This window comes from Pseudomonas sp. TMW 2.1634 (assembly GCF_001703595.1).
Classification (GTDB): domain Bacteria; phylum Pseudomonadota; class Gammaproteobacteria; order Pseudomonadales; family Pseudomonadaceae; genus Aquipseudomonas; species Aquipseudomonas fragi.
This window is the reverse complement of sequence record NZ_CP016849.1, coordinates 1,256,482-1,314,152: the sequence shown is the minus strand read 5'-3', so window position 1 is coordinate 1,314,152 and position 57,671 is coordinate 1,256,482. Positions and strand designations below refer to the sequence as shown.

Below are 57,671 nucleotides of genomic sequence, written 5' to 3'. Positions count from 1 at the left end.
CTCCACGTCGCGGTGGCGACGCACAAACAATGGCACTGCCAGCCACTGCTCCAGTTGGCGCACGGTGTAACTCACGGCGGAGGGTACGCGGTGCAGCTCCTGGGCTGCACCACTGAAACTGCCGTGGCGGGCGACAGCGTCAATCACATCCAGGGAGTATTCAGACCACACGGTTTTGCCTTCAAAAAATTCGATGTCAGTTGGCAATTATTATCGCTTCACAAGCAAATGCTCAACTGGATAATGCGCGTCAGTCAACAAATTGTTTGATGGCAAGTTTTGGGTGCACATGAAGAACTCTTTTGGATTTACCTGTTACCTCGCCGGGCTCAGCATGCTGGGTTATCTGGCGATGGATATGTACTTGCCGGCATTCGGCACGTTGCGCAGTGAGCTGGGGCTCTCTGCGGGGGCGGTGGGCGCCAGCCTGAGCATCTTTCTGGCCGGTTTTGCCCTGGGCCAGTTGGTGTGGGGGCCGTTGTCGGATCGCTGGGGGCGCAAGCCGGTGTTGCTGGCGGGGCTGTCGCTGTTTGCCCTGGGATGCGCAGGCATGTTCTGGGTTCAGGACAGTGTGCTGCTGCTGAGCCTGCGGTTTATTCAGGCCATCGGCATTTGCGCGGCGGCGGTGACCTGGCAGGCGCTGGTCATTGACCGCTACCCGGCTGACAAGGCCAACCGCGTGTTTGCCGGGATCATGCCGCTGATGGGCCTGTCACCTGCGTTGGCACCGTTACTGGGGGCCGTGGTGCTGGGGCATCTGGGCTGGCAGGCGATTTTTGCGGTGTTGCTGGGTTTGGCGGTGTTGTTAATCGTTCCGACGCTGCTGCTCAAGGAGCCCCCTCGCGTAGCGTCCAGGGCAGTCAAGGCCAGGGTGAGTTACTGGCAACTGCTGAGCACTGCAACTTTCAGTGGCAACGTGATGATCTTCGCCGCGTGCTCGGCCAGCTTTTTTGCCTGGTTGACAGCCTCACCTTTTATTTTGGGTGACATGGGCTATAGCCCAAGCGATATCGGATTGAGCTACGCGTTGCCTACTGTTGCGTTTATGGTGGGTGGCTACAGCTGTCGCAGCGCGCTGCAGCGCATCAGCGGACGGGCGCTGTTGCCCTGGTTGCTGGTGGCGTACTGCGCGAGCATGGTCGGGTTGTATGTAGTTGCGACCCAGACCGTGCCGACGTTGACTACCTTGCTGATACCCTTTTGTCTAATGGCGCTGGTCAATGGTGCGAGCTATCCGATTGTTGTAGCGAGTGCATTGAAGCCGTTTTCGCAAAACTCCGGCAAGGCCGCAGGTTTGCAGAACACCTTGCAGCTTGGGTTATGTTTTTTGGGCAGCTTGCTGGTGTCGAGTTTTATCAGCCAGCCGCTGCAAATCACGGTAGAAGTGATGCTGGCGACGGCGCCACTGGCGGTGCTGGGGTATTTGATTCAGCGGCGCAAGGTGAATACCGAGGTGTTGGCGGCGTCTTGACTCAAGAAACCTCCCGTGACGCACCTGTCACCCATCAGGCGCAAGCCACAAAAGAGTGAGGGTAGGCCACCCATGCCAACAGGCCGGCCGGTCGGCCGCCTCGGGTGCAGTGCTTTTGATCTGCCAGCCCTCCCGGGAGGCCGAGAGGAAGTTCTGTGGAGTGGGTCGACCGGCATGGATGCCGGGAGAGCCGCGATGGGCCAAGGATGGCCCGTGGCGGCGTGCCCACGGAGCAGGACTGTAGCGAGGGAACCTGAGCGAAGCGAAGGCCGTACGATGGGGCGAAAGCGCTTTGGTTACTTTGCCGCTTTTGCAAAGTGACTCGCTGTAAGAGCGAAACCCATATTCCGGTTAAACGCGAATGCCGGATATGTACACGGTGGGTCAGTTTTTCCCGACTCCAACGAGTCAAAACAACGCGCCTGTAGCCAATCAGGCGCGTGCTGTTTTAGTGCGTTACCAGTAAGTGTCCAGCGATTTGTCGTTAAAACTATTGGCCAGCCGTACGCAGCCTACGTGCCTCGACAGCGACTACAGAAGTTGCGCAGCGCACACTTCGTCAAGCCACATCCACCAGCACAATCTCACTGTTTTCAATTGCCGTGACCCGTAGCACGGTCTCATCGACAACGGCCACACCATCCCGTGCGCTGGCCCGTAGACCATTAACCTCAATCACCCCGGTGGCGGGCACCAGATAGGCCCGGCGGCCACTGTCCAAGCGATACTCGGCGGTCTCACCGGCCTTGAGGTTGGCCGCTACCAGTCGCGCATCGGCACGAATGCGCAGGCTTTGCTGATCGCCATCCTTGCCGCTGGCCAGGGTCACAAAACCCTCGCGCTGGCCTTTGGGGAAAGGCTTGGCCCCCCAGGACGGGGCATCCCCTTGCTGATTGGGGATGATCCAGATCTGGAAAATCCTGGTCGGCGTCGGCTCCAGATTGTATTCGCTGTGGGCAATCCCGGTACCGGCGCTCATGACCTGCACGTCGCCTGCTTCGGTACGGCCCTTGTTACCCAGGTTGTCTTCGTGGCTGATAGCCCCTTCACGAACATAGGTGATGATTTCCATATCACGGTGCGGATGCTTCGGGAAACCGGTACCCGGGGCGATCACGTCGTCGTTCCATACCCGCAGGTTGCCCCAGTTCATTCGCTGCGGGTCGTAGTACTCGGCGAACGAAAAGTGGTGATGGGCGTCCAGCCAGCCGTGGTTAGCTGCGCCCAGTGTGTTGAAAGGTCTGAGTTCAAGCATGATGCTTCTCCTGAGTAGGCTGCCAAGGGTTGCCCGGTTGGCGATGGGATGATTCTCTACCCGAAACCTATCGATAAAAAGCTGAAAAAATGCGTCAAAACTATCTATTTGATAGATGGTTTTCTGGGCTATCAAATCGCTATTAACCTTCAAAACTGGCTCTAAACGGCTGATGCCCAAGCAATTAGCTAGAAATTGGCGGGCAATGGGGTGACCATAGCCCTTCCGCCCGGACAGCCTCACACCTGGAGTCAGCGTGCCGCAACACAATCCCGAACTGCCTGAACAACTTGCCCCCATTGCTCAATTGCCTTTGCTCAAGCGCCTGGCGGCGCGATTGTTTGGCAGGGGCCTGAGCCGTTTGCACGCACAGCATGCGCCGTCCTGGTTGCAGGGGCAGGCGGACGGCTTTCGTAGCGGGCACAGTGCCGGGGTGGATTACGGTTTCAAGGAGGGCCATGCCGAAGGGCTGGAAGAGGGCCGCCAGGTGCTGTTTATCAGCGACATGCGCCCGCAGGAACTGCGTGCCCCCGGGATCGACGACAACCTGTTCGATGACTGGCGCCTGCCGCTGGGCCCTGAACTGAAAAAACTGATCAAGGCCGACGTGGCCGCCAATCTGCCCGGGCACGCCCAGCCCAGTGCGGCACAGTGGAAGATGATCTTCAGCGATACGCCGTCGACCTCGGTGGTTGCAGGCGCCGGTGCTGGCAAGTCGACATCGCTGGTGTTGCGCATTCTGTTGCTGACCCATTACCTGGGCTTTGAGCTCGATTCGATGACCGTGGTGACCTTCACCCGCGAGTCACGCAAGGACTTTATCAAGAAGCTGCAGGAAATCTTCGCCTTGTGGGGGCGCGATCTGTCGCTCAAGGAAGCCCGTGATGTAGTACGCACCTTTCACTCGCGGATTTTGCCTATGGTGCGCAGCTTGCCCGGCTACAGCCAGTTACAGGCCTTCGAGACCCTGAATAATCGCAACCTGCTCAACGACGACGATACCGACAGCAACCCGTTTGACCTGCGCATCAACGACGCCCAACGCCAGCAGCTCAACGCCTGTTATCACGCGCTGCATAACCGTGATGAGCGTTTCCGCCAGGCCCTAGCACCGCTGCGCCTGCATGCCTTGCAGCTCAAGGAGATGGAGCGCGACCACCCTGATGTGCAAAAACGCATGGCGGTGACCGAGCTGGCCGCCAGGCGTGACGAAGAACTGTGCGACACCCTGGAAGACCTCTGGTTTGCCGCCGGCGCGTGGCCGATCAAGGGCATCGAACCCAATCGCGAGACCGTTGAGATCAATGGCTCGCAGTTCCATTGCCACGGCTATATTGCCGAGCTGGATGCCTGGGTGGTGTTGGGTTTCGACCCGCGTGAGAACCCGCAGATCTGCCGTCCCGGGGCCAAGCTCAGCGTGCGTGCCGAATGGGCAGTCAAGCGCACCCTGTTTCAAGCATTTTGCAGCAAGCCATTGATATGGCTTGAAAATTACGACGCTGCTAAACGTGTTGTCAGTGCCCTGGCAGGGGATGCCAGCGCAGGCCCGGGGTTTGATTACAAGCTCAAGGGCGAGCTGGGTTCGGCGCCCTTGCTCGACAGTTTTGTCGCGGCCGCCAGCTTTATCGAAAACCTGGGGCTCGACGTGGCCGCAGCGGTAGGCGACATGCGCTTTGCCAAGGATGACCCGGACCGGTTCTTTTTTGAGGCCTTGAGCCTGTTCTGGCGAGCGCTGGAAGACCATTTGCTGGCACAGACCCCGCCGGTGATGACGTACAACCGCATGTTCTCCCTGTTTGGCGAAAACACCCCGCAGAATTTCAAGCTGCTCAGCCACGAGCAACTGCGCCCGCTGTCGCACTTGATGATCGATGAGTTCCAGGATGTCTCGCCGCAGATTGTGTCCTGGCTGCGCGCCAGCTTGCGCGAGATCCGCAGCCGTGGCCCGGCCATGCATGTTGGCCGTGGAGCCCAGCGTTCTTCGCTATTGTGCGTGGGCGATGACTGGCAATCGATCTACGGCTGGCGGGGCAGTTCACCCAAGTACTTTATGGAGTTCGACAAGCAATTCCTGTCGCCCGCCACTACCCGGGTGATGCTCAGTGACAACTTTCGCAGCCATCAGCACATCATCGATGCCGCCGAGCATATCGTCCGTGCCGCGCCGTCAATTGCCGGCAAGCGGGCCAAGGCCAGCGGTGAACCCAAGCTGGCCGTCCCGGTGAATGTGCTCAATCGCGATGATCAGGCCCTGGCCGCGCAGTTGATCGAGCATTACAACGCCGGCGACAGTATCTTGATGTTATTTCGAAAAAGCAGCGACAAGTTATTGATTGAAAAGGATATACAGTCAGTAGTTAATGTTGATTCTAGGTTGGCGCCGGAGCAGCGCAGGCTTAAGCAACTGACCTATCACAGTTCCAAGGGCCTGCAGGCAGATGCTGTTTTCCTGCTGGGGGATTGTCAGCATCTGACAACCTCACCTTACAAAAACCAGGTGTACCGCATGGCAGGCCTGGGCAAGGAGGGTGACCCCGAGCCGTACGACACTGCCCAGAAAGACGAAATCCTGCGCCTGGCTTATGTCGGCATCACCCGGGCCGTGAAGCATTGCTACTGGTATGTGGAAAGCCAGGATGGCCAAGGGCCGAATAACCCCAGAGCCTCGGACCGCGTGCCCCAGGGCAAGGCGTTTTTCGAGGATTTGCGCCTCACCCACAATAATTAAAGGATTGCCTTTTGATGGATGCCCTGTTTGCCAAAAACAACCGTGCCCGTGTATTTGCACTTTCAGCCCTGGCCCTGTGGACGGGGGGATGCAGTACTGTGCAGCCGGGGTTGCAACCGCCCAGCGAGTTACCGCCTGCACCCGAAATAGCCTCGGGTTTGCGCACCGATATGGCCCCGGTACACGCTACCCGGCATATGGCCGCCGCCGCCAACCCGCTGGCCACGCAGGCTGGCCAGCAAATGCTGCGCAAGGGCGGCTCGGCAATAGATGCAGCAATTGCCATGCAGGCCGTACTTGCACTGGTTGAGCCCCAGGCCAGCGGCCTGGGTGGCGGCGCGTTCATCCTGTACTGGGACGGCAAGCGGGTGCAGGCCTTCGATGGTCGCGAAACCGCCCCGGCAGGAGCTACCCCGGACATGTTCATGGGGGCTGATGGCCAGCCGATACCTTTCTCCCAGGCCCAGATAGGCGGGCGTTCCGTCGGTGTGCCCGGGGTGCTCAGGGCGATGGAGATGGCCCATCAGCAGCATGGCAAACTGCCCTGGAGTGAGCTGTTTCAACCGGCAATCAAACTGGCCAGCGACGGCTTTCCTGTGTCCAAGCGCTTGCATACGCAAATCGCCGCCGACCCGTTTATCGCCGGCTCCCCGGAAATGGCCCGGTATTTCCTCACACCACAAGGGCAAGCCTTGCCGGTGGGTACCTTGCTGAAAAACCCGGAACTTGCACGCACCCTGCAAACCATTGCAGAGCGCGGCGCCGACGGGTTTTACCAGGGGCCAGTGGCCCGGGCGATGGTGGACAAGGTGCGCTCCCACCCGCGAGCCGGCACGCTGTCCCTGGCTGACATCAGCGGTTACCAGGCCCGGGAACGCACGCCGGTATGTGGTGACTACAAGCAATGGCAAATCTGTGGCATGCCACCACCGTCCTCGGGCGGTGTGGCCGTGATCCAGACCCTGGGCATACTTGAGGCCCTGCAACAGCAATCCCCGGCCTTTGACCTGGCCACAATGCCACCCTTGCCGAGCAGCACCGTAGCAGGTCTTGAGCCTTCATCTACAGCCGTACACCTGATCGCCGAAGCTGAGCGCCTGGCCTACGCTGACAGGGCACAGTACCTGGCGGACAGCGACTTTATACCGGTCAATGTGAAAGGTCTGACAGACCACGGCTACTTCAAGACCCGGGCGGCGTTGATGGGTGACAGGAGCATGGGCCGCGCCGAGGCGGGGGTACCGGCGGGTATTCACCTGGCCCTGGCCCCGGATCGATCGCCACTGCGCATTTCTACCTCACAAATAGCTGCTGTCGACGATCAGGGCGGGGCCATATCCATGACCACCTCGGTTGAAGCCGCGTTTGGTTCGCATGTGATGACCAATGGCTTTCTTTTGAACAACCAGCTCACCGACTTCTCGTTTGTTCCCGAAGAAAACGGCAAGCCGGTGGCCAACCGCATCGAGCCGGGCAAACGCCCGCGCTCTTCAATGGCCCCGACCCTGGTGTTCGACCGCAACAGTGGCGAACTGGTCGCAACCATTGGTTCGCCGGGCGGTTCGCAGATCATCGAGTACGTCAACAAGTCGGTGGTTGGCCTGCTGGACTGGAAACTGAACCCTCAGGACGCCATCAGCCTGCCCAATTTTGGCAGCCGCAATGTCGACACCGAACTGGAGACAGGCCGCTTCAGCCCGGCCCTTGTGCAGCAGCTGCAGGCCCGTGGGCACAAGGTTGCGCTGATTGAAATGACCAGTGGCACGCAAATCATCATGCGCAGCAAGGACGGTTGGGTGGGCGGTGCCGATCCGCGCCGTGAAGGCACTGCATTGGGCGATTGAATCCAGCGGTTGGAAAACTGCAACTGTGGGAGCGAGCCTGCTCGCTCCCACAATAGGGCTTGACCTACAACAGCGTATCTACAGGGCTTTGTGCAAACTCAAGCCTGCGCCTGCCACGCCATTGGCGGCACAAAGCTTTCGAGTTCGTCTTCAACGCACTGGATGATGCGCCCTACCTGGCCGGGCGTCATGACTGCCGTGCAGGGGATACCGGCGACGGCAATCACGGTTTCGCCACTGGCGCGGTCAAACAGCCGGGCCACCATGCTGCCGGGCGCGTCCATGGTCGCCTCGAAGCCCATCGGGTGGAAATGCCAGCGCATCAGTTGGCAGGCATTGGGGAAGGTGACCTTGTTGATGTTGTCCATCGGGTACATAGAGCAATTCCTTTAGCTCAAGGTATCGGGCGGTTGTTTCTGACCGCATCTGTATATCGAGTCGTTCGAGTTCAAACCTAGCACCCAAAAGCATTGCTGCTAAGTCTTTTTTACCCTGCAACCCGGTTGTTTACCTGTACTTTGATGTGAATCATGCACTTAGGTGATTTATCCGCTGCCTGTACCCATTGAAGGCCACGCGCAAACTCGGCACTCTGTGTTTTTTGCCCTTGAGCCTGCCATGCCAGCCCCAGACGACGGCCCCGAAAATACCCGCGCCACGGGCGAAACCGTGCTGGGTTACCACTTGTGCTGGAAGCATCGGGATCTGGAGGGGGTCATGGCGCTGTATCACCCCGATGTGACCTACAACGACTTCTTCCAGAATCGGGTCATGCTGCTCGATGAACTGCGCGAATATGTGCAGTCGTCCATGCCCAGGGCGCCGGATGAGGCCCTTGAGCATAGCGACCGTATCCGGCTGGATGGCAACACCGCGTTTATTCAATACCGCATGACTTTGCGTGGTAGCCAGGGCCTGGTGTCATTTCGTGCCAGTGAGGCGATTACCGTGCGCGACGGGCTGATCTGGCAGGTCAATGAGTACGCCTCGCTGGTTCACGAAACGGCGGCCAGCCCGGCCCGGCAGGGCTCGTTGCGCCCGGCGGTGAGCCGTTTGGGGTTGTCGGCACGGCAACTGAGTTTTATGGCGCAAGACCTGCAAACCTACTTTGAACGCCAGCAACCCTTCCTTGACCCCGAACTTGACCTGCAGCAAGTCGCCAGGGCCTGCGGTTACACGCGCAACCAGATGTCGTACCTGCTTAATCAGGTGCTCGGGCAAAGCTTTTACCGCTATGTGAATCAGGCCCGCCTGCGCCATGTGCTGGCGGCGATGGACGCAGCTGCAACTCCGGCCAAGGTGGATGAAATGGCCTTTGCGGCAGGCTTCAATTCGATTTCGGCGTTTTACAGCTGTTTTCGCCAGCACACCGGGCAATCGCCCAAGGCTTACGCCAAACAAATTTCTTTGCGGGCACGCACGCAAGACGCGCCCTGATGCCAGCGACTAGGATCGAGCCATTCCTGGATCGGTGTGGAGTCGCAAATGCCAGCATGGCGTTCAATCAGTTTATGGATGGACCAGCTCGGGGAGGACCTGACGCCTCGTCCGTCCCTTGAGCATGATCTGGATGTCGATGTGGCCATTATCGGCGCCGGTTACACCGGGCTCTGGACGGCCTATTACCTCAAGCGCCATGCGCCTGAACTGAGCATTGCCATTGTTGAAGCGCAAACGGCCGGTTTTGGTGCATCAGGGCGCAATGGTGGCTGGCTGATGGGCAACCTGCTGGGCGAAGACCGCTTGCTTGCAGGCCTGCCTGCAGCACAGCGGCGCCAATCCTTCGATTTGCTCCACGGCATTCCCGATGAGGTGAAAAACGTCATCGATCGTGAAGGCATCGACTGCGATTATCGCAAGGGCGGCGGGTTGTATTGCGCCGCACGCTACCCGGAGCAGGAAGCCAGCTTGCGCCGCTATCTGGCAAACCTGTATGGCGAAGGCTTGAATGAAGCCGACTACCGCTGGTTGAGCCCCGCTGAACTGGCAGAGCAAATCCGCGTGGCAAAACCGTATGGCGCAATCTTCACCCCCCATATCGCCACCCTTCATCCTGCCAAACTGGTGCGTGGACTGGCCCGTGCCGTTGAGCGCATGGGGGTACAAATCTACGAACAAAGCCCGGTCACTGAATGGCGTGCAGGCTTTGCCCGCACCGCCAGGGCAAACGTGCGCAGCCGCTGGGTGGTGCCTGCCGTGGAAGGCTACGCCAACACCCTGGCGCCTTTGGGGCGCTATCAACTGCCGGTACAAAGTCTGATCGTGGCAACAGAGCCATTGTCTCAAACCACTTGGAACGAGATTGGTCTGTGTCATGGCCAGGCCTTCAGTGAAAGCAGCCGGCAGGTCACCTACGGCCAGCGTACGGCAGACAATCGCCTGGTATTCGGTGCCCGCGGTGGCTATCAGTTCGGCGGGCGCCTGCGTGAGAATTTTGACCTCAGCAGTGACGAAATCGAACTGCGCCGCTATTTGTTCAGCGAACTGTTCCCGCAACTTAAAGACGTCGAGATCAGCCACGCCTGGGGCGGCAATCTGGGCATGTCGCGCCGGTTTCAGCCGCACATGCTCTGTGATCACCAGCAGGGCATAGCCCTGGCAGGGGGGTACGGCGGAGAGGGGGTAGGCGCCAGTCATTTGGGCGGGCGCACCCTGGCCGACCTGATTTTGCAGCGCGACACCCTTGAGGTCAGGCAGCCGTGGGTATTGACCGCAGGCGGGCTTGGCGCACTCAAGGCCTGGGAACCCGAGCCGTGCCGCTGGCTGGGCTACAACGCGATCATTCGCAGCTTTGTGTACGAAGACAAAACCCTGGCCAATCCACACAGCCCGCCCTGGCGTCGGCAGTTTGCCAGCCGCATGGCCGGGTTTATGGAAGGTTTCATGCATTAACCACCACGTGCGCTTAACAGGAAGCATCCCATGAGCATCACTCAGTTTAAAAACACCGCCAACGTCACCTTGCAGGAATCTTTCCCCGTCGCCGTGCCGCTGGGTACGCCGGTGGCCGTGACGTCGGTGACCTGCGTCGAGCGCAACGACGGCGTCGAAACCGGTATCTGGGAGTGTACCCCGGGTCGTTGGCGCCGGCAGATCATGGAACAGGAGTTCTGCCACTTCATTCAAGGCCGCTGCACCTTCACCCCGGATAACGGTGAAACCCTGACCATAGAAGCGGGCGATGCACTGATGTTGCCTGCCAACAGCACCGGCATCTGGGATATCCAGGAGACCGTGCGCAAGACTTATGTATTGATCCTTTGATCGCCGAAACCTGCTTATAAAAACAGCTGCCCCAAACATGCAAGGAATCGAATCATGATCCGTATGACCCTGTTGCCCCTGATGCTGGCCGGTACGCTGTGTCAGGCCGCCGAGACCGTGAAGGTCTATAACTGGTCGGACTACATTGCTCCCGACACCATGAAAAACTTCCAGCGTGATACCGGCATTGCCTTCAGCTATGACCTGTTCGACAGCAACGAGACGCTGGATGGCAAATTGATGACGGGTTCATCGGGTTATGACGTGGTATTTCCGTCCAACCACTTTATGGCGCGGCAAATTCAGGGCGGGGCACTGAAGAAGCTCGACAAGAGCCAGTTGCCGAACTGGAAAAACCTTAATCCGGTGCTGCTCAAGGCGCTGCAGGTCAACGATCCGGGCAACGAGCATGGGTTTCCTTACCTGTGGGGCAGCACCGGGATTGGTTACAACGTCGCCAAGGTCAAGGCCGTGCTGGGCGAAGATGCGCCGGTGGACTCCTGGGACCTGATCTTCAAGCCCGAAAACATGCAGAAGCTGAAATCCTGCGGCGTGGCAATTCTGGACAATGGCCCGGAGGTCTTGCCGGCGGCGCTCAACTATCTGGGCTTGCCTCATCACAGCAAAAACCCCGCTGACTACAAGAAAGCTGAAGAGTTGCTGCTTAAGGTGCGACCTTATATCAGCTACTTTCACTCATCGAAGTACACCAGTGACCTGGCCAACGGCAATATATGCGTAGCGGTGGGTTTCTCAGGCGATATCTTGCAGGCCGAAACCCGGGCCAAAGAGGCCAAAAATGGCGTTGAGATCGGGTATTCGATCCCCAAGGAAGGTGCAGCGATCTGGTTTGACATGGTTGCCATGCCCGCCGATGCGCCGGATGAAAAAGCCGCCTACAGCTTTATGAATTATTTGCTGCGCCCGGACGTGATGGCCGGGATCAGCAACTATGTGCACTACGCCAATGGCAACGAACAGGCCGATGCCCTGGTCAGCCCTGAAATCAAGGCTGACACCAAGGTCTATCCAACCCCCGCCATGATGGACAAGCTGTTTGCCCTGGAGGCCATGCCGCTGAATATTGACCGGGTTCGCACGCGCGTCTGGACCAATATCAAAAGCGGCAAATAATCAGCGCAATGCCTGCGGGTTGACCAGGTTGGCCGGGCGTTCACCGGCCAATGCCGCCAGCAGGTTGTCGACGGCGCAGCGGGCCATCGCTTCGCGGGTTTCGAAAGTCGCCGAGCCGATATGCGGGGTGGCCACCACGTTATCCAGTTGCAGCAGCGGCGAGGTCGGCTCCAGCGGCTCGCGCTCGAACACGTCCAGCCCGGCCGCGCGAATCTGGCCTTGCTGCAGGGCGTTGATCAACGCCGCTTCGTCCACCACCTTGCCACGCGAGATATTGATAAAGATGCTCTCGCGGCGCATCAGGGCAAATTGCTCGGCACCGATCAAACCTTCGGTTTGTGCGGTCAGGGGCAAGGTCAGGCAAATAAAGTCGGCTTCTTGCAGCAACGCGTCGAGGCTGCGGTACTGCGCATTGAAACGCGCTTCGACTGCGGGCTTGGGTGAATTGCTGTGGTAGATCACCGGCATGCCGAAACCAAAGTGACCGCGTTGCGCCAGGGCTTCGCCGATGCGACCCATGCCGATAATGCCCAGGGTCTTGCCATGCACGTCGGTACCGAACTGCTCGGGGCCGACGTTTTTCACCCATTGCCCATTGCGCACCATATTGGCCAGTTCCACCACCCGCCGGGCGCTGGCCAGCACCAGGGCAAAACCGGTGTCGGCGGTGGTTTCGGTCAGCACGTCAGGGGTGTTGGTGAGCTGGATCTTGCGCTCGGTCATGTAGTCGATGTCGTAGTTGTCGACACCCACCGACACGCTGGCCACCGCTTCCAGGTGGGGTGCCAGGTCCAGCAGTTGCGCATCCAGTTTCAGGCTGGCGCCCAAAATCCCCTGGGCCTGGGGCAGGGCGGCACGCAGCTGGTCCATGCCGGCGGCGTCGAGCTTTTCGATCAGCGTGACATTGGCATGGGCCTGCAAGCGCTGCATCAGTTGCGGGGAGAGTTCTTTGTAGAGCACGACATTCTTTTTCAAGGGATTCACCGACATTGAATTCAAGAGTGGGCCAGGCGTTGCGATGTGCTGTGCTGCGACGCAGCAGGGTCTTTGGCTGCGGGTTTAAGCATCAGGGTGAGCAGTACCGAAATCAGCAGCGCGCCGCTCATCAACAGAAAGGACGCGCCCGTCGAACCGGTGGAGCTGTTCAGGTAACCCACCAGGTACGAACCGGCAAACGAGCCCAGTGCGCCCATGCTGTTGATCAGCGCCATCGCGCCACCCGCCACGTTGGAGGGCAGGATTTCCGGGATGATGGCGAAAAACGGGCCATAAGGGGCATACATGCAGCCACCTGCAATCACCAGCAGTGCGTAGGACCACCAAAAGTGTTCTGCACCCAGCATGTAGGAACCGTAGAACGCGATAGAGGCGATCAGCAGCGGCGGCCAGACGAAGCGTTTGCGCTTTTGCATTTTGTCCGAGCCCCAGGACACCACCAGCATCGCGATCACGGCTGCCAGATACGGCAGGGCCGAGAGCCAGCCGGCCTCGATCATGTCCATCTGCGCGCCTTGCTTGAGAATCGACGGCAGCCACAGGACAAAACCGTACACGCCGATGCTCCAGCAGAAGAACTGCAAGGCCAGCAGGATCACAGCGGGGGTACGGAACGCCGCAGCGTAGTTTTTCACCGGCTTGAGGCCCACTTGCTCGGCGTCCAGTGCGCTTTGCAGGTCTTGCTTCTCCTGATGGCTCAGCCACTTGGCTTCGCTTGGACGGTCATCGGCCAGGCGCCACCAGATAAAGGCCCAGAGCACTGCTGGCAAGCCCTCGACGATAAACATCCAGCGCCAGCTGTAATGCTGCACCAGATAACCCGATACCACCGACATCCACAGCATGGTCACCGGGTTGCCGAGGATCAGGAAGGTGTTGGCGCGTGAGCGTTCGGCACGGGTAAACCAGTGGCACAGGTACACCAGCATGGCTGGCATCACGGCCGCTTCGACCACACCGAGGGTAAAACGGATCACGATCAGCCAGTAGGCGTTGGATACCACGCCGGTCAGGGTGGCCAGGCTGCCCCAGAGGATCAGGCTGACAAAAATCAGCTTTTTCACGCTGTTTCTCTGGGCGTAGATCGCACCGGGTACTTGAAAGAAGAAGTAGCCCAGAAAGAACAACGCGCCCAGCAACGATGACAGGCCGGGGGTGATATTGAGGTCTTCGGCCATGCCGGAGGCCGCTGCGAAGCCGTAGTTGGCACGGTCAAGGTACGCCAGGCTGTAGGTGATAAACACGATCGGCATGATGTACCACCAACGACGGGCGGCGAGTTTTAGCGATTGCATATGAGGGTGCTCCTGAGCTTGTTTTTGTTTTTTCGCAGCAGGTGACAGGTCAAGCAGATTGCGTTGTTTGATCAGGTGCGCGCAGCGCGTTGTAGTGGTTGAGTTCGGCGCGGGTGGGCAGGCCTTCCATATCGCCGCGGCTCTGCACGGCGCGGCTGCCGATCCAGTTGCCGCGCTGTACGGCCTGGGCAAAGCCGAGGTTTTCCAGCAGGGCACTGACCACCCCGACGGCAAAGCCGTCGCCGGCCCCCACGGTATCGATCACATTGGCCACCGGCACCGCCGGGACAAATTGCTCAACCTGGGCGGTGCGGTAAAACGCGCCTTCGGCCCCTAGTTTGATAATGACGGCCTCAGCCCCCTGGTCGAGGTAGAAAGCGGCGATATCGGACGGGTCATCAAAGCCTGTCAGTAGACGGCCTTCACTCAGGCCCGGCAGTACCCAGTCTGCGTGGGCAGCGAGGGCATTGATGTCGCGAATCATCTGTTGTTCGCTGGCCCACAGTGAAGGGCGCAGATTGGGGTCGAACGACACGCTGTTGCCGGCGGCACGCATCGATTTCATCAGTTCAAACGACAACTCGTTGCAACTGGCCGACAGTGCCGGCGGGATACCGGTGGCGTGCAAGTGGCGGGCGCCGAGCAACTGCGGGTTGAGCGCAGAGCGGTGCAGGTGGCTGGCCGCCGAACCGCGACGATAGTACTCGACTTGTGGGTCGCTGCCGTCGTCGACGCGAGACTTGAGCTGGAAACCTGTCGGATGTTGCGGGTCGACGGCTACGTGCTGGCAGTCCAGGCCTTCGGCTCGCAGCGTATTGAGCACAAAACGCCCCAGGGAATCCGCGCCCACGCGGCTCAACCAGGCCACCTTGAAGCCTAGCCGTGCCAGGCCAATGGCCACATTGCTGTCGGCCCCTGCAATGCGTTTATGGAAGCGCTCGACCAGGGCCAGGTCGCCGGTTTCTTCGGCCACCAGCATGGCCATGGTTTCGCCAAACGACAGCACATCGACCTTAGACATGGCTCAGCTCCTGTTGCTTGTGGCTCAAGCGCGCCAGTACGGCGACGTGCTCCAGGGTCAGGCCGTCGAGGTCCGAACCTTGCAGCGGATACTCGATGGCCCGGGTCAGCCCGTGGGGCATATGGGTCATCAGGTGTTGCCAGTGTTGCAGGTCGGTGTCGGTCGGCGGGGTGGCGACCAGCTTGCCGTCCGGGCGACGGCTCACGCCTTTGCAGTGCAGGTAGGTGACATAGCGGCCCAGCAGGCGGGCTGCGGTGCTGGCCGACTGATCCTGCCAGTGCCAGTTACCGATATCGAAGGTCATGCTGATCGGCGCTTGCTGCTGCTCGACCTGATCGAAAAAACGCTGCATGGGTTCGATGCGACCGCCATAGGAGGTCTGGTCGTTTTCCACCAGCAGCCGCACCGGTTGCTGGTTGAGCAGGGCTGCGAGGTTTTGCAGGTCACAGTGTTCGGTGAAATAGCCCAGCGACACTTTCAGCCATTGAGCACCAAAGGCGTGGGCGCGCTGCAGGGTGGCCTGCAATTGGGTGTTGGGCCGCGATTGCCCGGCCTCCCACAGTTCCAGCGGCGATGAGAATACGCACTCAAGCCCGTTATCCTGCACGGCCTGGCTAAAGGTGACGGGGTCTTCTGTGGTCAGCAGTTCTTCGCGCAGTTCGATGCGTGACACACCGGCGTTGGCCAACACCTCAATAAAGCTGGCCTGGCCGCGTTGGCGAACCAGGTCGGCACCGTAGCTCGACAAACTGATGGAAACGGGAAATGTAGTCATTGTCATTATTCTCTGAAACCGGTTTCATTTTGTTGTGCAGCAAATGCCTGGCAACCGGGTAAAGGTTGCCAGCCGCTAATGGATCAGGCAGTTCGGGGGTGTCGGGTGGAGCCGCGAACAATCAACTGGGGGGCAAAATCCAGGGTCAGGGGCGCCGATTTGTCGCCGCCCAGGCGTTTTAGCAGGCAGTCAAAGGCACTGGCCCCGATTTTTTGCGTAGGTTGGGCCAGGGCCGTGATGCCGTTGCCCACCAGCGGGAACCATTCCAGGTCATCCAGGGCAATCAGGCCCACGTCTTCGAACAAACGGCAATTCAAGTCGCGCAGTACCTGGGTACAGGCCAGCGTGGCCAGGCCGTTGGCACAGAATATGGCCTTGGCGTCGCTGCCGGGGCTTTGCAGGAAATGGTGCAGGGCGTCGCGCAGGCCCGCACCGGTGTTCACCACGGCGCCGCGCAGGGCGGGGTGGCTGGCAAGCTGGCGGGTAAAATTGTTGATGCGCTCGATCCGCGAGCTGGTGCCATCGACCGGTTCGCTGACCATCAGCACATCGCGATAACCTTGCTGCTCAAGATGCTCCAGGGCCATGCGTACCGCGTCGGCATTGTCCAGGCCCACCAGGTCGGTGTGCAGTTGTTCGACTTTACGGTCGATCAGCACGATGGGCATTTCCTGATGCAGCTCTTGCAGTGCGTCCGGGTGATGGCCAAGAGTGTTAAGGATCAAGCCTTCGATATTGTAGGAACGCAGAGCGGCCAGATGTTGGCGCTCTTGCTCGTCATTGCGGTCGGTGTTGCACACCACCAGGTTATAGCCGTGCAGGCGGCAGGCGGTTTCGACACCGTGCATGACGGCAATGGAGTAGGGGTTGCGGATATCGGCCACCAGCATGCCGATCAGCCGTGTGCGCCCGCGTTTAAGGCCTCGGGCCATCTGATTGGGGCGATAGCCCAGGTCATTGATGGCGCGCTCGATCCGTTCGGCGATGGCTTCGGAGAGCAAGGCGCGGTCTTCGCCGATAAAGCGCGACACGCTGGCCTTGGAAACGCCGGCGCGCAGGGCAACATCGAGCATGGTCACGCGGGTGCGCTGAGCTGCGGAAAAACTGTTCACGGCCTGAAACCTTTTATTGGTGTTATCGCAGGCGATTTCGCGAGTGGACGCTGAAACCGGTTTCATGGAAACCCAAATGCCCGGGTGGCGTCAAGTGACAATGGTTTTAGGGCCTCTGTAGCCCCTGTAGCAGCTGACGAGTGGAACGAGGCTGCGTCCGAGTGCGCAGCGCTCGTAAAACCGGCAATTAAGGTGTGCCTGAAAGTTCGAGCCGCTTGGTTTACGACTGCTGCGCACTCGGACGCAGCCTCGTTCCACTCGTCAGCTGCTACAACAGTCAGGAAACTTGCTAGTTGCGACGCAAACTTGTCAGTAAGCGACACTGGACATATAAAAATCGAGAGCTGGAAGTGATACGAAAGTTATATGACGGGTGTTATATGAATACAGTATCGGCCCAAGTTCAAGACGGATGAGAAGCCCCTCGATTTAACTTTTTGTATTTAGACCGTGCAGTCAGTTGTTGGCCGTTTGCGCATTAAAAAATACTTTTTCTTGAACATTCAATGTTTCCGGTAACTTCCGGCGTTTGCGCAAATGAGCCCTGAAAAAGTGCTGGACTAAATATTTCAGATTGTGTCAGTTTCACACCGCCATAAAACGGCGAGTGATAGGACGATCTCGCCAAGGGGTCGTCGTGGTCTGTCAAAAAACTTTCTACTGCTAAACAAGGAAATGTTTACATGTCGAAACTTAAAGAGAAAGCAGCATTGTCCGTTGGCCAGGTGCAAGCGGCAAACACCGGCAGTTCTGCCTTCACTCAGATTGATAACTTCAGCCATTTCTATGATCGCGGTGATCATCTGGTCAATGGCAAACCTTCGCTCACCACCGACCAGGCCGCGGATCAGCTCACGCGTTCCGGGGCCAGTTGGCATGACCTCAACGGCGATGGTGTGATCAACCTTACCTATACCTTCCTCACGGCGCCGCCGGCAGGTTACGCCACCCGTGGCCTGGGCACGTTCAGCCAGTTCTCGGCATTGCAGAAAGAACAGGCCAAACTGTCGCTGGAGTCCTGGGCCGATGTTGCCAAGGTGACGTTCACCGAAGGCCCGGCAGCCCGCGGCGGGGATGGCCACATGACCTTTGCCAACTTCAGTGCCAGCAACGGCGGCGCGGCGTTTGCCTACCTGCCCAGCAGTGCGCGCAAAGGCGAATCGTGGTACTTGATCAACAAGGACTATGCGGTCAACAAAACCCCGGGTGAAGGCAACTACGGTCGCCAGACCCTGACCCACGAAATCGGCCACACCCTGGGGCTGTCGCACCCGGGAGACTACAACGCCGGCAATGGCAACCCTACCTACCGGGATGCGGTGTATGGCGAAGACACCCGTGCCTACAGCGTCATGAGCTACTGGAGCGAAAGCAACACCGGTCAGCACTTCACCAACAGCGGCGAAGGTGCCTACGCATCGGCGCCATTGCTGGATGATATCGCCGCGGTGCAGAAGCTCTATGGCGCCAATCTTGAAACCCGCGCGGGCGATACCGTCTACGGTTTCAACTCCACCGCTGATCGTGATTACTACAGCGCAACGTCTGCCAGTTCCAAGCTGATTTTTTCGGTGTGGGATGGCGGCGGCAACGACACGCTGGACTTCTCCGGTTTCAGCCAAAACCAGAAGATCAACCTTACGGCCGGTTCGTTCTCCGATGTGGGCGGCATGACCGGTAACGTGTCGATTGCCCAGGGCGTGACCGTGGAAAACGCCATTGGTGGTTCAGGCAATGACCTGCTGATCGGCAACGACGCCAATAACGTGCTCAAGGGCGGTGCCGGCAACGACATCCTCTATGGCGGTGGCGGGGCTGACACCCTGTGGGGCGGCACGGGTTCGGATATCTTTGTATTTGGCGCAGTGTCTGACTCCGCGCCGGGTGCAGCCGATATCATCATGGACTTCCAGTCCGGCATCGACAAAATCGATGTCTCGGCCATCACCAAGCTGGCGGGGCTGAACTTTGTCGATGCCTTCACCGGCCGCGCCGGCGAAGCGATTGTCAGCTATGACACGGCTAGCAACCTGGGCCACTTTGCGGTCGACTTCAGCGGTCATGCTGTAGCCGACTTCCTGGTCAACACCGTGGGTCAAGTGGCAACTTACGACATCGTCGTGTAAGCCTGCCGGTACACGGGCAGCGCGCAAGCGCTGCCTTCGGCCGGCAAACGTCAAGGGACAAGCCCTATGGCATGCAGATTGATCAAGGTAATGGGCTGTATCGCCGCATTACTGACATTTACCACGGAGAGCACCATGGCCAGTTCCTTGCTGCTGCTGAGCCCCGCGCAACTGGCGGGCAGTTGGACGTTTTACCCGCAGGACGATGCAACGCACCGCTGTACGGTACAGCTGGTGGCCGAACACAAAACCTTCAACAGTGAAGTCAAGTGCCTGAAAACATGGTTGGGCGAAGTGCCCAAAAGTTGGTCGCCAACCCCCGACGGTATTTATCTGATGGGACCGGACGGCACGGCGCTGGTGCATATGAACCGTATCGAGCCGGGGCACTATGAAGCGCAGGTCAAAACCGAAACGGTCTTGGTCATGGTGCGTAACCCTGAATAAAGAGTAGTGCCGTCCAGCAGGAGTTCTCAATACCTGAGCCGATACCTGAACAGTACGGTTCAAGTGTGCCTGGCTGTTTTGTTCAGGCCTGCCTGCCGTTTTTGTCGATCAAGGAAGATTCATGAGGCGATTGAAAAACAGCCCCGTTGCGCCGCTGATACATGCGCTGGCCGACTATAAAAACATATTGATCAGTGTTGGCTGTTTTACGGCCCTGATCAATATATTGATGCTGGTGCCATCGATTTACATGCTGCAGGTATATGACCGGGTGTTGTCGTCACAAAACACCACAACACTGGCCATGCTGTCATTGATGGTGGTGGGGTTCTTTATCTTTATCGGTACGCTGGAAACCGTACGCAGTTTTATTGTAATTCGCGTCGGCAGTCAGCTGGAGCGCCGGTTCAACCAGCAGGTTTACCGCGCCGCATTCGAGCGCAACCTGTTCAGCGGCCAGGCCCATGCTGGCCAGGCATTGGCCGATCTGACCCTGATTCGCCAGTTTGTCACCGGCCCTGCGTTATTCGCCTTTTTTGATGCCCCGTGGTTTCCGGTGTATCTATGGGTGATTTTTTTATTCAGCCCCTGGCTCGGGCTGATGGCAACGGCGGGTGCGCTGCTGCTGATCGCTTTGGCGTGGATCAATGAAGTGATGACGCGTAAAGCCCTGGGCCGCGCCAGCCTGTATTCCATGCAGTCCAGCCAGCTGGCTACCAGCCATTTGCACAATGCCGAGACCATTCAGGCAATGGGCATGCTGGGCGTGTTGCGCCAACGCTGGTTTGCTCTGCACTCGCGCTTTTTGGCCGAGCAAAACAAGGCCAGTGACACCGGTGCGGTAATCGGTTCGCTGAGCAAGACCCTGCGCTTATGCCTGCAATCGCTGGTATTGGGCCTGGGGGCCTTGCTGGTTATCCAGGGCGACATGAGCGCGGGCATGATGATTGCCGGTTCGATTTTGATGGGCCGCGTGTTGAGCCCCATTGATCAGTTGATTGCGGTCTGGAAGCAATGGAGTTCGGCGAAACTGGCTTATCAGCGCCTGGACAGCCTGCTGCGCGAGCATCCGGCCAGTGAGGACAGCCTGCCGCTACCCGCCCCCAAGGGTCAGTTGAGCTTTGAACAGGTCAGTGCGGCCCCGCCGGGCAAGCGCCAGCCCACCTTGCAGCACGTCAGTTTTAGCCTCAATGCCGGCGAAGTGCTCGGCGTGCTGGGGGCCTCGGGCTCTGGCAAGTCGACTCTGGCACGGGTGCTGGTGGGGGTATGGCCGACGCTGGCGGGCACGGTGCGTCTGGATGGTGCCGACATTCATCAGTGGAACCGTGAGCAGTTGGGGCCGCATATAGGCTATTTACCCCAGGATATCGAGCTGTTCAGCGGCAGCATTGCCGAGAATATCGCCCGCTTTCGCGACGCAGACCCCCAGCAGGTGGTCGCTGCGGCGCAGCAGGCGGGGGTTCACGAGATGATTTTGCGTTTGGCGCAAGGTTACGACACGGTTCTGGGGGACGAGGGCAGTGGCCTGTCGGGCGGGCAAAAACAACGGGTCGCGCTGGCCCGGGCCTTGTACGGCAACCCGCGGCTGGTGGTGCTGGATGAACCCAATTCCAACCTCGATGCCGTTGGCGACGCAGCGCTCACCCGGGCCATTGGCCATCTCAAGGGGCAGGGCTGCACCGTGGTGCTGGTCACCCATCGTTCAGCGTCGCTGGCCCAGGCCGACAAGCTGCTGGTCCTCAATGACGGTCGCTGCCAGGTGTTCGGCCCCAGTGCCGAGGTGCTCAAGGCACTGTCCGCAGCCCAGTCGCAACAAGCCGCGCCGCAAGCGGCCAGTATCCACCGTCAGAGTGCTGACGCATGAGCAAGGACGCTGCATTGATAAACAAGCACACCCAATCGCCATTGCCTGAGCGCAGTGCGGGCTTTTATGTGCGCGCAGGCTGGGTGCTGACCCTGGTCGGTGCGGGCAGTTTTTTCCTGTGGGCCAGCCTGGCTCCGCTGGACGAGGGCATCGCGGTGCAAGGCACGGTAGTGGTGTCCGGCAAGCGCAAGGCGGTGCAATCGCTGGGCGGCGGGGTGATGCGCCAGATTCTGGTGCGCGAGGGCCAGAGGGTGCAGCAGGGCGAGCCGTTGTTTCGCCTGGACCAGACCCAGGTCGAGGCCGACGTGCAATCGTTGCGTGCGCAGTACCGCATGGCCTGGGCCAGCCAGGCCCGTTGGCAAAGCGAGCGTGACAACCTGGCACGGGTGAGTTTCCCTGCGCAATTAAGCCAGGCCGCTGACCCGCGCCTGGCCTTGGTCCTGGAGGGCCAGCAGCAGTTGTTCAGTAGCCGGCGCGAAGCCTTTGCCCGCGAACAGGCCGCGCTCAAGGCCAGTATCGAAGGCGCTACCCGGCAATTGAGCGGGATGCGTCAAGCTCGCAGCGATCAAATGGCCCAGGCCGATTCCCTGCGTGATCAATTGAACAATCTTCGTCCCCTGGCTGAAAAAGGCTATATCCCGCGCAATCGTTTGATGGAGTACGAGCGGCAGTTGTCCCGGGTTCAGCAGGATCTGGCGCAGAACACCGGTGAGAGCGGGCGTATCGAGCAGGGCATTGTGGAATCGCGGCTCAAACTGGCACAGCACAACGATGAATATCAGAAGGACGTGCGCAGCCAGCTGGCCGATGCCCAGCTCAAGACCCTGACCCTTGAGCAGCAACTGGCCTCGGCGGGGTTTGACCTGCTGCACAGCGAGATCAATGCGCCAGCCGATGGTATTGCCGTCAACCTCAGTGTGCACACCGAGGGCGCGGTGGTGCGGGCGGGTGAAACCCTGCTGGAGATCGTGCCCCAGGGCACGCGTCTTGAGGTAGAAGGGCGCTTGCCGGTGAATCTGGTGGACCGGGTGGGCAGCCAGTTGCCGGTGGACATTCTGTTTACGGCCTTCAACCAAAGCAGCACGCCGCGGGTGTCGGGCCAGGTGAACCTGGTGTCGGCCGACCAGTTGCTCGATGAGAAAACCGGGATGCCGTACTACGTGCTGCGCAGCTCAGTGAGTGATCAGGCACTGGAGAAGCTCAACGGGCTGGTGATCAAGCCCGGCATGCCGGCCGAGATGTTTGTGCGCACCGGCGAGCGTTCGCTGCTCAACTACCTGTTCAAACCCCTGCTGGACCGCGCAGGTTCTGCGTTGACTGAGCGCTAGGATGCTGCCCTTTATGAGAACGACTGCACTGTTGGGCCTGGGTTTTGCCCTGTGGGCAGGTAATGCCCAGGCGCTGGGCCCGTTCCAGGTGTATGAACAGGCGTTGCGCAATGATCCCGAGTTCCTGGCCGCCCTCCAGGAGCGCGATGCTGGCCAGGAGAGCCGCACCATCGGTCGTGCGGGGCTGTTGCCAAAGCTGTCGTACAACTACAACAAAGGCCGCAACAACTCCAGGGCCACTTATTTAAATGAGCGCGGCAACAGCCACGAAGACCGCAACTACAACAGCTACGGCTCGACCTTTACGGTGCAGCAGCCATTGATTGATTACGAGGCGTACGCCAATTACCGCAAAGGTGTGGCGCAGGCGCTGTTTGCCGATGAGACCTTTCGCAGCAAAAGCCAGGAACTGCTGGTGCGGGTGCTGACCCATTACACCCAGGCCCTGTTTGCGCAGGATCAGATCGACAATGCACGCGCCAAGAAAAACGCCTACGAGCAGCAGTTTCAACAAAATGAGCAGCTGTTTCGCCAGGGCGAGGGCACGCGCACTGACATTCTTGAGGCCGAGTCCCGTTACGAGCTGGCCACCGCCGAACAACTCCAGGCTCAGGATGATCAGGATGCCGCCCTGCGCGAGCTGGGCGCGTTGATTGGCGTGGCGACGGTGAATATCGACGAGTTGACGCCATTGCCCGCCAGCTTCAGCGCTTTGCCGCTGCAACCGGCGAGTTATTCAAACTGGCACACAATGGCGCTGGAGAGTAATCCGCTGCTGGCCTCGCAACGTGAGGCGCTGGAAGTGGCGCGGTACGAAGTTGAACGCAACCGGGCAGGGCATCTGCCCAAACTCAATGCCTATGCCAGCGTGCGCAAGATGGAGTCCGAGAGCGGCAACACCTACAACCAGCGCTATGACACCAACACCATCGGTATCGAGATCAGCCTGCCACTGTATGCGGGGGGCGGGGTGGCCGCGTCGGTACGCCAGGCCAGCAGCAATCTGGCGCGGGTGGAGTACGAGCTGGAGGGCAAGACCCGCGAAACCCTGATCGAGCTGCGCCGCCAGTTCAATGCGTGCCAGTCGGGGGTGAGCAAATTGCGGGCTTATCAAAAAGCCCTGGTCTCGGCCGAAGCGCTGGTGGTGTCGACGCGCCAGAGCATCCTCGGCGGTGAGCGGGTCAACCTGGATGCGTTAAACGCCGAGCAGCAGCTGTACAGCACCCGGCGCGACCTGGCCCAGGCTCGTTACGACTATCTGCTGGCCTGGACCAAATTGCACTTCTACGCCGGCACCTTGGGCGAGCAGGATCTGGCCCGGGTCGACGAAGCCTTTGTGCCGCGCGAGCGCGCGACAGTTTTATCAACGAAGAAGGTAAGCAGTCATGGCGATTTTTGACTACATGGATGTGGGATCTAAGGCTTCAACGGCGTTGGTCGCCGATGCTCTGGCTATCACCCTTTACAGCTATCACAACCTCGATAATGGCTTTGCCGTGGGCTACCAGAAGAACGGCATGGGCCTTGGGCTGCCCGCCACCCTGGTCAAGGCCGTGCTCGGTGGCACTGATTCCCAGGGCGTGGTGCCGGGCATTCCGTGGAACCCGGACTCGGAAAAACTCGCCCGCGAAGCCGTCGAAAAAGCCGGCTGGACCCCCATCAGCGCTGACCAGTTGGGGTACGCAGGCAAGGTCGACCAGCGCGGCACCTTTTTCGGTGAACAAGCGGGCTATGGCAGTGCTCAAGTGGAAATCCTCGGCAAGTACGGCGCCGATGGCCAACTGACCTCGATCGGCATCGGGTTTCGCGGCACCAGTGGCCCGCGTGAATCGCTGATCAGCGATTCCATTGGCGATGCCATCAGCGATTTGCTTGCCGCAATCGGCCCTGCCGATTATGCGAAAAACTACAGCGCCAATGCCTTTGACCTGCTGCTGGGCAAAGTGGCAGCCTTTGCCAGCGCGCAAGGGTTGAGCGGCAAGGACGTGCTGGTCAGTGGCCACAGCCTGGGCGGCCTGGCTGTCAACAGCCTGGCAGACTTGAGTGGCGAGCACTGGGCAGGGTTTTACCGCGATGCCCATTACATTGCCTTTGCTTCGCCCACCCAGAGCGAAACCACGGAAAACGTGCTTAATATCGGCTTTGAGAACGACCCGGTGTTTCGCGCCCTGGACGGTTCGGACTTCAACCTGTCGTCGCTGGGCGTGCATGACGCGCATCAACCGTCCGCTACCAACAACATTGTCAGTTTCAACGATCACTACGCCTCCACCGCGTGGAATCTGATGCCTTTTTCGATTGCCAATGTCTCGACCTGGATCAGCCACTTGCCCAATGGCTATGACAGCGCGATGACGCGCATCCTCGATTCGGCGTTCTATGACCTGACGACCAGGGACTCGACCCTCGTGCTCGCCAACCTGTCCAACCCGGCGCGGGAAAACACCTGGGTCCAGGACCTCAATCGCAACGCCGAGCCGCACAAGGGCAGCACCTTTATCATCGGCAGTGACGGCAATGACTTGATTCAAGGGGGGCGCGGCAATGACTTTCTCGAAGGTCGCGACGGCAATGACACCTTCCGTGACAGTGGCGGCTACAACATCATTTTGGGCGGCAAGGGCGTCAACACCCTCGACCTGCAGCAATCCTTGAGCCGCACACAGGTGGTCAATGACGGGCAGGGCACCTTGTATGTGCGCGATAGCCACGGCGGCATCACCCTATCCCGCGATATCAGCGTGCTGTTAAGTGACGAACCCGCGTGGTTGGGGTTGAGCCATCGTCAGCCATCGGGTGGCTGACGATGGCTTGTGGGCGGGTAATACCCGCAGTGAGTACACCCACTCGGTCAAGGCCGGGGCCGGGGACAGCACGGTTACGGCGCCAGGCGCCGCAGGCTGGTTGCTGGGCCAGGGCGGCAACGATCATTTGATCGGCCTGCAAGGTAATAGCGTGTTTGTCGGCGGTGCAGGCAACGACCTGCTGGAATCGGCAGGCGCCAACAACACCTTCGTGTTCAGCGGGCATTTTGGCAACGACACGCTGCTGGGCTACCAACCTACTGACACGCTGGTGTTCCTGGGCGTGGAGGGCGGGCATCACAGCGACTACCGCGCCCATGCCAGCGCCGTGGGGCATGACACCGTGCTCAGCTTTGGCAACGATTCGGTGACCCTGGTGGGCGTTGCCCTGGCCACACTGGCGGGCACCGACATCGTTATCGCCTGACAGCCAGCGGCCAGCTTGCCGCTGGCCGCTGCCTCTACACCTTGAACTGACGCAGCAACCCATTGAGCTGAACGCTCAATTCCTTGAGGTGGACACTGGCGGCGCTCGACTGTTCTGCCGCCTGGGCGGTGCCCTGGGACAGCTCGGCGGCCTGGGTCACGTTCTGGTTGATGTCCTCCACCACATGGGCCTGCTGCAGGGTGGCGCTGGCAATCGAGGCGTTGAGGTCGTTGAGGTTAGTCAGCGCCTGGCCGATGCTGGTCAGGCTCTGCCCGGCCTGGGTGGCCTGCTCGATGGTCAGTTGCGAGGCGCGGCTACTGCTGCCGATCACATCGACGGCGGCTTCGGAATGCTTTTGCAGGCCCTCGATCATCGCCTGAATCTCGGCCGTGGATTTTTGCGTGCGCTGGGCCAGCAAGCGCACCTCATCTGCCACTACGGCAAAACCGCGACCTTGCTCGCCCGCACGGGCCGCTTCGATCGCGGCGTTGAGAGCCAGCAGGTTGGTTTGCTCGGCAATCGAGCGGATCACTTCCAGTACGCTGCCAATTTCGCTGCTTTGCGTGGCCAGCGAGCGAATCACCTCGACCGCCTGGTTGATGGTGCCTGACAGTTGGTCGATCTGCTGCAGGCTGCTGTCGATGTTCTGCTGGCCTTGCTCGGCTTGCGACTGGGCGCCGCGCATTTCGCTGGCCGCATGCTCGGCATTTTTTGCCACTTCTTGTACGGCGTAGGTCACTTCGTTGATCGCCGTGGCCACCTGATCCATTTGCAGGGCCTGTTGCTGGCTGCGTTGTTGTGCGTCGCTGGCGTCGTTGCCCAGTTCGGTCGAGGACTGCTCCAGGGCCGTGGCAGTGGCCTGCAGATGGCTAATCACAGTGCGCAGCTTGGCGGTAAAGGCATTGAAATGATGCGCCAGCAGGGTCACTTCATCACGGCCGTGGGTATCCAGGCTACGGGTCAGATCGCTTTCGCCACTGGCAATATTGGCCATTGCCTGCACGGCCTCCTGCAGCGGTCGCACAATGCTGCGGGCGATCAGGGTGACCAGTACGGCCATGATCAGGGCAATGCCCAGGCCCGCCCAACTGGCCTTCCAGGCTTGGGCGCGAAACTCGGCCTGCATGTCGTCGATATACACCCCTGAACCAATGACCCAGCCCCAGGGCTCGAACAGTTGCACATAGGAGGTTTTCTGAACCGGCTCCTGGGCGCCGGGTTTTGGCCAGCGGTAGTCGACCATGCCCGCGCCCCGGGTTTTCGCCAGGCTGGCCATCTCGTTGAAGATCGCAAAGCCGTCCGGGTCCTTGATGGCCGACAGGTCCTTGCCGTCGAGCTTGGCATTGGTCGGGTGCATGACCATATAAGGGCGCAGGTCATTGATCCAGAAATAGTCATCGTGGTCATAGCGCAGGGTGCTGATCACGGTCAGCGCCTGCTGTTGCGCGGCTTCCCGGCTCAGACTGCCGGCGGTTTCCAGGCCGTGGTAGTAGCTCAGTACGCCACTGACGGCCTGCACCACATGTTGGGTCTTCTGGGCTTTGCCTTCATACAAATCGTCATGTATCTGCTTTAGCATCAGCAAGCCCAACGCCAGCAACATGGCCATGGCCACAATCAGGATCAGCCACAAACGGCGGCTGATGGATAACCTGCGCAGGGTATTCATAAAGGGCGACTCCTTGTTTTTCTTGTTGTGGTGTTTCACAGGACAACTTTTTCCAGACTTGTCTGTCAGACCAAACCGAAGTCATGTCATAGCAGCGAAAGTAGAACGTGTCTGATAGGATCTCGGCCGAAATTGGCAAAGCTTCATCTTTATTGATTTCTGACAGTTTTTTCACAGCGTTCTGGGGAACATGTCGCACCTTTGACCTGCTCCAGGGCCGTGGTTGCAACACCTTAATCAAGACTAATCAGCTCTGCATGAGGCAGGGCTTTATGGGGGAATAATGGATCTTTGGACTGCCGCTCAGGCGTTGATACTGGGCGTCGTTGAAGGCTTGACGGAGTTTTTGCCGATCTCGAGTACGGGCCACCAGATTATTGTGGCCGACTTGCTCAACTTTGGCGGCGAGCGGGCGATGGCGTTCAACATCATCATCCAGTTGGGTGCGATTCTGGCTGTGGTCTGGGAATTTCGCCGCAAGATCATCGATGTTGTCGTCGGTTTGCCCACCAAACCCGAGGCACGCCGCTTTACCACCAACCTGATTATCGCGGTGATGCCGGCGGTGGTGCTGGGGGTGATTTTTGCCGATGTGATCCACGAGTACCTGTTCAACCCGATTACCGTGGCTACGGCCCTGGTGATTGGCGGTGTGATCATGTTGTGGGCCGAGCGTCGCCAGCATGTGATTCGTGCCGAGACCGTGGATGACATGACCTGGAAAGACGCGGTGAAAATCGGTTTCGCCCAGTGCCTGGCTATGATCCCCGGCACTTCGCGTTCGGGTTCGACCATTATCGGCGGCCTGTTGTTTGGCCTGTCGCGCAAGGCGGCCACTGAGTTCTCGTTCTTCCTGGCCATGCCGACCATGGTCGGTGCTGCGGTGTACTCGGGCTACAAGTACCGTCATCTGTTCCAGCCTGATGACCTGCCGGTGTTCGCCATCGGTTTCGTCACCTCGTTTATCTTCGCGATGATCGCTGTGCGGGCCTTGCTCAAGTTTATTTCCAACCACAGCTATGCCGCCTTTGCCTGGTATCGCATTGCCTTTGGTCTGCTGATCCTGGCGACCTGGCAGTTTGGCTGGATCAACTGGGCCGAGGCTTGAGAGGTTTGCCCGAACGACAGGGTGCGCCGGTTCGCGCCCTGAAGCTCAAGCTGCTGGCCTGGATTGCGCTGTGTGCATTGCCTGTCGGCGGCTCGGTGAGCCTGTGGCTCACCGGGGGCACCTGGCTACCCTTGCTCGCTTATGGGGTTGCCAGTGTTCTGGCGTATGGCCTGTACTGGTATGACAAGCAGCAAGCCAGGGCAGGGCAATGGCGAACCCCGAAGAAGGTGTTGCACGGGGTTGAGCTGCTGGGCGGTTGGCCAGGGGCTTTGCTGGCGCAACAGATGTTTCGCCACAAAACCCGCAAGCTGTCCTATCAACTGTCGTTCTGGCTGATTGTGACTGTGCATCAGGTGGTATGGATTGACGCACTGTTCCTCAACCGCTCCATTCTCCACCTGTTGCAGCTACAGCAATAAACCGATCTGACGCTTTTTCGCCAGCTTTCCCACCACCAGTTGGTGGGAACGGCGCAACAGGTCCTGGAGTTCCGCAGCGCCCATCGGGTAAGGCGCCTGCATATTGATCCAGTACGCGCGCGCCAGATAGGGCGAGGGGCGAATACCCGGGCGATCGATATAACCCAGGAACAGGTCTTTCTCGACCTTGAATGAAAGCCCGTCACTGTTGAGGTTGAACAGGGCAAACATCTTGCTGTCATCGACGAAAAACACCTCGACCCCACCCCATTTCACGGCGTACTGAGCGCCCGGCAGGTTCCGGCAGAACTCGGCGACTTCTTGCTTGCTCATCGGGCTCATAGCAGTTTCTCTCCACAACGTTCAAATGACTCGACCAGGTGATCGATCCAGGCCCGCACCGCCGGCATCACTCCGCGCCGGTGAGGGTACACCGCGTGCAGCCAGCCCCCCGGCAGGGTCCATTTGGGCAGCAGTTGCACCAGTTGGCCGTCTTGCAGTTCCTGCTCGCAATACATCATGGGCAGCACGGTAAAGCCCAGGCCAGCCAGGGTGCAGGCCTTGCGCACGATAAAATCGTCAATCCCCAGCCGCGCCTCAAGTACCAGGGTGCTGGCCTGGCCATGCTCATCGAGCATGCGCAAATGCACCATGCGATCGGCCTCCAGCGCCCCCAGCAGCGGCACGCTTTTCAAGTCATCGGGGCTGTCGACTGGCCACTTGCTGGCAAACTCGGGAGTGGCCACCATCACGGTGCGGGCCTGGCGCAGGCGCCGCGTAACCAGCGACGGGTCTTCGTCGCCTTCCTCGCGCACGCGCAAGGCCACATCAATGCCTTCGGTGACCAGATCGACCCGGCGGTTGAGCAGGTTGACCTCCAGCTGCACCAGGGGATAAGCCTGCAAAAATGAGCTGATCACCCCGGGCATGAATTCATGGGCCAGCCCCACGGGGCATGACACGCGCAAGGGGCCGCGCGGTTCGCTGGACATACTGGCCACGGCCTCGTCCGCCATCTCGGCTTCCAGCAACATGGCCTGGCAATGGCGCAGGTAGCGCTCACCCACCGCGGTCAGCTTCAACTGGCGCGTGGTGCGTTGCAGCAAGCGGGCGCCCAAGCGCTCCTCAAGCTCGGCCACGCGGCGTGACAGGCGTGATTTGGGGATGCCCAGCAGTCGCCCGGCAGCGGCAAAGCCACCGGATTCGACCACCTTGGCGAAATAGTAAAGGTCGTTAAGGTCTTGCATGGCGCGCTCACTGTCCTGCAGGTGGGACGAACTATCGCATAATGGCTAACTTATCGTCGATTGCTTTCATCGGTAGTATCCATTCAATCGAGATCGCCCAGAGGCGGTCATCATCTGGAGATCACCATGAAACTGTTGCATATCGATTCGAGCATTCTGGGCGACAACTCGGCTTCCCGTCAGCTGAGCAGCGAAGTGGTCAAGGCCTGGCAGGCAGCGGATCCACAGGTTGAAGTCAGCTACCGTGACCTGGCCAGCGAAGCCATCGCCCACTTCTCGGCCGCGACCCTGGTGGCCGCCGGCACACCCGCCGAGCTGCGTGATGCCGCGCAGAAACACGAAGCCCAACTAAGCGCCGACACCCTGGCGCAGTTTCTGGCAGCTGACGCAGTAGTGATTGCTGCGCCGATGTACAACTTCACCATTCCGACCCAGCTCAAGGCCTGGATTGACCGTATCGCCGTGGCCGGCCAGACCTTCCGTTACACCGAAGCCGGCCCTGAAGGCCTGTGCGGCAACAAGAAAGTCATTGTGGTTTCCACCTCCGGCGGCCTGCATGCCGGACAGGCAACTGGCGTAGCCCACGAAGATTACTTGAAAGTGATGCTGGGCTTTATCGGCATCACCGACGTTGAATTTGTCCGCGCACACGGCCTGGCCTATGGTGACGAAGTACGCAACAAAGCCATGAACGATGCCCATGCACAGATTAAGCAGGATCTGTTCAGCGCTGCGTAAGCCTGTACAGCGCTTCACCGGCTAAACTCTGTACTCCGGGTGTCTTGCCAAGACCGGAGTACGGAGTTTTTTGCGTTTGGCCCAGGTTATGCAGAGCTTTTGGCGAAAGCTTCTGGCACAGCCGATTTCAAGCCACGCGCCATTGCAGGTGAACCTCGATGATGGGTCTCAGGGCGGTACTGATGTTGTGGCTGGCATGTTGCTCCGTGATGGTGCAGGCCGAGCCCGCGTTGCAGTGGGGCGTGGGCTTTCACCGTTTGAGTTTTCTCGACCCGCTGGACGATCAGCCCATGCGGGCCATCGCCTTTTACCCGTCCAGCGAGGCCCAGGGGCTGACCAAAATAGGCAGTTATGAAGTGGCGGCGACCGAGGGGGCTAAAGTCGCCATCGGCCGTTACCCGCTGCTGATGCTGTCCCATGGCAATACCGGCACGCCCCTGGCACTGCACGACCTGGCCACCTCGCTGGCGCGCAAGGGCTTTGTGGTGGTGGCGGTGCTGCACCCTGGCGACAATTACAAGGACCATAGCCGCCTGGGTACCTTGAGTAACCTTTACGGGCGACCGATGCAGATATCGGCCGCCATCAGCGCAACCCTGGACGACCCTGAGCTGTCACCTTATGTGCATGACGACCAGGTAGGGGTGATCGGTTATTCGGCAGGTGGCGAAACCGCGCTGATCCTGGCAGGCGCCCAGCCAGACCTGGATCGCCTGCGCCGCTACTGCCAGGAACGCCCCGAAGACCGTGATGCCTGCACCACAAAAGGGGAGCTGATCGCCGACCGTGATGACCTGATGCCCGTTGCCGACCCCCGGGTACACGCGCTGCTGCTGATGGCACCCTTGAGCCTGATGTTTGGCCGCCAGACCCTGGCCGATGTGCATGTGCCTGTGCTGCTGTACAGCGGCGAAAACGACAGGCTGGTGTTCCCCGACAAAAACGCTGACGCCCTGGCCCGCAAGCTACCGGTGGAACCGGAGTTCAAGGTGATACCCGGTGCCGGCCATTTTGTGTTCATGGCCCCCTGCAATGACGAGCAAATGGCGGCCATGCCCGGCTTGTGCACCGATGCGCAAGGGGTTGATCGGGAAGATATCCATCGCGACCTGATTTACGAGGCCGGGCGGTTTTTCAGCAAGACGCTGCAGGCCCATACCGGGTCCGGTCTACGCACTGCCGTGCATACCCACTAGCGCTGCGCCCGCCGCGACAGGCTCAAACTCAGCACCAAGCCCAGGCAGCACATCACGGCCGCGCTGAAGAAAATCCACGGATACCCCAGGTTCAGCGCAATGGCTCCCATGATCGGCCCGGCAATGGCCAGTGCCAGGTCAAAAAACACGGCATAGGCACTCAGCCCCGCGCCGCGGCTGGTAACCGGGACTTGCTTGACCGCCTCGACCCCCAGGGCCGGGTACACCAGGGACAAGCCAAAACCGGTCAGCCCGGCACCTGCCAGGGCAAAAGCGGTACTGGGTGCCAGCCACAGCATGACCAGGCCCACCGCTTCGATGCTCATGCAGGCGATTGCCACGTTGTAGCCACCAAAGCGGCTGATGCTGTTGGTAAAGATCAGGCGGCCGAGGATAAAGCACACGCCAAATACCGACAGGCAATACGCCGCACCTTCCCAGCCCTGGTCGATATAAAACAGGGTGATAAAGGTAGTCAGCGTGCCATAACCAATCGAGGCCAGGGTCAGGCTGATGCCATAGGGGGCAATCAGGCCGAATACCGACCAAAAAGGCAGGCGCACGCCCGGGACCGCGGCGATTGCCGGTTTGTTGCGAATCAGCCCCAGGGCGGCCAGGGCCAGCAACAACAGGGTCACGCCCAGCATGGCGAAGCCCAGCCGCTCGACCATCACCACGCCCAGCGGCGCACCAATGGCGATCGCGCCGTAGGAGGCAATGCCATTCCAGCCAATGGCTCTGGCGGTATGTTGTGAACCAACCCGGGCAATGCCCCAGGTAATGGTGCCGACACCGATCAGGCCCTGGGCAATGCCGAGAAATACCCGCCCGACAATCAGAATGCCCAGGCTCAGCAGGGGCCAGTCTTGCAAGGCTACGGCCAGGGAGGTGAGCACCCCACTGATGGCAATGCCGGCCAGGCCATAGACGATGGCGGGCTTGGTGCCGAGGCTGTCGACCAGGCGTCCGGCTGACGGGCGGCTCAGCAGGGTGGCCAGATATTGCGAAGCGATGGCCAACCCGGCGACCACGGCGCTGAAGCCCAGTTGGTCATGCACATAGCCCGGCAATACGGCGATGGGCAAGCCAATGCAGATAAAGGCAATAAAGGTGTAGAACACGATCGACAGGATTTGCAGGGTGACCGACAGGCTGCTCGGGGAGGAGGGGTGTTGCACAGGCATGAGCGGGGAGTCCGGCTGGCGATCGGTAACCGCCATGATGGCGTGGCCCCGGCATAAAAGAAAGCAGGCTAACGGTAATAGTGGGTGAGGCACACAACCTGTGGGAGCGGGCTTGCCCGCGATAAAAGCGCTGCGTTGTATCAGGCCCCCCACGAGTCATTTAAAGGCCAGAAACGAAAAACCCCGTCACCAGGACGGGGTTTTCGTTACAACCTGCAGGGCAGCGTCTGAATCAGAACGTCACGCCCTGGCTGCGCAGGTAGTCATCGTAAGTGCCGCTGAAGTCGATCACACCGCTTGGGCTCAGCTCGATAATACGAGTGGCCAGCGAGGATACGAACTCACGGTCATGGCTGACGAATACCAGGGTGCCCGGGTAGTTCTCCAGTGCCAGGTTCAGCGCCTCGATGGATTCCATGTCCAGGTGGTTGGTCGGTTCGTCCATGACCAGCACGTTGGCCTTTTGCAGGATCAGCTTGCCGAACAGCATGCGACCTTGCTCACCACCGGAAATGACTTTGACCGACTTGAGGATGTCATCGTTGGAAAACAGCATGCGGCCCAAAGTGCCACGCACCATTTGCTCGCCCTGAGTCCACTGGCCCATCCAGTCGAACAGGGTCATGTCATCTTCGAAATCGTGGGCATGGTCCTGGGCGTAGTAACCCAGTTCGGCGGCTTCAGTCCACTTCACTGTACCTGCATCCGGGGTCAGCTCGTTGACCAGGGTACGCAGCAGGGTGGTTTTACCGATACCGTTCGGGCCAATGATCGCAACGCGCTCGCCGGCTTCAACGGTGAAGCTGAAGTCCTTGAACAGGGTCTTGCCATCAAAGCCTTTGGCCATTTGCTCGACGATAACCGCCTGGCGGTGCAGCTTCTTGTTCTGCTCGAAGCGAATGAACGGGCTGACACGGCTCGAAGGCTTGACCTCGGCCAGGGTGATCTTGTCGATCGCCTTGGCGCGGGAGCTGGCCTGCTTGGATTTCGAGGCGTTGGCCGAGAAGCGGCTGACGAACGCTTGCAGTTCGTTGATCTGCGCTTTCTTCTTGGCGTTTTCCGACAGCAGTTGCTCGCGCGACTGGGTAGCGACGGTCATGTACTCGTCATAGTTGCCCGGGAACAGACGCAGCTCGCCGTAGTCCAGGTCAGCCATGTGGGTGCACACGCTGTTCAGGAAGTGACGGTCGTGGGAGATGATGATCATCAGGCTGTTGCGCTGGGTCAGAATGTTTTCCAGCCAGCGGATGGTGTTGATATCCAGGTGGTTGGTCGGTTCGTCGAGCAGCAGCACTTCAGGATCGGAGAACAGCGCCTGTGCGAGCAATACGCGCAGCTTCCAGCCTGGCGACACTTCGCTCATCGGGCCGAAGTGTTGCTCGATGCCGATACCCAGGCCCAGCAGCAGCTCACCGGCACGGGATTCGGCGGTGTAACCGTCCATTTCAGCGAACTCGGTTTCGAGTTCGGCAACGGCCATGCCGTCTTCTTCAGTCATTTCCGGCAGCGAATAGATGCGATCGCGCTCGGCCTTGACCTTCCACAGCTCCTCGTGGCCCATGATCACGGTATCGATCACGGTGAATTCTTCGTAGGCGAACTGGTCCTGGCGCAATTTACCCAGACGCACGTTCGGCTCCAGCATGACCTGGCCGCCGGACGGCTCAAGGTCATCACCGAGGATTTTCATGAAGGTGGACTTGCCGCAACCGTTGGCACCGATCAGGCCGTAGCGGTTACCGGCGCCAAATTTTACTGAAACGTTCTCGAATAGCGGCTTTGCGCCGAACTGCATCGTGATATTTGCTGTGGAGATCAATTACTTTACCTATCAATAGCTTAGAGTTCGCTGGTTTCAGCCGGTACCCATTTGGGACCAATTTGGAGCTTTTCCAGCTCGCTCCAATCTGAGCTTGAGTCGAACCAATGCGCATACGTTGACAGCAACATTTGGACGCTATGGCCAAGCTGCTGGGAAATGAAGGCGGGATTCAAACCGGACATTACGCGTATTGTCGCATAGGTGTGACGACAGTTGTACGGCAGGCGATGACTGATTAAGGGTGTTTCCAGGCGTTTGCCCGAATCAGCGGTTCAGAGGCAGGCTCGCCCAGCGACAACGGGCGGTGCAGGTACGGTTTTTTCCAGGGCTTGCGGTGGTGCTACTTGCGACATTGCGACGCATGCCGGCCCCCGCAAAAAAAACTGCAAGTTACGCTTGGCCCTGCCAGGCGCAGACGTTAGCAGGTAGTTGAACCTTGGCATAAGCAAATGCCGGCGCATCATATAAAGTTACTGGCCTGACTGCACAGGCCTGCCTGGATTTGGTCATGAATAAAGCGTGCGTGAGTTCACACTTTTGCGTAACTAGTGGGGCGCGTGGGTAGTAACTATAAGTTAACGATTAATACGGATCTTTTTGTGCGTTAGTTCACAAACAAATGTGCCCGTATCCCCGCGCAGCCAGTACCGGGTCGCCCTGTACAAGGCGGAGCCGCGGCTACAGTGCAGGTCGCGCATCTTGCGGTAGGCCCATTTCCATCCACGTTTAGTTGAGGCGCTCATTTTTATTCGTCCCTGAATGGTTTCTACAGGTAAGTGTATCAGTACATTAAAAAATGCAACTACCCCCTCTGGAGGTGTTTTTTATCAATGGCGTGTGTTGCTCTGTGTAAGACAGCACGGCTTTATACTGTTTTGAATGTAAAAAAGTTAAAGTTAATTCAAATGAGTTTGCACTCATTCGGTGCATTGAAGTCGTGCAGTGAGTTGGGCCTTGTTATTACAGCACTGGCCTGTATCCAGCTTTTATCCAGATGTTCGGTCAGGTAGTCCATAAACGCTTTTACTTTTGCGGTCATGGCTGCGCGATCCTGGACACAAGCATAGATGTCCAGCGGCTGCGCGCTGGATTCATTGGGCTCATGGCTGTGCTTGAGCAGTGCTATCAGTTGGCCTGATTCGAGGTAAGGCGCCGCCAGGAACTCGGCCAGGCGTGCCACCCCGGCGCCATGAATGGCCATTTGCGTAAGCGCGTCGATATCGTCGCTGATTGCGCTGAAGGTCAAGGCTGCGTAAGTGTGCTGGCCATTGCGAGTAAACCCCCAGCGCAACAGGCGCCCGTCCAGGGGGTAGCGAAAACCCAGGCAGGCATGGTGCTGGAGGTCTTCCGGCGTGCGGGGGATGCCGGCGCGCTCCAGATAGGCCGGCGCGGCGCAGACAATAAACGGCACCGAGGCTATTTTGCGCGCCACGATGCCGTCTTCCAGTTGCGGCTTGATGCGCAGGCTCAGGTCAATATTGTCCTGAATATGATTGATCTTGCCATCGCTGGTACACAGCTCCAGTGCCAGGCGCGGGTAACGCGCGGCAAAGCCTGCGATCAGCGGGGCGACTACATGCCGACCGAACGCGGAGGTAGACGCAATGCACAGGCGCCCTTGCAGTTCGTTATCGTCAGTACGGATGGCCATTTGCGCGGCTTCAAGGTCGGAGGCGATGCGTCGTACCTTGGCGTAATACAGTGCACCGTTTTCGGTCAGGGCCATACGCCGGGTGGTGCGTTGCAGCAGGCGGGTGCCCAGATGTTCTTCCAGGCGGTTGAGGGTCTGGCTGACGGCTGCCGCACTGAGCCCCAGGTTTCTGGCCGCGCCCACGATGGAGCCGGTTTCCACCACTTTGATAAAACTGGCAATCGCTGCTAACAAATTCACTGTGGGCACACTCGCAGGCATTCGTAAGTTTTTATTTATAAAGTAACTGCCGCTGGGCGTCTAGTTGCCGGTTTTCGATCTTGCTAAGGTGCGCTACACCTGAAATCCAAGCTGAAAAAAGGCCTGTATATGACGTCACACAACACTGAAAACACCCTGGGTGGCCGGCGTTTCAAACTCTCGGCCCGGGTTACCCCGTATGTATTTGCGTTTTACATGTCAGCGATCATGGCTTTTTTGATGTCGCTGGTGATTACTGCGGCAAACTCCGGCATTGAGGGGGATTACCTGAGCAATGCCCTGCATGCCTATCAATTGGCAATGCCGGTAGCCTTCCTGTGCATCCTGGTCGTGCGACCCATTGTGATGAAGCTGGTGGCGTTTACGGTTCACCCGCACCGTTAGTCCGAAAGGGCCTTTTATGACCTGTGGCAAGGGTAAGTCAGTAAAAGGCTGCTTAACTGCATCAATGATTTTGGGGGGCTGCCACCTCAACGGCAGCCGCTGATGATTTTTGATCAGATAAAGGAAAGCCATCATGAAAGCGCTCACCTATCAGGGGTCAGGCGAAAAAGCCTGGGCCGAGATCCCGAATCCGGTCATCGACAAACCGACCGACGCCATTGTCCGAATCCTGCACACCACCATCTGCGGCACGGACCTGCATATCCTCAAGGGCGATGTGCCAGAGGTGACCCCCGGCACGGTGCTGGGGCATGAAGGGGTCGGTGTGATCGAGTCGGTAGGCCCGGCGGTGCGCAATTTCAAACCGGGCGATCATGTGCTGATTTCCTGCATCACCTCGTGCGGCAGTTGCGCCAATTGCCGGCGCCAAATGTATTCGCACTGCGCTGACGGCGGCTGGATCCTGGGGCATACGATCAACGGCACCCAGGCCGAATATGTCCGCATCCCCCATGCAGACAACAGCCTCTACCCCGTGCCTGCCGGGGCCGATGAGCAAGCCCTGGTGATGCTCAGCGATATCTTGCCCACCGGCTTTGAAATCGGCGTGCTGGCGGGCAAGGTCAAGCCGGGTGACAGCGTGGTGATCGTCGGTGCCGGGCCTGTGGGCATGGCGGCACTGCTGACGGCTCAGTTCTATTCGCCCGCCCAGTTGATCATGGTCGATGGCGATACCAATCGGCTGGAAGTTGCACAGCGTTTTGGCGCGACCGATGTTATCGATATCAACACGCAAAATGCCGTTGAGCGCATTTTCCAGCTGACCGATGGCGTGGGCGTGGATGTCGCGATTGAAGCGGTAGGCATCCCGGCCTCGTTCGACACCTGCCAGTCGGTGATTGCCCCGGGCGGCACCATTGCCAACGTCGGCGTGCATGGCAAAAGTGTCGAGTTGCACCTGGAAAAGCTATGGATCCAGAACGTCACGATTACCACCGGCCTGGTTAATACCAACACCACGCCGTTGCTGATGAAGACGGTGCAGTCGGGGAAAGTCGACGCCGGCAAGTTGATCACCCACCGCTTTGCGCTGGCGGATATCCTCAAGGCGTATGAGGTGTTCGGCAATGCGGCCAAGGAGAAGGCCATGAAGGTCATCCTGTCTCAAAAATAGACAGAAACCCCTTCCACTACTATGTTGTTTGCGGCAGAACTCATGTTACTTAATCGTTGATAATAGGGATATTGGCATATGAAAAAGCACATTCTGTTTATGGGCGTCGTTGGCTTGGCGGCACTTTCCACACTGGCTCAAGCTGAAACCAAGCAGCCCGTGGCAAAATGGACATGCGCGGATTTCCTGGCCGTGGATGAGAGCTTCCAGCCAACTGCGGTTGGCTTGGGTGAAGCCATCAACAAGAAGGGCAAGGTTGAAGATGCCGTGCTGGATGTTGACGGTATCGCCAAAATCACCCCGCTGGTGGTGACGGCCTGCAAGGAAACCCCGAAAGAATCCTTTGTCTCCAAGCTCAAGGCTGAGTGGGAAAAGGTCAAGAAAGACGTGTAAGCCTCGCCCGGCCTGTACTTCACAAGAGTACAGGCTACCCCCTCTGTGGGCCTTCGCGGCCCTTGCGGGCAAAAACATCCCCGTTGTTGTGAATTTCCTGCGCTGTAACCCCTCTACATAAAGACAGGCCTGCCTTGCTGGTTGCAAGAGCGTAGTAAACTACGCTGGTTCTATCTCTATCTGTCGGGGAATCCTATGTTAATCAGATCATTAGCCGAACTTGACCGTATTCGTGACGAGTGCCGTGCCATGGTCACCAAGCGCTCGGCTGTGTCGGCAGGTGCGGCTGCGTTGCCGATACCGGGGCTGGACATCGGCACCGACGTGGCACTGCTGGTAGAGATGCTGCCGGCTATCAACAGCAAATTCGGCTTGACCCCGCACCAGATCGAGCAGATGGACTCACGCTCCAAACGCCTGATCGTGGTGGCAGTGACCGGTATTGGCAGTGAAGTGATCGGCAAATTTATCAGCCGCACCCTGGTGATGTCGCTGGTTCGCAAAATGGGCGCCAAGGTGGCCACCAAGTCGGTGATTCGTTTTGTTCCTTTTGTGGGGCAGGCCGTGGCGGCCACCATCAGCTTCGGCGTGATGAAAGTGGTCGGCAACGGTCATATCGAAGACTGCTATCAGGTCTGTCGCGAAGCATTGCTGGCACAAGCGCGGGAGTCGACGGTCATTGAGATTGGCCCCGACATCGAGACGTGATCCGGAGGGCGTAATGAATCCGCTTAAATACAGCTGCTTACTCATGTTGATCGGCGGCGTACTGGCTGGCCAGGCGCAGGCACACACCCCGCCAGGTTCGCCAGTGCTGCTGGCGCAGAATACGCCGATCACCAATACGCCGCCGGCCAATGATGCCATCCGCCGCATCAACCCCAACAGCCGCCAGGGCACGGGCGCATCCGTTCCAGGGGCAAGCGGCCCGTCAACGGCGCCAGTGCCGCGAGCACCAAGCCTGGAAAATGGAGCCATCGGTAATGGCTACCCACGTCATCAGTCGCCGCCACCCACCCGCAAACCGACAGCTCCATCGCTCCAGCCGCGAGACAAACCTTAACAAAACAAGGAATTGCTGATGTTGAGAACAACCTTGCTGGTCACCTTGTGTGCCTCTTCGCTGCTCACTACGGCCTTCACGGCCCATGCCGATCCGCAAAAGTCCTTTGCCAGCGAAAACGGAACCGTCACCGTAACCCCAGTGGTAGAAGGCCTTGACCATCCCTGGGCACTGGCCTTTTTGCCTGACAAGCAAGGCATGCTGGTGACCGAGCGCCCGGGTAACCTGCGCACCGTCAGCCCTGATGGCAAACTCTCGGCACCGCTCTCAGGCGTGCCCCAGGTGTGGGCCAAAGGGCAGGGCGGTTTACTCGATGTGGTGCTGTCGCCCAGTTTCGGTGAAGACCGGCTGGTGTACTTGTCGTACGCCGAAGGCGGCGAAGACGGCAAGGCAGGTACCACGGTGGGCCGTGGGCGCTTGTCGGATGACTTGACCCGCTTGACCGACTTTGAAGTGATCTTGCGCCAGCAACCCAAGCTCTCCACTGGCAACCACTTTGGCTCGCGGCTGGTATTCGACCGCGACGGCTATCTGTTTATCGCCCTGGGCGAAAACAATCAGCGTCCGACAGCACAGGACCTGGACAAACTGCAGGGCAAGGTCGTACGCATCTACCCGGATGGCCGCATCCCTGACGACAACCCGTTTGTCGGCAACAAGGACGCAAGGCCGGAAATCTGGTCATACGGGCATCGTAACCAGCAGGGCGCGGCACTGAACCCCTGGACCGGCACCTTGTGGACCCATGAGCACGGGCCAAAAGGGGGGGATGAAATCAACCTGATCGAGCGGGGTAAAAATTACGGCTGGCCGTTGGCGACCCACGGTATTGACTACTCTTCCAGGCCGATTTCCGAGGCGCAGGGCACCCTTGTCGAAGGTACGGTGGGGCCGTATCACGTTTGGGAGAAATCACCTGGTATCAGTGGCATGGCCTTTTACGATTCAGACCGGTTCAAACCGTGGCAGCACAACCTGTTTATCGGTGCCCTGGCAGATAAAAACCTGATCCGCCTGCAGCTCAAGGATGACAAGGTGGTGCATGAGGAACGCTTGCTGGGTGAACTCAAGGCGCGTATTCGCGATGTGCGCCAGGGGCCGGATGGCTATTTATATGTGCTGACCGATGAGGACAATGGCGTGCTGTATCGAGTGGGCTTGCAATAACCCTCAATCCTTGTGGGAGCCGGCAAGCCAGCGCCCACAAGGCAAAAACCAAGCGCTTACTCGCTTACAGCTTGCTTGATCTGCTTGGATGCGGACCAGATGCGGTAGCGCACTTCGATATCCTTGGGTACATACACCACGATCGGCAGTTTGCTGTTGTAGCGCAGCATAAAGCCTTCACCGACCACGGGAACGAATTCGGGGTGGGCCTTGCCATCGGGGCAGGCCATCATCGTGCTCATCGGCCCGCTGACCTTGTTCAGGCGATACATCGGGTAGCCCCAGCCCTTGAGGGTTTTTTCTTCCAGTTTACCGCCAAGGCGCTGCTGGTTGCAGTCGACCTGCAGGGTCTTGCCCGCGATGATCTGGACTTTGTAATCGTCTTCATTCTTCTGCTTGGGCAAATGAATGACCTGGCGGCTAAAGCCTGCCTCGGCTTTGGGATAGGGGGCGACGTCTTCCAGTTTGGCGGCGTTGGCCGCGCTGCACAGCGTACCCAGGGCAAGTAGTACAGCCGCACTGTTCACCAGTGATTTCATGGTGCTTTCCTTATTTCAGATCTGAAGATGTACAAAACAACGTGTCTGGAGCAACTACAGACAACGCAGAGTGCATTAAAGTGCAAAACAGATCACTTGGCATGGATAGATTGCATCGCGCCAGTGTCGAACTGCCAGTAAACTGCCTTTTTTCCTCCGAATCACATATTTCCCGAGGTTTTGCATGACACTCAGTCCTCTTGCGGGCAAACCGGCTCCGGCTAACGTGCTGGTCGATATTGCGCGACTGGTGACCGCTTATTACACCGGTCAACCCGATGCCGCCATCGCCACCCAGCGTGTTGCCTTTGGTACTTCCGGGCACCGCGGCAGTTCGTTCGAGCTGAGCTTCAATGAGTGGCATGTACTGGCTATCAGCCAGGCCATCTGCCTGTACCGTCAAATGAAGGGCATCAATGGCCCGCTATTTGTAGGCATCGATACCCACGCATTGTCGACGCCTGCTGGCGCCAGTGCCCTGGAAGTATTTGCTGCCAATGGTGTCGAGACCATGATCGCAGCGGACGATGAATACACCCCGACGCCAGCCATTTCCCACGCCATCATCTGCTACAACCGTGGCCGCACCAGCGGCCTGGCGGATGGCGTAGTGATTACGCCGTCGCACAATCCGCCAGAAAGCGGCGGTTTCAAGTACAACCCGCCCAATGGTGGCCCGGCCGATACCGATGTCACCAAATGGATCGAGGCCAAGGCCAACGAATTGCTGGCCGACAAGCTGCGCGGGGTCAAGCGCATGGGCTACGAGCAGGCCCTGAAAGCCGCCACCACCCACCGCCATGATTACCTGAACACCTATGTTGCCGATCTTCGAAACGTGATCGACATGGACACCCTGCGCGGCGCCAATCTGCGCCTGGGCGTTGACCCGCTGGGCGGTGCCGGTGTGCGCTACTGGTCGGCGATCGGCGAGCACTACGGCCTGAACCTGGACGTGGTGAACACCGAAGTCGACCCGACGTTCCGCTTTATGTGCGTGGATTGGGATGGCCGCATCCGCATGGACCCGTCATCCAGCTATGCCATGCAAGGCCTGATCGGCCTTAAAGAGCGCTTCGACGTGGCGTTTGCCTGTGACCCGGACCACGACCGCCACGGTATCGTTACCCCATCGGGCGGGCTGCTGGCGCCGAACAATTATCTGGCCGTGTCCATCGACTACCTGTTCCGCAACCGGCCGCAATGGCGCGCCGATGCCGCCGTGGGCAAGACCGTGGTCAGCAGCGGCCTGATTGACCGTGTCGCCGCGCGCCTGGACCGTCGCCTGTACGAAGTGCCGGTAGGTTTCAAGTGGTTCGCCGATGGCTTGTTTGACGGCTCGCTGGGCTTTGGTGGCGAAGAAAGCGCCGGCGCCTCGTTCCTGCGTCTGGACGGCAGCGTCTGGTCCACCGACAAGGACGGCTTGATCCCGTCGCTGCTGGCTGCGGAGATGACCGCGCGCAGCGGTCGTGACCCTTACCAGCTGTACCAGAAAATGACCGAGGAACTGGGCCAGCCGTTCTCCACCCGCGTCGACGCCAAGGCCACCCCGCAGCAAAAAGCGCTGCTGGGCAAGCTGTCGCCCGAGCAGGTCAAGTCCACCCACCTGGCAGGTGAAGCCATTACCCAGATCCTTAGCCATGCGCCGGGTAACAACCAGGCCATCGGCGGGCTCAAGGTCATGACTGAAAACGGCTGGTTTGCGGCACGCCCTTCGGGCACCGAAGACATCTACAAAATCTACGCCGAGAGTTTTATCGGCGACGAGCACCTCAGCCGCCTGGTTGAGGAAGCACAAGTGCTGGTCGATACCGCCATCGCCTAAGCCAATAAAAAAGCCCGGCCCCGCAAGGGGTCGGGCTTTTTTGTGGCTGGGCGCAAAGCGCTTAGCCCTTGGCGTTGAGTTGCACCACTTGCTGCATGTTCTCGTTGCAGGCCCGGGCTTGCTGGAGCATGGCCTCGAACGGTGCACTCATGATTTCGTCATGACTCAACCAGCTGTGTTTTTGCGTCATGGTGTACAGGTAGCGGTACTCATCCTTGCTGCGTTGGCTGCTCAAGGTCATATCGAACCACGGCGAGTTCACCTTGCAGGCCTTGATCGCCTTGCCCACCTTGGCACCTGAGAGGGTGATGTCGTAGGTCACGGTTTCCGGATCGGCCATGTACAAATCCGCCAGTTGCCCGGTACGTCGATAGTTCATCAGGCTGTCCCAGCGCTCGCTGGCAAAGGCCGGTTTGTACACCAGTTGCCCTGACAGGTTGTCCAGTGGTCGAAGGTTGGTCAGCGTGGCCTGCACCTTGTAACGCTCAGGCACGACAAAAGCGGTTTTCTCGCGGTTGATCTTGCAGTCGCTGATTTCCTTGCCGAAATGGTTACACAGGTTCAGGTCGGTCGCGCTGACTCCGGAGTCGGTGTCGGCAAAGCTGAGTTGCATCAGGGTCATTTGCCCCATCTGTACCTCAGCCGTGGTGCGGGCCTGACCGTCGCGGTTGAAGTGTTCGAACTTCTTCACGGCCATGCTCAGGCTTGGCTGTTCTTCGGGGATATGGTCCTGGTACACCTTGCCCTCGGCATCGATGACCAGTGCCCAGCGATTCTGGATATCGGGCATGCTGCGCCCCGGCATAAACACCGGGTTGGTCGGGTCCAGCCACCAGACCTGGCCGTTGACGTGTGCCTTGACAATGGCGTGGTTGGCCGCGCCGATGCCGGGCAGCAGCAACCCCAGCGGGTTGCTGCCACGGCTGACCCAGGCGGTCTGGGCGTTTATGCCGCTGGCCTGCAACATGGCGGTCAGCAGCACTGACAGGTCCTTGCAATCGCCGTAGCCGCGTTCTTCGATTTCATTCAGGGTAAACGGCACATAGCCACGATCCGTGGCGCGCCAGTCGCCCATATACCGGTATTGCTCGTGGATGTATTGCATCACCCCGGCCACTTGCCCGGCAGCAGGCAAACCCTTGAGGCCTGAGACGACCCTGGCGGCGCCCGCTGGCAGGTTGGCGGCGAGGATTTGGTGATAGCGCGTGGCCAGGCTGGCGAGATGATCCTGCACCAGGCCGGAACTGGCGATTTCAACCCGTGGCATCTGGCGGATATAGGCGTTGCCCGCTTCGTTGATGTAGTTAACGAAGCGCGGTGTTTTCTGCTCGATCACCAGGGTCTTGTTGTCGGATGACGGGGTGAAGGTAAAGTCCTCCATCAATTCACTGCGCCAGACGATGGGCTGTTCGGCGGTGAAAGTGCTTTTGAAGGCATCCGAACGCACGGGGGCTGGGCCGAACATCATCGGGTAATGGAAGTGTGTCATCAGCGGTTTGGCCACCGTATGTTCACGCACGGTGTAGCTGATTTGGGTGCCGATGCGCAGGTTGGGGAACGCGATCGAGGTTTGCCGCGCCCGCTGGAAGCCCTGGTCGGGGTTGGGCGCCATGCGCGTATCGATTTGCGTGGGGGCCAGGGCGACCGGTTTGCCGCCGGGTTGCGTCGACTGGGCGTCGATGATCTCCAGCTGATCAGTCTCGGGGAAGCTGAAGTCGATGCGCGACAGCATCTCGCGGCCATTGTTGGTCAGGATGGTGTAACGGTAAGTGGTGCTGCAATCGCTGCTGGTGTCTTGGTTGAAATGGCAGGTCTTGGTTGTTTCGCCCGCCAGTGCGGCCTCTGATGCCGGTTGCAATGCCGCAAAAGACGGCAGGCTGATAATCCCCAGTGTTGCGCAAATCAAAGATTTGCTGAAAGTAAAGCGGTGCATGAGCGCCTCAGGTCGTTCCCTTGAAACAGCACCCTGCGACGTTTTAGTTATGTCGATACACGCTTGCAGGATGCTGCGCGAACGGCGGATGATAATCGATCTCAACTGTATTTTCTACATTGTCAGACAATCATCCTCGCGCAGATGCCCGATCCAGAGCCTTGGCGTGAATTCAGGCGGCCGGCAGGGGCTGGCATACATCGACCCATTGCGCCTTGACCAGATCGGCCATGCGCGTCGGGCAAATCTTCACCGCCGTGTGCGTGGCGCCGGCGGCGGGCATCACTTCACTGAAACTTTGCAGGGAAATATCGCAGTACACCGCCAGATCGGTGGCCAGGCCGAATGGGCAAACACCTCCCACCGGGTGACTGGTCAAGGCAACGACCGTTTCGGCATCGAGCATTTTGGCTTTGCTGCCCAAGGCGTCCTTGATTTTTTTGTTGTCGATACGTGCGTCACCCCGTGCCACGAGCAACACGTTGCGTTCACCCACCCGAAAGGCCAGGGTCTTGGCAATTTGCCCGGGCTCCACGCCGTGGGCCTCGGCGGCCAGCGCGACAGTTGCAGTGCTGGTGGCCAATTCGATGATGTGCAGGTCGGGGGCGTTGGCGTGAAAAAAAGCGCGTACGGATTCAAGGCTCATCAGGCTCACTCTCTGGGCAAAAGCCTGAATCTAGAGAAGCCGATGGCGCACTGTCAATGCGCCATCGGCGAGGGTGGGTCAGATGTCCAGAATGATCTTGCCGAAGTGCTGATTGGTTTCCTGGTACTTGAACGCTTCGACGATGTCGTTAAGCGGGAAGTGGCGATCGATCACGGGGCGCATGCCATTGGCATCGATCGCCCGGATCATCGCCTGCTGCTGGCTGCGGCTGCCGACCAGCACACCCTGCAGGCGCACTTGCTTGATCAGCATTGGTACAAAGTCCATCGCCCCGGTGACGCCGCTGAGGATACCGATGATCGAGATATGCCCGCCCACCCGGATGGCAATCATCGACTGCTCCAGGGTTGCCGGGCCGCCGACTTCAATGATGTGATCGACACCGCGCCCGCCGGTCAGGGCCAGGGCAGTTGCGCCCCACTGGCTGTCCTTGCGGTAGTTGATCACATGGTCGGCGCCCATCGCCTTGAGACGCTCCAGTTTTTCGTCACTGGAGGAGGTCGCAATCACCGTGGCACCCGCCATCTTGGCAAATTGCAGGGCGAAGATCGACACACCGCCGGTGCCTTGTACCAAAACCGTGTCGCCCGGCTTGAGCGAGTCGTCGGCCATCAGCGCACGCCAGGCGGTGAGGCCGGCGGTGGTCAGGGTCGCAGCCTCGGCATGGCTCCAGCGGGCCGGGGCGTGGGTGAACGATGCGGCGCTGGCGGTGACCTGCTCACGGGCATAGCCGTCAATGCCGTCACCCGGCACGGTGACAAAACCTTCCACCAGCGGGGTGCCGTCGATCCACTGCGGGAAGAAGGTGCTGACTACCGAATCGCCGACCTTGAATTCACTCACATCCGTGCCTACGGCAATCACTTCACCCGCGCCATCGGCCATCGGGATACGCTCTTCGCTCGGCCCCCACATGCCGCTAACCACCGCAAAGTCGTGATAGTTCAGCGAGTTGGCATGCAAACGCACCGTGATTTCACCGGCACCTGGTGCAGGTGCTTCACTGTGGCCGACCACTACATTCTGATAGCCGCCGCCGGGTTTGACGAAGATTGCTTTAGTGCTCATGGGGCTTCCTCATATTTTTACATTGCGCGAAATAACGAAATGTATAGGTAAAAATTACAACTCGATTTTCAGCCTAGCCGCAAAGTCATTAATCGCCTGCTCATTGCGTCGGTAGTAAGTCCACTTGCCGATACGCGTGGTCAGAACGAATCCGGCGCGCTGCAAAATGGCCAGGTGCGCTGACGCGGTAGAAGGCGACAGCCCGGCCTTGTGCTGCAAATGGGTGACGCATACACCGATCGCAGGATCACCGTGGTCCTGGGGCGGGAAATTGCTGAGCGGGTCTTTGAGCCACTCCATCATTTGCATGCGAGTGTCATTGCCCAGGGCTTTGAGCTGTTCGAGAATCATGGAGGGGGATACTACGCTTTTTTACGAAATGTTCAAGGCTGCTGGTGTGGAGGGCGCAGAGTCGGCTCAGGTGCTGCCCGGGCCAGCAACTGACCTGCGCTGGCGCCCTGAGGCAGCAGCACAGGCCCGCCTGGCCGCGTGCGGTTTACCCGCCTGCCTGCACCACGTCGAGCAGGGCACGGTTACTGAGCAGAATCTTGCCGCTGGCCTCGGCGATTTGTTCGCCGCGCTGGTTGCTGCACTCGCCGCGCAGCACGGCAATACCGCCATTGCTGCGAGGTTTGTCCAGGGTCTGGGTGATGGTCCATTGCACGCTGAGGGTATCGCCAGCGAACACCGGGGCGACAAACCGGCAATTGTGCTCCAGGTAGGCCACGGCGGTGCCGTAGAAGTACATGCCGATAGAGGCCGACATAAAGGCGCTGGTCATCGGGCCGTGGAGGATCGGGCGGCCAAAACGGCTGTTGGCGCAGAATTCGGCATCGCTGTGCAGCGGGTTGAAATCGCCAAACATGCCGCAGGCCCGGCTGATATGGGATGCATCAATGGTCAGTGACTGGCCAAAGGTCTCGCCTTCACTGATTTCGTCGAATGCCTTGCCTAGAAAGTTCATGTATCAAGCTCCATTGCAGTGCGTTGTTCTTCAAGCTCGCGCAGGGCCTTGCGGATGATTTTGCCGGTGGTGGTCATGGGCAGTTCATCGAGAAACTCAATTTCCCGCGGGTACTCATGGGCGGCGAGCTGGGCGCGGACATGGGCCTGCAGCTGGCGCACGGTATCGTCGCTGGCGGCGTAGCCGTGATTGAGCACGACAAAGGCCTTGACCACTTCCGTGCGTATCGGGTCTTTCTTGCCGATGGCCGCGGCCAGTTTTACCGCCGGATGCTTGATCAGGCAGTCTTCAATCGGGGTGGGGCCAATGCGGTAGCCGGCGCTGGTGATAACGTCATCATTGCGCCCGAGAAAGTAGATATAGCCGTCGTCATCCATCGAGCCCTTGTCGCCGGTCACCAGCCAGCCGTTGAGGTATTTATCCTCGGTGGCCTGGCTGTTTTCCCAATAGCGCAGCATCTGGCTGCCGTTGGGCGTGGCCACGGCAATATGCCCTGAACCACCTGTGGGCACGAGCACGCCATAGTCGTCGACGATGGCCACGTTGAAACCCTCGACTGCACGGCCTATGGCGTGGGCACGGTAGATGCCCTGGCTGGCGCAGGAGGACACCACCAGGTTGCATTCAGTCTGGCCGTAGAATTCGTTGATGCGCACCCCCAGCGCATGATCGCCCCAGGCCAGCAGCTCATCACCCAGGGACTCGCCGCCACTGGCCACTGAACGCAGCGCCATTGACCAGCGCTGGCGCGGGTTTTCTACGCTGCGCAGCAGCTTGAGGGCGGTGGGCGGGAAGAACACATTTTTGATCTGCAAGTCTGCGATCAGCCCGAATACGTCTTCGGCGACAAATTTGTCAGCCCGGTAGGCCACCACGGGCACACCGTGGTACCAGGCGGGCAACAGCACGTCGAGCAAGCCGCCGATCCATGCCCAGTCCGCCGGGGTCCACATGCGGTCGCCGGGCTGGGGGAAGTCGTCATGGGAGCTGCAGACCCCCGGCAGGTGGCCAAGCAGCACGCGATGGGCATGCAGTGCGCCCTTGGGGTGGCCGGTGGTGCCGGAGGTGTAGATGATCAGGGCCGGGTCCTGGGCTGCGGTGTCGAGGGTCTCGAAACGGTCGCTCTGACGCTTGAGCTGGGTGTGATAATCCAGCACATCGGTACGCTGCGCGGGAGCATCGATGACATAGCACAGCTGCAATTGCGGCAGGTTGGCGCGTACCCCGTCGATCTTGTGCAGGCCGCTCAGATCGGTGATCAGCCCGCGCATGCCGCAGTTCGACGCGCGATGTTCGATGGCATCGCTGCCGAACAGCTTGAACAGCGGCACTGCGATGGCACCCAGCTTGTACAGGGCAATATGCGCGGTGCCGGCCTCCAGCCCCTGTGACAGCATGATCCCGACCCGGTCCCCCGCCTGCACACCGTGTTCGCGCAGGCTGTTGGCCAGGCGGTTGGCGTGCTGTTGCAGGGTTGCAAAACTGTGGTGGTGTACCGAACCATCGGCGTTTTTCTCGATGATCGCAATGCGTGTGGGGTCCTCTGCCCAGCGGTCGCAGCAGGCCCGGGCAATATTGAAACGCTGCGGGGCATCCCATTGCGGGTAGCGGGCAGAGACGTGCGCTGTGTGCATGGTCGAGTCCTTGTTGTTATGCGCCATGATCAGAAGCTGCCGAACGTTGAACCCAGCACCATCACCACCAGCAAGGCGGTCATGGGCACAACGGTCGTCATCATAAAAATTTGCGGATATGACTGGCGATGGGTGAGATTACAAATCGCCAGTAAGGTGATCACCGCGCCCGAGTGGGGCAGGGTGTCCAGGCCACCGGCAGCAATGGTGGCGACCCGGTGAAACAGGTCCGGGCTGATACCGGCGGCCTCGATCATGCGCAGATAGTCACTGCCCAGGGTACGGAAGGCGATGCTCAGGCCGCCGGACGAAGAACCGGTGATGCCCGCCAGCACGTTCATGCTCAGCACGGCGGAAATCAGCGGGTGTTCCGGCGAGATATTGAGGATGGTGTCCTTGATGACCGCAAACCCGGCCATGCCGGCGATCACTGCGCCGTAAGCCACTTCCGAGGCGGTGTTGAAGATCGGCAGCAGCGCGCCGATGGTGCCCTTGTTGATAGTGACCGTGAGGTTGTCCCAACGACGCCAGTTGAGCAGGATCACAAAGACGATCGCGCACATCAGTGCCAACAGCACCGACCACAGGCCTATGACGCTCAACGGGTCGATATTGCCAAAGCGTTCCTCGCGCAACACGCTGAGGTCCAGCGCAGGCAGGATCCAGTAGCTGAAGGCCGCATTGAGGCCGATCACCACAATAATCGGCAGCAGGGCAACCAGCAGCCCGGGCCTTTTGACCCCGTCACTGGCCGGTATTTCGTCGTCGTGGGGGCCGTAGCCTTCACCGTTGGCCATTGCCTTGCGGGCCCGAGACTGCAGCAGCCAGCTGCCCATCCAGAGCATGACGATCGAGGCAATAATGCCCAGGCCCGGGGCGGCAAAGGTGGTGGTGCCCAGATACGCGGTTGGGATCGAGTTCTGGATCGACGGCGCGCCCGGCAGCGCGGTCATGGTGAAGGTAAAGGCCCCCAGCGCGATAGCGGCAGGCATATAGCGTTTTGGCGTGCCGGACTCACGAAAAATCGCAGCGCCGATCGGGTACACGGCAAAGGCCACCACAAACAGCGACACGCCCCCGTAGGTCAGCAGTGCGCAGGCCAGGACCACAGTGAGAATGGCATGGCGATGGCCCAGTTTGCGCATAAACCAGTCAGCGATGGTATGTGCGGCTCCGGAGTCGGCGACCAGCTTGCCGAACAGGGCACCGAGGATGAACAGGGGGAAAAACTTGATCACATACAACCCCAGCTCTTTCATGAACAGCTGGGTATAGGTGGGCATGATATCGGCGGCGGCGCCGCTGAGCAGAACCGCCAGGGCGGCCATCAGCGGTGCCAGGATCAACACCGTCACGCCCCTATAGGCGAGAAACATCAACAACAGAAGGGATATCAGTATCGCCATCGTGCTCATGGGTGACTCTCTTATAATTATTGTTTTGGTAAGCGGGGCTGGGAGGGCTTCCGTTTACGTTTGCGTCAACCTAGAGCACGTATGCCAGCCTGTCAACCTTGCCCCCGTATTCATCAGGCGTGCGGGTCGGTCGATGGCTGTGCAGCCTGGAAGTGATGGCTGGAGCCGATAAACATATACATGGCCGGCACCATCAACAACGTCAGCAGAGTGCCGATGGACAGCCCGGCGAAGATCACCAGGCCCATGTCATGGCGCCCTGCAGCGCCGGCGCCGGAAGCCCATACCAGCGGCACTACGCCCAGTACCATCGCAGCAGTGGTCATCAGGATCGGTCGCAGACGCACACCGGCGGCTTCCTCAATGGCCTCACGCTTGCTGCGGCCAGCACGTTGCAGCTCATTGGCAAACTGCACGATCAGGATCCCGTGCTTGGTGATCAGGCCCAGCAATGTCACCAGGCCCACCTGGGTATACACATTGATCGAGGCAAAGCCCATGGTGATAAAAGCCAGCGCGCCAAACAGTGCCGGCGGCACCGAGAACAGGATCACCACTGGATCGCGAAAGCTTTCGAACTGGAAGGCCAGCGCCAGGTAGACGATCAAAATCGAAAACAGCAGCAAGCCGACAAAGCCACCGGATTCCTGGACGAACTGACGCGACTCGCCGGAAAAGTCCGAGGTGTAGCCCGAGGGCGCAATGTTGCTCAGAATGGTGTTGAGCTTTGCCAGCAACTCCCCCTGGGACACGCCGCTGACGCCCGAGAGGGTCGCCGAGTTCAACTGCTGGAAGTGGTTGATTGATTCGGCTTGGGTCGAGGTCTCGATATGCGCCACGGTGCGCGCCGGGATCATCACCCCGGCGGGCGTGCGGATGTAGTAATCGAGAATCTGCTCGGGGTTGAGCCGGTCAACCTGCAGCACTTGCGGGATGACCTTGTACGAACGCCCGGCGGTGGAGAAGTAGTTCACATAGTTGCCACCCAGAGCCGCGGACAAGGCGGCGCCGACATCAGCCTGGGTCATGCCCAGCGCGGCAATTTTTTCCCGGTCGACCACCAGCCTGGCCTGCGGCTTGTCCAGTTTCAGGTCGATGTCGGCAAACCAGAACAGCTGTTGTTTCTGGGCCTCGGCCATCACCGCCTGCGCCACTTCATTGAGGTTTTCTACCGAGTCGGTGGTGGTGATCACAAACTGCACCGGCAAGCCCTGGGCGCCCGGTAACGAAGGCAATGGAAAGGCGGCGACGGTAGCGCCCGGCACCTGATTCCATTTTTGCTGCAGGTCCATGATCAGTTGTGCCTGGGAGCGTGTGCGTTCGTTCCAGGGTTTGAGCAAGACCCCGCCCAGGCCCTGATTGAGGGCAGGCAGCCCGGTCAGCTGGAACATTTGCGCGTATTCAGGTTCCTTGTTGGCGATCTGGAACGCCTGGTCGGCAATGCGCTCCATCTGCTGGGGCGCAGCCGTCGGCGGGCCCTTGATCATCATGAACACCAGCCCCTGGTCCTCGGTCGGTGACAGTTCGCTCTTGGCGGTCATGCCACTGGCGGCAACCAGCACAAACAGGACAAAACCAAATATCACCAGCACCGGCCAGACATCCAGGCCAGCTGACAGGACGCGATGGTAACGCCCGCGCAACCAGTCAAAGCATTGATCGAGCCGGCGCGCGAAGCGGCCTTCATCCTGGCCGGGTTTCAACAGCCGGGAGGTCATCATCGGCGACAGCGTCAAGGCCACCACCGCCGATACGGTTACCGCACCGGCCAGGGAAAAACAAAACTCCTTGAACAGTGCCCCCGTCAGGCCGCTGCGCAGCCCGATCGGTACATAGGCAGCAATCAACACGACGGTCATCGCGATAATCGGGCCGCCCAGTTCCCGCGCCGCCACCAGCGCAGCTTCAAATACGCCTTTGCCTTGCTCCTTAATATGCCGGTCGACGTTTTCCACCACGATAATCGCGTCGTCCACCACCAGGCCAATGGCCAGAACCAATGCCAGCAAGGTCAGCAGGTTGATCGAATAACCCAGCAGGTACATGACAAAGAAGGTACCGACCAGCGACAGCGGTATCGCCACCAGCGGCACAATCACCGCGCGCAATGAGCCGAGGAACAGGTAGATGACCACAGACACGATGACCATCGCTTCCGCCAGAGTCTTGACCACCTCGACAATCGACGTGTTGATGAACGCCGTGGAGTCATACACGATTTCGCCGCGCACGCCGGCAGGCAATTGCCCTTGCAGTTCAGGGAAGGCGTTGCGCACGCTGGTGGCGACGCTGAGGATATTGGCATTGGGCGCGGCCTTGATACCGATAAACACCGAACGCTTGCCGGAAAACGCCACGCTGCTGTCGTAGCTTTCTGCGCCCAGGGTAACGGTCGCGACATCCTCCAGGTACACCAGGGCATCCTGGTTGTTCTTGATTACCAGCCGCTTGAATTCATCCACCGTGTGCAAGTCGGTCCCTGCCGTCAGGTCGACTGTGACCATCTGCCCGCGGGTCGAGCCGACGGCAGACAGGTAGTTATTGTTGGCCAGGGCCGTGGCTACGTCCTGGGCGCTGACGTCATGGGCGGCCAGTTTGTCCGGGTCCAGCCAGGCGCGCAGGGCGAACTGGCGCCCGCCGAGGATTTCTGCGGTTTGCACGCCCTGGATCGAGTCGAGCTTGGGTTTGACCACCCGCACCAGGTAGTCGGTGATGTTATTGGTGGGCAGGGTGTCGCTGTAGAACCCCAGGTACATGGCATCCGTGGTTTGCCCGACGGCGACCGACAGCACCGGCTCCTGGGCCTGGGCCGGCAACTGGTTCTTCACCGAGTTGACCTGGGTGTTGATCTCGGTCAGGGCTTTGCTGGCGTCGAAGTTCAGCCGCAGCGTGGCGGTAATGGTCGAGACCCCGGTAATGCTCGACGACGACAGATAATCAATGCCCTGGGCCTGCGCGATCGCGGACTCCAGCGGCTGGGTGATAAACCCGGCGACTGTGGCCGCATCGGCGCCGTAGTAGGCGGTTGTAATGGTCACGACCGCATTTTCGGTGCGTGGCCATTGGTTGACGGGCAATTCGAAGATCGAGCGCAGCCCCAGGATAAGAATGAACAGCGAAACGACCACAGCCCAGACCGGGCGCTGAATAAAGGTATCGGTGAGCTTCATGGGTCACCTTCAGTGTTCTTGAGGCGTTGGTGCCGCATCGTTGAGCGGCGCAGCACTGTTATCGATGTGCACCGGCGAGCCATTTTTGAGCTTCATCTGGCCACTGGTGATCAACAGGTCGCCTTCCTTGATGCCGGAGAGGATGGCGACCTGATCGCCACGGGTCGGTCCGGTCTTGATAAAGGTCTGTTGCGCCGTAAGTACCTCTTCACCCTTGTCGTTCTTGCTCGACAACGCGATAAACACAGTGGTGCCGTAGGGGTTATAAGTGACCGCAGTCTGTGGCACGGTCAGGTAGCGCAGCACCGCCCCCGAATCGACAACCGCACGCGCAAACATGCCGGGCACCAGTTTTTTGCCGGGGTTGGCAACACTGGCTTCGACCGTAACGTTGCGCGTGGTCGGGTCGAACCGGGTGTCGATGGTGCTGACGCGCCCCGTGAATGTCTGGTTGGAGAGGCCGTCGGCGCTCACCGAAACTTTTTGCCCGACGGCAACCGCCTCCAGCTGTGTCTGGGGCACGTTGAAGTCGATATAAATGGGGTCGAAGGTCTGCAGCGTGGCGATTTTGTCGCCCGGGTTAAGGTATTGCCCGGGGTTGACGGCGGTAATCCCGATACGCCCGGCAAAGGGGGCGCGAATGGTTTTTTTCGCCACCAGTGCGCGCTGCTGCTCTGCAGCGGCCAGCTTGGCTTTGAGGTCGGCGCTGTCGCTGTCCACTTGTGCCTGGGACACGGCGTTGACCGCCAGTTGCGCGCGGTCACGCTTGAGGACGATGGCGGCCAGGTCCGCGGTGGCTTCCAGCGAGTGGAGCAGGGCGATGTCCGAGTCGGCATTCAATTGCACAAGCAGCGCCTGCTCGGCCACTTCCTGGCCCGGGGCAAAGCCGATGCTGCGCACGATGCCGCCCACTTCGGTGGTCACATCAACCCCGCGCACGGCCTTTATCGAGCCGATGGCGGAGACCGTTGGCTGCCAGTCGTCGAACGGCACCTTCAGGGCCGTAACCACGGCGGCGGGCAAGGGCTGTTTAGATTGGGCGAACAGGGCTGAAATCTGGGTGAACTTGACCCCGGCGATAATCGCCACGATGACCAGCACCACCACGATCATGATGATCATCGGCCGCCACAGGCGACGCTTGCGCGGGCCGCCGGGTGCAGTGGGCTGGGGAGGCAGGGCAGAGGCAGTCTTGACGTCAGCCATGTGGGGTCTCGCTGTATCAGTGAGCCGGTCAGTCGAACCGGGACGGGGCGGCAGGCGCTGCCTTGTTGTGGGCCGGCATGATTTCTTCCCGGGTCGGCAGGCCGAAGCGGTCAGGACGGCCCTTGGTACCAGGGTCGACGTCATGGCGATTCCACCAACCACCGCCCAGCGCCTGGAACAGCGCTGCGCTGTCGCTGTAGCGCACGGCCTGGGCCTGGACCCGGGTGAGCACGGTATTCTGGTAGGTTTGCTGCGCCGTGAGCAGATTGATGTAAGCCACCGCACCCAGGCGGTACTGCGCCTGCACCAGCGCAAGGCTGGCCTGGGCCGAGTGCTCCGCGGCCACTTGCTGCTTGAGTGCCTCGGCATCGGCCTCCAGCGCCCTGAGCACGTTGGCCACATCCTGGAACGCAGTAATCACCGTACCCCGGTACTGCGCCGCCGACTGGTCATACGCCGCCACCGCCGCCCGTTTGCGGTGTTCAAGCGCACCGGCATCGAACAGCGGCTGGGCGATGGCCCCGGCCAGGCTCCACACGCCCGAGCCTGCGGAAAACAGCTTGCTGCCACTGGCCACCGTGGAACCCAGTGACCCGGTGATGCTGAACTGTGGCAATTGATTGGCTACCGCCACGCCAATATTGGCACTCGCCTCATGCAGCTGCGCCTCTGCGGCACGCACGTCCGGGCGCTGGCCGACAAGTGCCGAGGGCAGGCTCACCGGCAATTCTTGTGGCAGATGCAGGGAGGCCAGGTTGAAACGCTCGCCCTTGTCCTGATTGGGGAACCTGCCCAGGTAGGCCATCAACTGGTTACGGGTTTGTGCCAACTGTTTTTGCAACGGCGCCAGCGTCGCGCGGGTTTGCGCCAGGGCGGTTTGCTGGGTCAGCACATCGGTATCGCCAATGGCGCCCAGGCGTCGCTGGGCCTGCAGCAGGTCGAGCTGGTCGCTCTGTAGCTGGATGATTTGCCCGGTCGCCGCGATCTGGTCGCGCAGGGACGCCAGGTTCACCGCAGTATTGACCACATTGGTGGACAGCGTGAGGTAGGTGGCCTCCAGCGCAAAGCGCTGGTATTGGGCTTGCGCCGTGGACGATTCGATTTGCCGGCGCGTACCGCCGAAAACATCCGGTGCATACGACACATTCAGTGATGCGGAGCTCAGGGTCAGAATCGGCGCAGACGCAGCGCCGGTACTGGCCCCGGAGACCTTCTCACGGGTTTTCGACAGGTTGGCGCCCACCGAGGGAAACAAGGACGCCTGATCGGCATAGACCAGCTCATTGGCCTGGCGCAAGGCTGCCTGGGCGGCGCTGACATCCGGGTTGGCGCGCAAGGCCTCTTCGACCAGTGCGTTCAACTGCGGCGAACGGAACAGCGTCCACCATTGCCCGGGGATGTCCATGCCGGCGATCAGGCGTTGTGCGGCGCCCCCAGCAGCGATATCGGCCTGCGCGGTGGTGGTGAATGCCTGTTGTGCGTAGTCGGCATCCGCAGCCAGCTCGGGCCGCACGAAGTCCGGCCCCACGGTACAACCGGCGAGGGCAATCAACAACAGGCTCAGCGGCAGGCGCCGGGACATCCAGCAGCCCTCCTGAAAGGGCACGCAGTGACTGGCTTCAAGTCACGTTGGCAAGTGAATTGAACGTTAATCCAAACCCGATGCAACCGCCAATAGAGGAAACTTTGGCCCGCAAGGGTTATGCGCGGCTCAAGGCTATCGGCTGCAGCGGCTGTGCCATCTATTTTGCGACCGGTTAGCCAGTAATCAGGTTAGAGTGCCCATCACCCAATCAATCGTTATGTGAAGAATGAATCGTGCGCTGTTTGTTTCTCTGGATGGGCCCAAGGGCGCCGGCAAAACCACACTGTTGGAAGCCGTC

General features: G+C 59.7%; 49 protein-coding genes and 2 pseudogenes (2 of these 51 only partly in view). 25 read left to right on the top strand and 26 right to left on the bottom strand.

All coding sequences use genetic code 11. From position 1 onward, the window contains the following. Positions 1-171 carry the beginning of a DNA-binding transcriptional activator PunR gene (gene punR / locus BFC21_RS06195; RefSeq protein ID WP_088379481.1) on the bottom strand. It extends 789 nt beyond the left edge of the window, so 171 of the gene's 960 nt are visible here — the first part of the coding sequence; the start codon lies at positions 169-171; its stop codon lies beyond the left edge, outside the window. Positions 172-289: 118 nt separating this feature from the next. Between punR and punC the strand changes: the two genes are divergently transcribed. Further along, positions 290-1,471, top strand: coding sequence for a purine nucleoside transporter PunC (gene punC, locus BFC21_RS06190; RefSeq protein WP_088379480.1), 1,182 nt, complete (start codon positions 290-292; stop codon positions 1,469-1,471). Between the two features lie 559 nt (positions 1,472-2,030). Here the strand turns inward: punC and BFC21_RS06180 are convergent. Then, positions 2,031-2,726, bottom strand: coding sequence for a pirin family protein (locus tag BFC21_RS06180; RefSeq protein ID WP_088377453.1), 696 nt, complete (start codon positions 2,724-2,726; stop codon positions 2,031-2,033). Between the two features lie 256 nt (positions 2,727-2,982). Between BFC21_RS06180 and BFC21_RS06175 the strand changes: the two genes are divergently transcribed. Together BFC21_RS06175 and ggt are read left to right on the top strand one after the other, a co-directional pair. Beyond that, positions 2,983-5,454: a UvrD-helicase domain-containing protein gene (locus tag BFC21_RS06175; protein WP_088377452.1), complete on the top strand. Its 2,472-nt coding sequence runs from the start codon at positions 2,983-2,985 to the stop codon at positions 5,452-5,454. A gap of 14 nt (positions 5,455-5,468) precedes the next feature. Continuing rightward, positions 5,469-7,298 carry a gamma-glutamyltransferase gene (gene ggt, locus BFC21_RS06170; RefSeq protein WP_120265803.1) on the top strand — a complete coding sequence of 610 codons (1,830 nt, stop codon included), beginning with the start codon at positions 5,469-5,471 and terminating at the stop codon, positions 7,296-7,298. A 98-nt stretch (positions 7,299-7,396) separates the two neighbouring features. On the opposite strand, the gene BFC21_RS06165 is transcribed toward ggt, so the two are convergent. Continuing rightward, on the bottom strand, positions 7,397-7,675 hold the full coding sequence (locus BFC21_RS06165; protein WP_088377450.1) for a DUF1652 domain-containing protein: 279 nt from the start codon (positions 7,673-7,675) through the stop codon (positions 7,397-7,399). A 241-nt stretch (positions 7,676-7,916) separates the two neighbouring features. On the opposite strand from BFC21_RS06165, the gene BFC21_RS06160 reads away from it, so the two are divergent. From BFC21_RS06160 to BFC21_RS06145, 4 genes are read left to right on the top strand one after another with little or no spacing between them, the layout of a single operon-like run. Further along, entirely contained in the window at positions 7,917-8,735 is an 819-nt protein-coding gene (locus tag BFC21_RS06160; RefSeq protein ID WP_088377449.1) for an AraC family transcriptional regulator, read from the top strand. 48 nt (positions 8,736-8,783) lie between these two features. Next, the gene (locus BFC21_RS06155) at positions 8,784-10,190 is read left to right on the top strand and encodes an FAD-binding oxidoreductase (RefSeq protein WP_120265802.1); all 1,407 of its coding nucleotides are present in this window, start codon (positions 8,784-8,786) and stop codon (positions 10,188-10,190) included. A gap of 30 nt (positions 10,191-10,220) precedes the next feature. Then, the gene (locus BFC21_RS06150) at positions 10,221-10,562 is read left to right on the top strand and encodes a cupin domain-containing protein (RefSeq protein ID WP_016781025.1); all 342 of its coding nucleotides are present in this window, start codon (positions 10,221-10,223) and stop codon (positions 10,560-10,562) included. Between the two features lie 54 nt (positions 10,563-10,616). Continuing rightward, positions 10,617-11,696 (top strand): polyamine ABC transporter substrate-binding protein, encoded by a 1,080-nt coding sequence (locus BFC21_RS06145; RefSeq protein ID WP_088377447.1) that lies wholly within the window; start codon positions 10,617-10,619, stop codon positions 11,694-11,696. Here the strand turns inward: BFC21_RS06145 and BFC21_RS06140 are convergent, their stop codons facing one another. The 5 genes from BFC21_RS06140 to BFC21_RS06120 form a co-directional block, all read right to left on the bottom strand. Then, the gene (locus BFC21_RS06140) at positions 11,697-12,686 is read right to left on the bottom strand and encodes a D-glycerate dehydrogenase (protein WP_162939288.1); all 990 of its coding nucleotides are present in this window, start codon (positions 12,684-12,686) and stop codon (positions 11,697-11,699) included. A gap of 5 nt (positions 12,687-12,691) precedes the next feature. Further along, entirely contained in the window at positions 12,692-13,987 is a 1,296-nt protein-coding gene (locus tag BFC21_RS06135) for an MFS transporter (RefSeq protein WP_088377446.1), read from the bottom strand. 49 nt (positions 13,988-14,036) lie between these two features. Then, positions 14,037-15,008, bottom strand: a complete 972-nt coding sequence (locus BFC21_RS06130; RefSeq protein ID WP_088377445.1) for a sugar kinase — start codon at positions 15,006-15,008, stop codon at positions 14,037-14,039. Further along, positions 15,001-15,783 (bottom strand): sugar phosphate isomerase/epimerase, encoded by a 783-nt coding sequence (locus BFC21_RS06125; protein WP_095003748.1) that lies wholly within the window; start codon positions 15,781-15,783, stop codon positions 15,001-15,003. The genes BFC21_RS06130 and BFC21_RS06125 overlap by 8 nt, the downstream gene beginning before the upstream one ends. An 83-nt stretch (positions 15,784-15,866) precedes the next feature. Next, complete coding sequence (locus BFC21_RS06120) at positions 15,867-16,895, bottom strand: LacI family DNA-binding transcriptional regulator (RefSeq protein ID WP_095003800.1); 1,029 nt, start codon at positions 16,893-16,895, stop codon at positions 15,867-15,869. Positions 16,896-17,578: 683 nt separating this feature from the next. Here BFC21_RS06120 and BFC21_RS06115 point away from each other — a divergent pair. The 6 genes and pseudogenes from BFC21_RS06115 to BFC21_RS06090 all read left to right on the top strand — a co-directional run bounded on the left by BFC21_RS06115 (position 17,579) and on the right by BFC21_RS06090 (position 25,891). Beyond that, on the top strand, positions 17,579-19,021 hold the full coding sequence (locus BFC21_RS06115; protein ID WP_095003749.1) for a serralysin family metalloprotease: 1,443 nt from the start codon (positions 17,579-17,581) through the stop codon (positions 19,019-19,021). Between the two features lie 135 nt (positions 19,022-19,156). Beyond that, the gene (locus BFC21_RS06110; RefSeq protein ID WP_016781017.1) at positions 19,157-19,468 is read left to right on the top strand and encodes a protease inhibitor Inh/omp19 family protein; all 312 of its coding nucleotides are present in this window, start codon (positions 19,157-19,159) and stop codon (positions 19,466-19,468) included. 121 nt (positions 19,469-19,589) lie between these two features. Beyond that, positions 19,590-21,332, top strand: coding sequence for a type I secretion system permease/ATPase (locus BFC21_RS06105; protein ID WP_088377442.1), 1,743 nt, complete (start codon positions 19,590-19,592; stop codon positions 21,330-21,332). Then, complete coding sequence (locus BFC21_RS06100; protein ID WP_016781015.1) at positions 21,329-22,660, top strand: HlyD family type I secretion periplasmic adaptor subunit; 1,332 nt, start codon at positions 21,329-21,331, stop codon at positions 22,658-22,660. Before BFC21_RS06105 ends, BFC21_RS06100 begins: the two co-directional genes overlap by 4 nt. Before the next feature lie 13 nt (positions 22,661-22,673). Then, the gene (locus BFC21_RS06095) at positions 22,674-24,059 is read left to right on the top strand and encodes a TolC family outer membrane protein (protein WP_120266688.1); all 1,386 of its coding nucleotides are present in this window, start codon (positions 22,674-22,676) and stop codon (positions 24,057-24,059) included. Beyond that, positions 24,046-25,891: pseudogene (locus BFC21_RS06090) on the top strand (polyurethanase). The gene BFC21_RS06095 and the pseudogene BFC21_RS06090 overlap by 14 nt, the downstream one beginning before the upstream one ends. Before the next feature lie 34 nt (positions 25,892-25,925). On the opposite strand, the gene BFC21_RS06085 reads toward BFC21_RS06090, so the two are convergent. Further along, positions 25,926-27,560 (bottom strand): methyl-accepting chemotaxis protein, encoded by a 1,635-nt coding sequence (locus tag BFC21_RS06085; protein ID WP_120265800.1) that lies wholly within the window; start codon positions 27,558-27,560, stop codon positions 25,926-25,928. A gap of 283 nt (positions 27,561-27,843) precedes the next feature. Between BFC21_RS06085 and BFC21_RS06080 the strand changes: the two genes are divergently transcribed. Together BFC21_RS06080 and BFC21_RS06075 are read left to right on the top strand one after the other, a co-directional pair. Beyond that, positions 27,844-28,668 (top strand): undecaprenyl-diphosphate phosphatase, encoded by an 825-nt coding sequence (locus BFC21_RS06080; RefSeq protein WP_016781011.1) that lies wholly within the window; start codon positions 27,844-27,846, stop codon positions 28,666-28,668. Between the two features lie 5 nt (positions 28,669-28,673). Further along, positions 28,674-29,087 carry a DUF1294 domain-containing protein gene (locus BFC21_RS06075; protein WP_088377439.1) on the top strand — a complete coding sequence of 138 codons (414 nt, stop codon included), beginning with the start codon at positions 28,674-28,676 and terminating at the stop codon, positions 29,085-29,087. Here BFC21_RS06075 and BFC21_RS06070 read toward each other — a convergent pair. Together BFC21_RS06070 and BFC21_RS06065 are read right to left on the bottom strand one after the other, a co-directional pair. After that, a complete protein-coding gene (locus tag BFC21_RS06070) occupies positions 29,076-29,420 on the bottom strand; it encodes an MmcQ/YjbR family DNA-binding protein (RefSeq protein WP_029611424.1) in 345 nt (114 codons plus the stop codon). The two genes, BFC21_RS06075 and BFC21_RS06070, sit on opposite strands and share 12 nt — an antisense overlap. Before the next feature lie 5 nt (positions 29,421-29,425). Further along, positions 29,426-30,334, bottom strand: a complete 909-nt coding sequence (locus tag BFC21_RS06065) for a LysR substrate-binding domain-containing protein (protein ID WP_088377438.1) — start codon at positions 30,332-30,334, stop codon at positions 29,426-29,428. A 126-nt stretch (positions 30,335-30,460) separates the two neighbouring features. Here BFC21_RS06065 and BFC21_RS06060 point away from each other — a divergent pair, with 126 nt between their 5' ends. Both BFC21_RS06060 and BFC21_RS06055 read left to right on the top strand, forming a co-directional pair. Next, positions 30,461-31,072 (top strand): FMN-dependent NADH-azoreductase, encoded by a 612-nt coding sequence (locus BFC21_RS06060; RefSeq protein WP_088377437.1) that lies wholly within the window; start codon positions 30,461-30,463, stop codon positions 31,070-31,072. 158 nt (positions 31,073-31,230) lie between these two features. After that, positions 31,231-32,268: a dienelactone hydrolase family protein gene (locus tag BFC21_RS06055; RefSeq protein ID WP_095003755.1), complete on the top strand. Its 1,038-nt coding sequence runs from the start codon at positions 31,231-31,233 to the stop codon at positions 32,266-32,268. Here the strand turns inward: BFC21_RS06055 and BFC21_RS06050 are convergent. From BFC21_RS06050 to BFC21_RS06035, 4 genes and pseudogenes are all read right to left on the bottom strand, one after another. Continuing rightward, positions 32,265-33,452: an MFS transporter gene (locus BFC21_RS06050; protein ID WP_120266687.1), complete on the bottom strand. Its 1,188-nt coding sequence runs from the start codon at positions 33,450-33,452 to the stop codon at positions 32,265-32,267. The two genes, BFC21_RS06055 and BFC21_RS06050, sit on opposite strands and share 4 nt — an antisense overlap. A 232-nt stretch (positions 33,453-33,684) precedes the next feature. Beyond that, positions 33,685-35,271, bottom strand: a complete 1,587-nt coding sequence (locus BFC21_RS06045; protein WP_029611422.1) for an ABC-F family ATPase — start codon at positions 35,269-35,271, stop codon at positions 33,685-33,687. A gap of 20 nt (positions 35,272-35,291) precedes the next feature. Next, positions 35,292-35,510: pseudogene (locus BFC21_RS27515) on the bottom strand (hypothetical protein); the annotation flags it as partial. A 665-nt stretch (positions 35,511-36,175) separates the two neighbouring features. Beyond that, entirely contained in the window at positions 36,176-37,165 is a 990-nt protein-coding gene (locus BFC21_RS06035) for a LysR family transcriptional regulator (RefSeq protein WP_120265799.1), read from the bottom strand. 129 nt (positions 37,166-37,294) lie between these two features. Between BFC21_RS06035 and BFC21_RS06030 the strand changes: the two genes are divergently transcribed. From BFC21_RS06030 to BFC21_RS06005, 6 genes are all read left to right on the top strand, one after another. Further along, on the top strand, positions 37,295-37,570 hold the full coding sequence (locus tag BFC21_RS06030) for a DUF2798 domain-containing protein (protein ID WP_016781001.1): 276 nt from the start codon (positions 37,295-37,297) through the stop codon (positions 37,568-37,570). A gap of 133 nt (positions 37,571-37,703) precedes the next feature. Beyond that, entirely contained in the window at positions 37,704-38,744 is a 1,041-nt protein-coding gene (locus BFC21_RS06025; RefSeq protein WP_088377435.1) for a zinc-dependent alcohol dehydrogenase family protein, read from the top strand. A 78-nt stretch (positions 38,745-38,822) separates the two neighbouring features. Beyond that, entirely contained in the window at positions 38,823-39,137 is a 315-nt protein-coding gene (gene hdeA, locus BFC21_RS06020) for an acid-activated periplasmic chaperone HdeA (protein ID WP_088377434.1), read from the top strand. Positions 39,138-39,386: 249 nt separating this feature from the next. Then, positions 39,387-39,845, top strand: a complete 459-nt coding sequence (locus BFC21_RS06015; protein ID WP_016780998.1) for a hypothetical protein — start codon at positions 39,387-39,389, stop codon at positions 39,843-39,845. Positions 39,846-39,858: 13 nt separating this feature from the next. Beyond that, the gene (locus BFC21_RS06010; protein ID WP_088377433.1) at positions 39,859-40,200 is read left to right on the top strand and encodes a hypothetical protein; all 342 of its coding nucleotides are present in this window, start codon (positions 39,859-39,861) and stop codon (positions 40,198-40,200) included. Positions 40,201-40,218: 18 nt separating this feature from the next. Further along, complete coding sequence (locus BFC21_RS06005; RefSeq protein ID WP_088377432.1) at positions 40,219-41,367, top strand: PQQ-dependent sugar dehydrogenase; 1,149 nt, start codon at positions 40,219-40,221, stop codon at positions 41,365-41,367. A gap of 56 nt (positions 41,368-41,423) precedes the next feature. On the opposite strand, the gene eco is transcribed toward BFC21_RS06005, so the two are convergent. Beyond that, positions 41,424-41,906 (bottom strand): serine protease inhibitor ecotin, encoded by a 483-nt coding sequence (gene eco / locus BFC21_RS06000; RefSeq protein WP_088377431.1) that lies wholly within the window; start codon positions 41,904-41,906, stop codon positions 41,424-41,426. A gap of 184 nt (positions 41,907-42,090) precedes the next feature. On the opposite strand from eco, the gene pgm reads away from it, so the two are divergent. Continuing rightward, positions 42,091-43,731, top strand: a complete 1,641-nt coding sequence (gene pgm / locus BFC21_RS05995) for a phosphoglucomutase (alpha-D-glucose-1,6-bisphosphate-dependent) (RefSeq protein WP_088377430.1) — start codon at positions 42,091-42,093, stop codon at positions 43,729-43,731. Between the two features lie 61 nt (positions 43,732-43,792). Here the strand turns inward: pgm and BFC21_RS05990 are convergent, their stop codons facing one another. The 10 genes from BFC21_RS05990 to BFC21_RS05945 form a co-directional block, all read right to left on the bottom strand. Beyond that, the gene (locus tag BFC21_RS05990; protein ID WP_088377429.1) at positions 43,793-45,664 is read right to left on the bottom strand and encodes a DUF3857 domain-containing transglutaminase family protein; all 1,872 of its coding nucleotides are present in this window, start codon (positions 45,662-45,664) and stop codon (positions 43,793-43,795) included. A gap of 172 nt (positions 45,665-45,836) precedes the next feature. After that, positions 45,837-46,310 carry a YbaK/EbsC family protein gene (locus BFC21_RS05985; protein WP_016780992.1) on the bottom strand — a complete coding sequence of 158 codons (474 nt, stop codon included), beginning with the start codon at positions 46,308-46,310 and terminating at the stop codon, positions 45,837-45,839. 78 nt (positions 46,311-46,388) lie between these two features. Then, positions 46,389-47,399 carry an NAD(P)-dependent alcohol dehydrogenase gene (locus BFC21_RS05980; protein WP_086797203.1) on the bottom strand — a complete coding sequence of 337 codons (1,011 nt, stop codon included), beginning with the start codon at positions 47,397-47,399 and terminating at the stop codon, positions 46,389-46,391. Positions 47,400-47,453: 54 nt separating this feature from the next. After that, positions 47,454-47,750, bottom strand: a complete 297-nt coding sequence (locus tag BFC21_RS05975; protein WP_016780990.1) for a helix-turn-helix transcriptional regulator — start codon at positions 47,748-47,750, stop codon at positions 47,454-47,456. Positions 47,751-47,895: 145 nt separating this feature from the next. Continuing rightward, a complete protein-coding gene (locus tag BFC21_RS05970; protein WP_016780989.1) occupies positions 47,896-48,363 on the bottom strand; it encodes a MaoC/PaaZ C-terminal domain-containing protein in 468 nt (155 codons plus the stop codon). Continuing rightward, on the bottom strand, positions 48,360-49,997 hold the full coding sequence (locus BFC21_RS05965) for an AMP-binding protein (protein WP_120266686.1): 1,638 nt from the start codon (positions 49,995-49,997) through the stop codon (positions 48,360-48,362). The genes BFC21_RS05970 and BFC21_RS05965 overlap by 4 nt, the downstream gene beginning before the upstream one ends. Positions 49,998-50,026: 29 nt before the next feature. Then, entirely contained in the window at positions 50,027-51,412 is a 1,386-nt protein-coding gene (locus BFC21_RS05960) for a GntP family permease (protein WP_088377428.1), read from the bottom strand. A gap of 113 nt (positions 51,413-51,525) precedes the next feature. Next, a complete protein-coding gene (locus BFC21_RS05955; protein ID WP_095003761.1) occupies positions 51,526-54,582 on the bottom strand; it encodes an efflux RND transporter permease subunit in 3,057 nt (1,018 codons plus the stop codon). A gap of 9 nt (positions 54,583-54,591) precedes the next feature. Then, positions 54,592-55,788 (bottom strand): efflux RND transporter periplasmic adaptor subunit, encoded by a 1,197-nt coding sequence (locus BFC21_RS05950; protein WP_088377426.1) that lies wholly within the window; start codon positions 55,786-55,788, stop codon positions 54,592-54,594. Between the two features lie 28 nt (positions 55,789-55,816). Further along, positions 55,817-57,370 (bottom strand): efflux transporter outer membrane subunit, encoded by a 1,554-nt coding sequence (locus BFC21_RS05945; protein WP_120265798.1) that lies wholly within the window; start codon positions 57,368-57,370, stop codon positions 55,817-55,819. A gap of 229 nt (positions 57,371-57,599) precedes the next feature. On the opposite strand from BFC21_RS05945, the gene BFC21_RS05940 reads away from it, so the two are divergent. After that, on the top strand, positions 57,600-57,671 hold the 5' end (the start) of the coding sequence (locus tag BFC21_RS05940; RefSeq protein ID WP_120265797.1) for a dTMP kinase. Its footprint extends 603 nt past the window's final position; 72 of the gene's 675 nt are visible here — the first part of the coding sequence; it begins with the start codon at positions 57,600-57,602; its stop codon lies off the right edge, out of view.

Excerpts from the sequence above, each read along its gene's own strand:
- punC (WP_088379480.1), top strand. The coding sequence starts at position 290 with ATGAAGAACTCTTTTGGATTTACCTGTTACCTCGCCGGGCTCAGCATG.
- BFC21_RS06180 (WP_088377453.1), bottom strand. The coding sequence starts at position 2,726 with ATGCTTGAACTCAGACCTTTCAACACACTGGGCGCAGCTAACCACGGC.
- ggt (WP_120265803.1), top strand. The coding sequence starts at position 5,469 with ATGGATGCCCTGTTTGCCAAAAACAACCGTGCCCGTGTATTTGCACTT.
- BFC21_RS06165 (WP_088377450.1), bottom strand. The coding sequence starts at position 7,675 with ATGTACCCGATGGACAACATCAACAAGGTCACCTTCCCCAATGCCTGC.
- BFC21_RS06160 (WP_088377449.1), top strand. The coding sequence starts at position 7,917 with ATGCCAGCCCCAGACGACGGCCCCGAAAATACCCGCGCCACGGGCGAA.
- BFC21_RS06155 (WP_120265802.1), top strand. The coding sequence starts at position 8,784 with ATGCCAGCATGGCGTTCAATCAGTTTATGGATGGACCAGCTCGGGGAG.
- BFC21_RS06150 (WP_016781025.1), top strand. The coding sequence starts at position 10,221 with ATGAGCATCACTCAGTTTAAAAACACCGCCAACGTCACCTTGCAGGAA.
- BFC21_RS06145 (WP_088377447.1), top strand. The coding sequence starts at position 10,617 with ATGATCCGTATGACCCTGTTGCCCCTGATGCTGGCCGGTACGCTGTGT.
- BFC21_RS06140 (WP_162939288.1), bottom strand. The coding sequence starts at position 12,686 with ATGTCGGTGAATCCCTTGAAAAAGAATGTCGTGCTCTACAAAGAACTC.
- BFC21_RS06135 (WP_088377446.1), bottom strand. The coding sequence starts at position 13,987 with ATGCAATCGCTAAAACTCGCCGCCCGTCGTTGGTGGTACATCATGCCG.
- BFC21_RS06130 (WP_088377445.1), bottom strand. The coding sequence starts at position 15,008 with ATGTCTAAGGTCGATGTGCTGTCGTTTGGCGAAACCATGGCCATGCTG.
- BFC21_RS06125 (WP_095003748.1), bottom strand. The coding sequence starts at position 15,783 with ATGACTACATTTCCCGTTTCCATCAGTTTGTCGAGCTACGGTGCCGAC.
- BFC21_RS06115 (WP_095003749.1), top strand. The coding sequence starts at position 17,579 with ATGTCGAAACTTAAAGAGAAAGCAGCATTGTCCGTTGGCCAGGTGCAA.
- BFC21_RS06110 (WP_016781017.1), top strand. The coding sequence starts at position 19,157 with ATGGCCAGTTCCTTGCTGCTGCTGAGCCCCGCGCAACTGGCGGGCAGT.
- BFC21_RS06105 (WP_088377442.1), top strand. The coding sequence starts at position 19,590 with ATGAGGCGATTGAAAAACAGCCCCGTTGCGCCGCTGATACATGCGCTG.
- BFC21_RS06100 (WP_016781015.1), top strand. The coding sequence starts at position 21,329 with ATGAGCAAGGACGCTGCATTGATAAACAAGCACACCCAATCGCCATTG.
- BFC21_RS06095 (WP_120266688.1), top strand. The coding sequence starts at position 22,674 with ATGAGAACGACTGCACTGTTGGGCCTGGGTTTTGCCCTGTGGGCAGGT.
- BFC21_RS06085 (WP_120265800.1), bottom strand. The coding sequence starts at position 27,560 with ATGAATACCCTGCGCAGGTTATCCATCAGCCGCCGTTTGTGGCTGATC.
- BFC21_RS06080 (WP_016781011.1), top strand. The coding sequence starts at position 27,844 with ATGGATCTTTGGACTGCCGCTCAGGCGTTGATACTGGGCGTCGTTGAA.
- BFC21_RS06070 (WP_029611424.1), bottom strand. The coding sequence starts at position 29,420 with ATGAGCAAGCAAGAAGTCGCCGAGTTCTGCCGGAACCTGCCGGGCGCT.
- BFC21_RS06065 (WP_088377438.1), bottom strand. The coding sequence starts at position 30,334 with ATGCAAGACCTTAACGACCTTTACTATTTCGCCAAGGTGGTCGAATCC.
- BFC21_RS06060 (WP_088377437.1), top strand. The coding sequence starts at position 30,461 with ATGAAACTGTTGCATATCGATTCGAGCATTCTGGGCGACAACTCGGCT.
- BFC21_RS06055 (WP_095003755.1), top strand. The coding sequence starts at position 31,231 with ATGATGGGTCTCAGGGCGGTACTGATGTTGTGGCTGGCATGTTGCTCC.
- BFC21_RS06050 (WP_120266687.1), bottom strand. The coding sequence starts at position 33,452 with ATGCCTGTGCAACACCCCTCCTCCCCGAGCAGCCTGTCGGTCACCCTG.
- BFC21_RS06030 (WP_016781001.1), top strand. The coding sequence starts at position 37,295 with ATGACGTCACACAACACTGAAAACACCCTGGGTGGCCGGCGTTTCAAA.
- BFC21_RS06025 (WP_088377435.1), top strand. The coding sequence starts at position 37,704 with ATGAAAGCGCTCACCTATCAGGGGTCAGGCGAAAAAGCCTGGGCCGAG.
- hdeA (WP_088377434.1), top strand. The coding sequence starts at position 38,823 with ATGAAAAAGCACATTCTGTTTATGGGCGTCGTTGGCTTGGCGGCACTT.
- BFC21_RS06015 (WP_016780998.1), top strand. The coding sequence starts at position 39,387 with ATGGTCACCAAGCGCTCGGCTGTGTCGGCAGGTGCGGCTGCGTTGCCG.
- BFC21_RS06010 (WP_088377433.1), top strand. The coding sequence starts at position 39,859 with ATGAATCCGCTTAAATACAGCTGCTTACTCATGTTGATCGGCGGCGTA.
- BFC21_RS06005 (WP_088377432.1), top strand. The coding sequence starts at position 40,219 with ATGTTGAGAACAACCTTGCTGGTCACCTTGTGTGCCTCTTCGCTGCTC.
- eco (WP_088377431.1), bottom strand. The coding sequence starts at position 41,906 with ATGAAATCACTGGTGAACAGTGCGGCTGTACTACTTGCCCTGGGTACG.
- pgm (WP_088377430.1), top strand. The coding sequence starts at position 42,091 with ATGACACTCAGTCCTCTTGCGGGCAAACCGGCTCCGGCTAACGTGCTG.
- BFC21_RS05990 (WP_088377429.1), bottom strand. The coding sequence starts at position 45,664 with ATGCACCGCTTTACTTTCAGCAAATCTTTGATTTGCGCAACACTGGGG.
- BFC21_RS05985 (WP_016780992.1), bottom strand. The coding sequence starts at position 46,310 with ATGAGCCTTGAATCCGTACGCGCTTTTTTTCACGCCAACGCCCCCGAC.
- BFC21_RS05980 (WP_086797203.1), bottom strand. The coding sequence starts at position 47,399 with ATGAGCACTAAAGCAATCTTCGTCAAACCCGGCGGCGGCTATCAGAAT.
- BFC21_RS05975 (WP_016780990.1), bottom strand. The coding sequence starts at position 47,750 with ATGATTCTCGAACAGCTCAAAGCCCTGGGCAATGACACTCGCATGCAA.
- BFC21_RS05970 (WP_016780989.1), bottom strand. The coding sequence starts at position 48,363 with ATGAACTTTCTAGGCAAGGCATTCGACGAAATCAGTGAAGGCGAGACC.
- BFC21_RS05965 (WP_120266686.1), bottom strand. The coding sequence starts at position 49,997 with ATGCACACAGCGCACGTCTCTGCCCGCTACCCGCAATGGGATGCCCCG.
- BFC21_RS05960 (WP_088377428.1), bottom strand. The coding sequence starts at position 51,412 with ATGAGCACGATGGCGATACTGATATCCCTTCTGTTGTTGATGTTTCTC.
- BFC21_RS05955 (WP_095003761.1), bottom strand. The coding sequence starts at position 54,582 with ATGAAGCTCACCGATACCTTTATTCAGCGCCCGGTCTGGGCTGTGGTC.
- BFC21_RS05950 (WP_088377426.1), bottom strand. The coding sequence starts at position 55,788 with ATGGCTGACGTCAAGACTGCCTCTGCCCTGCCTCCCCAGCCCACTGCA.
- BFC21_RS05945 (WP_120265798.1), bottom strand. The coding sequence starts at position 57,370 with ATGTCCCGGCGCCTGCCGCTGAGCCTGTTGTTGATTGCCCTCGCCGGT.